Annotated in this window: 47 protein-coding genes (1 of these 47 running past the window's edge); 10 read left to right on the forward strand and 37 right to left on the reverse strand. The window is 72.8% G+C overall.

All coding sequences use genetic code 11. The features are described from left to right. The 5 genes from ACZ6H8_RS01655 to ACZ6H8_RS01675 all read right to left on the reverse strand — a co-directional run. A partial coding sequence (locus ACZ6H8_RS01655) for a hypothetical protein (protein WP_464143737.1) occupies positions 1–213 on the reverse strand: 213 nt, incomplete at its 3' end. A 297-nt stretch (positions 214–510) separates the two neighbouring features. Next, a complete protein-coding gene (locus ACZ6H8_RS01660; RefSeq protein ID WP_464143738.1) occupies positions 511–2751 on the reverse strand; it encodes a polyribonucleotide nucleotidyltransferase in 2241 nt (746 codons plus the stop codon). A 300-nt stretch (positions 2752–3051) separates the two neighbouring features. Further along, positions 3052–3321, reverse strand: a complete 270-nt coding sequence (gene rpsO / locus ACZ6H8_RS01665; RefSeq protein WP_092502096.1) for a 30S ribosomal protein S15 — start codon at positions 3319–3321, stop codon at positions 3052–3054. A gap of 143 nt (positions 3322–3464) precedes the next feature. Further along, a complete protein-coding gene (locus tag ACZ6H8_RS01670) occupies positions 3465–4991 on the reverse strand; it encodes a PrsW family intramembrane metalloprotease (protein WP_464143740.1) in 1527 nt (508 codons plus the stop codon). 65 nt (positions 4992–5056) lie between these two features. Beyond that, complete coding sequence (locus ACZ6H8_RS01675) at positions 5057–6568, reverse strand: aspartate ammonia-lyase (RefSeq protein WP_464143741.1); 1512 nt, start codon at positions 6566–6568, stop codon at positions 5057–5059. Positions 6569–6675: 107 nt separating this feature from the next. Between ACZ6H8_RS01675 and ACZ6H8_RS01680 the strand changes: the two genes are divergently transcribed. Further along, positions 6676–8043: a hypothetical protein gene (locus ACZ6H8_RS01680; RefSeq protein WP_464143743.1), complete on the forward strand. Its 1368-nt coding sequence runs from the start codon at positions 6676–6678 to the stop codon at positions 8041–8043. Positions 8044–8413: 370 nt separating this feature from the next. Here the strand turns inward: ACZ6H8_RS01680 and ACZ6H8_RS01685 are convergent, their stop codons facing one another. Both ACZ6H8_RS01685 and ACZ6H8_RS01690 read right to left on the reverse strand, forming a co-directional pair. Then, positions 8414–8989: a hypothetical protein gene (locus ACZ6H8_RS01685; protein WP_464143745.1), complete on the reverse strand. Its 576-nt coding sequence runs from the start codon at positions 8987–8989 to the stop codon at positions 8414–8416. Continuing rightward, positions 8986–9495 carry a hypothetical protein gene (locus ACZ6H8_RS01690; protein ID WP_464143747.1) on the reverse strand — a complete coding sequence of 170 codons (510 nt, stop codon included), beginning with the start codon at positions 9493–9495 and terminating at the stop codon, positions 8986–8988. Before ACZ6H8_RS01690 ends, ACZ6H8_RS01685 begins: the two co-directional genes overlap by 4 nt. A gap of 78 nt (positions 9496–9573) precedes the next feature. Between ACZ6H8_RS01690 and ACZ6H8_RS01695 the strand changes: the two genes are divergently transcribed. Further along, entirely contained in the window at positions 9574–10887 is a 1314-nt protein-coding gene (locus tag ACZ6H8_RS01695; RefSeq protein ID WP_464143749.1) for a M20/M25/M40 family metallo-hydrolase, read from the forward strand. A gap of 15 nt (positions 10888–10902) precedes the next feature. Here ACZ6H8_RS01695 and deoC read toward each other — a convergent pair whose 3' ends face one another. The 5 genes from deoC to truB all read right to left on the reverse strand — a co-directional run bounded on the left by deoC (position 10903) and on the right by truB (position 14298). After that, positions 10903–11562, reverse strand: coding sequence for a deoxyribose-phosphate aldolase (gene deoC / locus ACZ6H8_RS01700; protein WP_464143750.1), 660 nt, complete (start codon positions 11560–11562; stop codon positions 10903–10905). After that, positions 11559–12509 (reverse strand): bifunctional riboflavin kinase/FAD synthetase, encoded by a 951-nt coding sequence (locus ACZ6H8_RS01705; RefSeq protein ID WP_464143752.1) that lies wholly within the window; start codon positions 12507–12509, stop codon positions 11559–11561. Before ACZ6H8_RS01705 ends, deoC begins: the two co-directional genes overlap by 4 nt. Next, on the reverse strand, positions 12506–12910 hold the full coding sequence (locus ACZ6H8_RS01710) for a hypothetical protein (protein WP_464143754.1): 405 nt from the start codon (positions 12908–12910) through the stop codon (positions 12506–12508). The genes ACZ6H8_RS01705 and ACZ6H8_RS01710 overlap by 4 nt, the downstream gene beginning before the upstream one ends. 63 nt (positions 12911–12973) lie before the next feature. Beyond that, the gene (locus ACZ6H8_RS01715) at positions 12974–13342 is read right to left on the reverse strand and encodes a hypothetical protein (protein WP_464143755.1); all 369 of its coding nucleotides are present in this window, start codon (positions 13340–13342) and stop codon (positions 12974–12976) included. Beyond that, complete coding sequence (gene truB / locus ACZ6H8_RS01720; RefSeq protein ID WP_464143756.1) at positions 13339–14298, reverse strand: tRNA pseudouridine(55) synthase TruB; 960 nt, start codon at positions 14296–14298, stop codon at positions 13339–13341. Before truB ends, ACZ6H8_RS01715 begins: the two co-directional genes overlap by 4 nt. Positions 14299–14329: 31 nt before the next feature. On the opposite strand from truB, the gene ACZ6H8_RS01725 reads away from it, so the two are divergent. Then, positions 14330–15307: a ketopantoate reductase family protein gene (locus ACZ6H8_RS01725; protein ID WP_464143758.1), complete on the forward strand. Its 978-nt coding sequence runs from the start codon at positions 14330–14332 to the stop codon at positions 15305–15307. Positions 15308–15320: 13 nt separating this feature from the next. On the opposite strand, the gene ACZ6H8_RS01730 is transcribed toward ACZ6H8_RS01725, so the two are convergent. Continuing rightward, positions 15321–16022, reverse strand: coding sequence for an ATP-binding protein (locus ACZ6H8_RS01730; protein ID WP_464143760.1), 702 nt, complete (start codon positions 16020–16022; stop codon positions 15321–15323). Positions 16023–16031: 9 nt separating this feature from the next. Next, on the reverse strand, positions 16032–17342 hold the full coding sequence (locus tag ACZ6H8_RS01735; protein ID WP_464143761.1) for a DUF418 domain-containing protein: 1311 nt from the start codon (positions 17340–17342) through the stop codon (positions 16032–16034). A gap of 99 nt (positions 17343–17441) precedes the next feature. Between ACZ6H8_RS01735 and ACZ6H8_RS01740 the strand changes: the two genes are divergently transcribed. Continuing rightward, positions 17442–18320 carry an HhH-GPD family protein gene (locus ACZ6H8_RS01740; protein ID WP_464143762.1) on the forward strand — a complete coding sequence of 293 codons (879 nt, stop codon included), beginning with the start codon at positions 17442–17444 and terminating at the stop codon, positions 18318–18320. A gap of 23 nt (positions 18321–18343) precedes the next feature. Further along, positions 18344–19753 carry an RNB domain-containing ribonuclease gene (locus ACZ6H8_RS01745; RefSeq protein WP_464143763.1) on the forward strand — a complete coding sequence of 470 codons (1410 nt, stop codon included), beginning with the start codon at positions 18344–18346 and terminating at the stop codon, positions 19751–19753. A gap of 31 nt (positions 19754–19784) precedes the next feature. Here the strand turns inward: ACZ6H8_RS01745 and rbfA are convergent, their stop codons facing one another. The 4 genes from rbfA to nusA all read right to left on the reverse strand — a co-directional run bounded on the left by rbfA (position 19785) and on the right by nusA (position 24469). Continuing rightward, positions 19785–20222 carry a 30S ribosome-binding factor RbfA gene (gene rbfA / locus ACZ6H8_RS01750; RefSeq protein WP_464143765.1) on the reverse strand — a complete coding sequence of 146 codons (438 nt, stop codon included), beginning with the start codon at positions 20220–20222 and terminating at the stop codon, positions 19785–19787. Positions 20223–20376: 154 nt separating this feature from the next. Continuing rightward, a complete protein-coding gene (gene infB / locus ACZ6H8_RS01755; RefSeq protein WP_464143766.1) occupies positions 20377–23088 on the reverse strand; it encodes a translation initiation factor IF-2 in 2712 nt (903 codons plus the stop codon). 75 nt (positions 23089–23163) lie between these two features. Next, on the reverse strand, positions 23164–23445 hold the full coding sequence (locus ACZ6H8_RS01760; protein WP_464143767.1) for a YlxR family protein: 282 nt from the start codon (positions 23443–23445) through the stop codon (positions 23164–23166). Between the two features lie 37 nt (positions 23446–23482). Next, the gene (gene nusA / locus ACZ6H8_RS01765) at positions 23483–24469 is read right to left on the reverse strand and encodes a transcription termination factor NusA (protein WP_464143769.1); all 987 of its coding nucleotides are present in this window, start codon (positions 24467–24469) and stop codon (positions 23483–23485) included. Positions 24470–24598: 129 nt separating this feature from the next. On the opposite strand from nusA, the gene ACZ6H8_RS01770 reads away from it, so the two are divergent. Beyond that, on the forward strand, positions 24599–26086 hold the full coding sequence (locus ACZ6H8_RS01770; RefSeq protein ID WP_464143771.1) for an alanine/glycine:cation symporter family protein: 1488 nt from the start codon (positions 24599–24601) through the stop codon (positions 26084–26086). Between the two features lie 77 nt (positions 26087–26163). On the opposite strand, the gene ACZ6H8_RS01775 is transcribed toward ACZ6H8_RS01770, so the two are convergent. From ACZ6H8_RS01775 to ispG, 9 genes are all read right to left on the reverse strand, one after another. Beyond that, positions 26164–27921 (reverse strand): proline--tRNA ligase, encoded by a 1758-nt coding sequence (locus ACZ6H8_RS01775; protein WP_464143773.1) that lies wholly within the window; start codon positions 27919–27921, stop codon positions 26164–26166. 65 nt (positions 27922–27986) lie between these two features. After that, on the reverse strand, positions 27987–28739 hold the full coding sequence (locus ACZ6H8_RS01780) for a hypothetical protein (protein ID WP_464143774.1): 753 nt from the start codon (positions 28737–28739) through the stop codon (positions 27987–27989). A gap of 14 nt (positions 28740–28753) precedes the next feature. Then, positions 28754–29737 (reverse strand): VWA domain-containing protein, encoded by a 984-nt coding sequence (locus ACZ6H8_RS01785; protein WP_464143776.1) that lies wholly within the window; start codon positions 29735–29737, stop codon positions 28754–28756. Next, positions 29734–30723 (reverse strand): vWA domain-containing protein, encoded by a 990-nt coding sequence (locus ACZ6H8_RS01790; RefSeq protein ID WP_464143777.1) that lies wholly within the window; start codon positions 30721–30723, stop codon positions 29734–29736. Before ACZ6H8_RS01790 ends, ACZ6H8_RS01785 begins: the two co-directional genes overlap by 4 nt. Next, the gene (locus ACZ6H8_RS01795) at positions 30714–31187 is read right to left on the reverse strand and encodes a hypothetical protein (RefSeq protein ID WP_464143779.1); all 474 of its coding nucleotides are present in this window, start codon (positions 31185–31187) and stop codon (positions 30714–30716) included. The genes ACZ6H8_RS01790 and ACZ6H8_RS01795 overlap by 10 nt, the downstream gene beginning before the upstream one ends. Then, complete coding sequence (locus ACZ6H8_RS01800) at positions 31174–32061, reverse strand: DUF58 domain-containing protein (protein ID WP_464143781.1); 888 nt, start codon at positions 32059–32061, stop codon at positions 31174–31176. Before ACZ6H8_RS01800 ends, ACZ6H8_RS01795 begins: the two co-directional genes overlap by 14 nt. 8 nt (positions 32062–32069) lie before the next feature. Next, positions 32070–33071, reverse strand: coding sequence for an AAA family ATPase (locus ACZ6H8_RS01805; RefSeq protein ID WP_464143782.1), 1002 nt, complete (start codon positions 33069–33071; stop codon positions 32070–32072). Next, complete coding sequence (locus ACZ6H8_RS01810; protein WP_464143784.1) at positions 33068–34480, reverse strand: MFS transporter; 1413 nt, start codon at positions 34478–34480, stop codon at positions 33068–33070. The genes ACZ6H8_RS01805 and ACZ6H8_RS01810 overlap by 4 nt, the downstream gene beginning before the upstream one ends. Before the next feature lies 1 nt (position 34481). Then, positions 34482–35633 carry a flavodoxin-dependent (E)-4-hydroxy-3-methylbut-2-enyl-diphosphate synthase gene (gene ispG / locus ACZ6H8_RS01815; RefSeq protein WP_464143786.1) on the reverse strand — a complete coding sequence of 384 codons (1152 nt, stop codon included), beginning with the start codon at positions 35631–35633 and terminating at the stop codon, positions 34482–34484. 250 nt (positions 35634–35883) lie between these two features. Between ispG and ACZ6H8_RS01820 the strand changes: the two genes are divergently transcribed. Then, positions 35884–36789 (forward strand): endonuclease domain-containing protein, encoded by a 906-nt coding sequence (locus ACZ6H8_RS01820; protein ID WP_464143787.1) that lies wholly within the window; start codon positions 35884–35886, stop codon positions 36787–36789. An 81-nt stretch (positions 36790–36870) separates the two neighbouring features. On the opposite strand, the gene ACZ6H8_RS01825 is transcribed toward ACZ6H8_RS01820, so the two are convergent. Beyond that, entirely contained in the window at positions 36871–38199 is a 1329-nt protein-coding gene (locus ACZ6H8_RS01825; RefSeq protein ID WP_464143788.1) for a M50 family metallopeptidase, read from the reverse strand. An 87-nt stretch (positions 38200–38286) separates the two neighbouring features. On the opposite strand from ACZ6H8_RS01825, the gene ACZ6H8_RS01830 reads away from it, so the two are divergent. Then, positions 38287–38955, forward strand: a complete 669-nt coding sequence (locus ACZ6H8_RS01830; protein WP_464143789.1) for a transglycosylase SLT domain-containing protein — start codon at positions 38287–38289, stop codon at positions 38953–38955. 43 nt (positions 38956–38998) lie between these two features. Here ACZ6H8_RS01830 and dxr read toward each other — a convergent pair whose 3' ends face one another. Together dxr and ACZ6H8_RS01840 are read right to left on the reverse strand one after the other, a co-directional pair. Beyond that, entirely contained in the window at positions 38999–40093 is a 1095-nt protein-coding gene (dxr, locus tag ACZ6H8_RS01835) for a 1-deoxy-D-xylulose-5-phosphate reductoisomerase (RefSeq protein WP_464143790.1), read from the reverse strand. After that, complete coding sequence (locus ACZ6H8_RS01840) at positions 40090–40608, reverse strand: OsmC family protein (RefSeq protein WP_464143792.1); 519 nt, start codon at positions 40606–40608, stop codon at positions 40090–40092. Before ACZ6H8_RS01840 ends, dxr begins: the two co-directional genes overlap by 4 nt. 57 nt (positions 40609–40665) lie before the next feature. On the opposite strand from ACZ6H8_RS01840, the gene ACZ6H8_RS01845 reads away from it, so the two are divergent. Both ACZ6H8_RS01845 and solA read left to right on the forward strand, forming a co-directional pair. Next, positions 40666–41985, forward strand: coding sequence for an aminotransferase class III-fold pyridoxal phosphate-dependent enzyme (locus ACZ6H8_RS01845; protein WP_464143793.1), 1320 nt, complete (start codon positions 40666–40668; stop codon positions 41983–41985). A 10-nt stretch (positions 41986–41995) separates the two neighbouring features. Next, positions 41996–43126: an N-methyl-L-tryptophan oxidase gene (gene solA / locus ACZ6H8_RS01850; RefSeq protein ID WP_464143795.1), complete on the forward strand. Its 1131-nt coding sequence runs from the start codon at positions 41996–41998 to the stop codon at positions 43124–43126. Between the two features lie 9 nt (positions 43127–43135). Here the strand turns inward: solA and ACZ6H8_RS01855 are convergent, their stop codons facing one another. The 7 genes from ACZ6H8_RS01855 to ACZ6H8_RS01885 all read right to left on the reverse strand — a co-directional run. After that, entirely contained in the window at positions 43136–45787 is a 2652-nt protein-coding gene (locus ACZ6H8_RS01855; RefSeq protein ID WP_464143797.1) for an FtsK/SpoIIIE domain-containing protein, read from the reverse strand. Positions 45788–45864: 77 nt separating this feature from the next. Continuing rightward, positions 45865–48006 carry a transglutaminase domain-containing protein gene (locus tag ACZ6H8_RS01860; protein WP_464143799.1) on the reverse strand — a complete coding sequence of 714 codons (2142 nt, stop codon included), beginning with the start codon at positions 48004–48006 and terminating at the stop codon, positions 45865–45867. Beyond that, positions 48003–49184 carry a DUF58 domain-containing protein gene (locus ACZ6H8_RS01865; RefSeq protein WP_464143801.1) on the reverse strand — a complete coding sequence of 394 codons (1182 nt, stop codon included), beginning with the start codon at positions 49182–49184 and terminating at the stop codon, positions 48003–48005. The genes ACZ6H8_RS01860 and ACZ6H8_RS01865 overlap by 4 nt, the downstream gene beginning before the upstream one ends. Beyond that, a complete protein-coding gene (locus ACZ6H8_RS01870) occupies positions 49181–50146 on the reverse strand; it encodes an AAA family ATPase (RefSeq protein WP_464143803.1) in 966 nt (321 codons plus the stop codon). The genes ACZ6H8_RS01865 and ACZ6H8_RS01870 overlap by 4 nt, the downstream gene beginning before the upstream one ends. Positions 50147–50153: 7 nt before the next feature. Next, positions 50154–55907, reverse strand: a complete 5754-nt coding sequence (locus ACZ6H8_RS01875) for an Ig-like domain-containing protein (RefSeq protein WP_464143804.1) — start codon at positions 55905–55907, stop codon at positions 50154–50156. Next, positions 55904–57262 (reverse strand): serine/threonine-protein kinase, encoded by a 1359-nt coding sequence (locus ACZ6H8_RS01880; protein WP_464143805.1) that lies wholly within the window; start codon positions 57260–57262, stop codon positions 55904–55906. Before ACZ6H8_RS01880 ends, ACZ6H8_RS01875 begins: the two co-directional genes overlap by 4 nt. Before the next feature lie 3 nt (positions 57263–57265). Next, positions 57266–57671: the final stretch of a PP2C family protein-serine/threonine phosphatase gene (locus ACZ6H8_RS01885; RefSeq protein WP_464143806.1), read on the reverse strand. The gene runs 425 nt beyond the window's last position; the window shows 406 of its 831 coding nt (coding positions 426–831); the start codon falls outside the window, past its right edge; its stop codon occupies positions 57266–57268.

A 57671-nucleotide genomic window follows, 5' to 3' on the forward strand; every position in this document is an offset into this window, starting at 1 on the left:
GCGACGCACGAGCGACTCGTCGACAGGGCGACCGCTCGAACGCGCACCGACCTCCGCCGCCACCGCGACGATCGCCGCATCCAGCGCGCGGCGGCGCGCGGCGAGCTCGTCGACGACCACCAGCAGCTCCTCGTCGAGCAGCGACCCGAACGGCTCCGCGCGGGCGATCAGGGCGTCGACGACCGCCGTCTCGACCACCGCCTGATCCCGCATCGCCCACCGCCTTCGTCGGCCTCCAGGATACCAGGCATTCGAACGTACGTTCGAAGGCGGTCGAGGTTGTGGAGAGCTTCCTAGGGCAGGTTCGAGTGCGCCCTGCTCCCTTCGAGGCTCGCTCCACTCGCACCTCACGGAGCGGGTTCGGATGACGTCGCTCGCCGGCACGTGGGATCGTACGCGCGGACTCGGGGGCGGTGACTGGCTCGGGGGCGTCGAGCGGGTCGGCGGTGCGGGCCGCAGACACGACGAAGGGGGTGCGCATGACGCGCACCCCCTTCGTCGTGGACCGGACTACTCCGCTGCGGGAGCGTCCGCTGCCGGAGCAGCAGCCGAGTCGTCCTCGACGAGCTCGAGCGAGAGCTTGCCGCGGTCGTCGACCTTCGTGATCGTGACCTGCAGCTTCTGGCCGACCGACACGACGTCCTCCACGGCCTCGATGCGCTTGCCGTCGTTCAGCGGGCGCATCGCGGTGACGTGGAGCAGGCCGTCGCGGCCCGGCATGAGCGAGACGAACGCGCCGAACGACGCGATCTTCACGACGGTGCCGAGGAACCGCTCGCCGACCTCGGGGTTCGAGGGGTTCGCGATCGCGTTGATCGCGGCACGAGCGGCCTCCGCCGACGGGCCGTCGACGGCGCCGATGTAGACGGTGCCGTTGTCCTCGATCGAGATCTGGGCGCCCGTGTCGTCCTGGATCTGGTTGATGACCTTGCCCTTGGGCCCGATGACCTCGCCGATCTTGTCGACCGGGATGTTGACGCTGATGACGCGAGGCGCGGTGGGCGCCATCTCGTCGGGCGCGTCGATCGCCTGGTTGAGCACGTCGAGGATCTTCGTCCGCGCCTCCTTCGCCTGCGTCAGCGCGCCGGCGAGGACGGAGGCGGGGATGCCGTCGAGCTTCGTGTCGAGCTGGATCGCCGTGATGAACTCCGGCGTGCCCGCGACCTTGAAGTCCATGTCGCCGAGGGCGTCCTCGGCACCGAGGATGTCGGTGAGCGCCGCGTAGCGGGTCTCGCCGTCGACGGTGTCGGAGATGAGGCCCATCGCGATGCCCGCGACGGGAGCGCGCAGCGGCACGCCCGCGTTGAGCAGGGAGAGCGTCGAGGCGCACACCGAGCCCATCGAGGTCGAGCCGTTCGAGCCGAGCGCCTCGGAGACCTGGCGGATGGCGTAGGGGAACTCCTCGCGGCTGGGCAGCACGGGCACGAGCGCACGCTCGGCCAGGGCGCCGTGGCCGATCTCGCGGCGCTTCGGGCTGCCGACGCGGCCCGTCTCGCCCGTCGAGTACGGCGGGAAGTTGTAGTTGTGCATGTAGCGCTTCGAGGTGACAGGCGACAGCGAGTCGATCTGCTGCTCGAGCTTCAGCATGTTGAGCGTCGTGATGCCCATGATCTGGGTCTCGCCGCGCTGGAAGATCGCCGAGCCGTGCACGCGCGGGACGACCGCGACCTCGGCGTCGAGCGCACGGATGTCCGCGAGCCCGCGGCCGTCGATGCGCACGCCGTCCTTCAGCACGCGGGCACGCATGGCCCGCTTCGAGACGGCCTTGTACGCCGCGGAGACCTGCGAGGCGACGGAGGCATCGACGGTGCCGGCCTCGATCTGCTCGTTGACCTGCTGCTTGACGCGCTCCTTGAGCGCGTCGTCGGCGTCCTGACGCTCGATCTTGTCGGCGATCTGGTAGACCTCGGCGACCTCGGTCTCGGCGATCGCCGCGACGGCCGAGAGGGCCTCGGGCGTGTACGGCGGGAACAGCGGGTAGTCGCGCGTCGGCTTCGCGGCGGTCTTCGCGACCTCCTGCTGCGCCTCGACGAGCTGCTTGATGAACGGCTTCGACGCGTCGAGGCCCTGCGCGACGATCTCCTCGGTGGGGGCCTGCTGGCCACCCTCGATGAGGTGCCACGACTCGTCGGTGGCCTCGGCCTCGACCATCATGATCGCGACGTCGCCGTCGTCGGTCACGCGGCCCGCGACGACCATGTTGAACACGGCGCCCTCGAGCTGCGAGTGCTTCGGGAACGCGACCCACTGGCCATCGATGAGCGCGACGCGCACGCCGCCGACGGGGCCCGAGAAGGGCAGGCCGGAGATCTGCGTCGACAGCGATGCCGCGTTGATCGCGAGCACGTCGTACAGCTCGTCGGGCTCGATCGCGAGCACCGTGATGACGACCTGCACCTCGTTGCGGAGGCCCTCGACGAACGTCGGCCGCAGCGGACGGTCGATGAGGCGGCACGTGAGGATCGCGTCGGTCGAGGGGCGACCCTCGCGACGGAAGAACGAGCCCGGGATGCGACCCGCGGCGTACATCCGCTCCTCGACGTCGATCGTGAGCGGGAAGAAGTCGAAGTTGTCCTTCGGGTGCTTGCTGACGCTCGTCGCGCTCAGCAGCATGGTCTCGCCGTCGATGTACGCAGCGGCCGAACCCTGCGCCTGCTGCGCGAGGCGGCCGGTCTCGAAGCGGATGGTGCGGGTGCCGAACTTGCCATTGTCGATGACCGTCTCGGCGAACGTGATCTCAGGACCTTCCAAGGTCTCTCTCCTCCTGTGCCCGATCCGCGGGCACGACAGACAGATCGCGCGCAGCGACGTCCGTCGGAGTGGTCATCAGTGGTGGAGGTCGAGACTGCCCTCGGCATCCACCACCAACGACCAGCCTTCCGGTCGTGACGGCGCACGCGGCCGCAAGCCTGCGGCCACCACGAGCGTACCAGTCGACCCCCGCGAAGCACCGGAGCCGATGCGCTCGCATCCGCCCCGCACGCGACGAGGCCCCGCATCCGACGTGGGATGCGGGGCCTCGCGTGCAGATACGTGTCCTGCCGGGGGTCTCTAGCGGCGAAGGCCGAGACGCTCGATCAGCGAGCGGTAGCGCGCGATGTCGATGTCCTGGAGGTAGCCCAGGAGGCGACGGCGCTGACCGACGAGGAGCAGGAGGCCACGACGCGAGTGGTGGTCGTGCTTGTGCTCCTTGAGGTGCTCGGTCAGGTCCTTGATGCGGCGCGACATGAGCGCGACCTGCACCTCGGGGGAACCGGTGTCACCCTCGTGGGTGGCGTACTCGGCGATGATCGCCTGCTTGACCTCAGAGGCAAGGCTCATTCGGTCTCCTCTCTCCTGTCGCAGCGCGGCGCCCTGCGCAGGATGCGCGAGCTCTCTGGTTCCGCGGCCGATCGACGGCAACTTGTCGAGTGTAGCAGCGTCGCCCGCGTCGCTGCGCGCCCGCCGACGACGACCTCCGGAGCTCACCAGCCCTGGCGGTCGCCCGTCTGCGGCGGCTGCACCCTGCCGGGGTCCACGGGGCCGGCACCGCTCGGGTGCGCGGCGCCGCCCGCCTGCACGGGCGCCCGCCCTGCAGGTGCCATCGCGTACTGCCAGCCCTGCTGCCACGGCTGGGTGGGCGCACCGGGTGCGGGCGCGAAGCGCTGCGTGTGGGGCGTCGAGCCCTGCATGGGCTGCGGCAGCGAATGCCCCGCGCCGACGAGCACGGGCGAGCCGCCACCGACGGTCGCCATGTGCTGGCGCAGCGCGGAGACGTCGCCGAGCAGGCGCGCCTCGTCGGCCACGGGGCGCAGCTTCTCGCGACCGATGATCGCCCGCTGCCTGTTGGCCGCGAGGCGCGTCGCGATGCGGATGTACGCCTGCATCGGCTTGCCGAGCCCGCGCCGCTTCGCCCACTGCGCGAGGCCGAGACGGCCGTCGGACGACGACAGCATCTTCGACTCCTCGTGCGAGAACCAGCCGGCCTCCGCGTACTCGTCGAGCCGCAGGCGCGTGAGCCGAGCCTCGAAGCGGCGCAGCAGCACGACGAGCAGCAGCGCCCCGACCGCGATCGGCACCTGCACGACGCCGTAGTAGATGAAGAAGCCCAGCATGCCGTTCGGCACCCAGAACGACGCGCTGTTCCAGAGCGCGTGCAGGAACATCGAGACGCCGAGGCCGACCGGCAGGGCGACGAGGCCCCACAGGCGCGACGAGCGACGCGCGGCGAAGCCCATCGCGAGCCCGACGCCCACCGCCGTGAAGATGACGTGCGCGAGCGGGCTCATGACGCCGCGGAGGAAGAAGATGAACGACGCGTCGCCCGCCGCCATGAGCTCGCGGCCGAAGTAGAGGATGTTCTCGGTGTAGGCGAACCCCGCGGCCGAGAAGCCCGCGATGACGAAGCCGTCGATGGGCCCGTCGAAGTGCCTGCGCACGAACAGGAACATGACGACGACCGGCACGGCCTTCCACAGCTCCTCGGTGAAGGGCGCCTGGATGACGGGGCCGTAGAAGGCGTACACGGCGTCGGCCGTCGAGGCGCCGCCGAGCTCGACCATCTCGCGCACGCCCGTGAAGGCGGGCGCCAGGAGGCCGTAGATCATGTCGGCGACGCCGGGCGTCAGCAGCAGCGGCACGACGATGAGCTGCTCGATCACGAACGTGTTGAGCAGCAGGGTGAGCAGCACCGCCATGATGCCGCCCCACAGCACCGACAGCCACAGCGCGATGCGCGGCTCCGGCTCCCACCGGTCGAGGCCGAGCAGGCCCCACACGACGAACGCGAGCGGGAACAGCCCCAGGAACCCTGCGATCGGCACGACGGGCGACAGCCCGAACTGCAGCATGAAGAACAGGAAGATGAACACGCTCGCGAGCGCGAGGCCCGCGATGCCGACGATCCCCAGGATGAGTCCCGTCGACGGCGGCTTCGACAGCTGCGGCATCGCAGGCGCAGCCTGCTGCGGTCCGGGCTGCGGCGGGTGGTGCGGCGGCTGCGCGAGCGTCATGCCGCCATGCTAGGCGCAGGTTGCCGCTCGTTCGCCGGGAGTCTCACGCGCGTCGCGTCCGTGTCTCAGCCGCGCTCGTGCTCCGCGAGCATCTCGGGGGTGATGATCGGCATCGCCTGCGTCGCAGGATGCAGGCCCGACAGACGCGCGGGCTCGAGCAGCTTCGCGACGCGTTCGCGGTCCATGAGCCCCGCCTCCACGACGAGGTCGGCGATCGACTTGTGCGACGTGAGCGCCTCGTGCGCGAGCGTCGCCGACGCCGTGTAGCCGATGTACGGCGTGAGCGCCGTGACGACGCCGACCGACGAGCCGACCATGGAGGCCAGCCGCTCGCGGTTCGGCTCGATGCCGTCGATGCAGTTGATGCGCAGCGTGAGGCACGCCTGCGTCATCCAGTGCAGGCTCTGCAGGATCGAGTGCGCGATGACGGGCTCGAACGCGTTGAGCTGCAGCTGCCCGGCCTCCGAGGCCGCCGTGACCGTGGCGTCCGAGCCGATGACGGCGAACGCCACCTGGTTGACGACCTCCGGGATCACCGGGTTGACCTTGCCTGGCATGATCGACGACCCCGCCTGCTTCGGCGGCAGCAGGATCTCGCCGAAGCCGGCCTGCGGCCCCGACGACAGCAGCCGCAGGTCGTTGCAGATCTTCGACAGCTTCACCGCGCAGCGCTTGAGCGCGGCCGACACCGACATGAACACGCCCGTGTCGCTCGTCGCCTCGATGAGGTCGGGAGCCGTGACGATCGGCAGGCCCGTGAGCGCGGCGAGGTGCTTGCAGGCCGCCGCCGCGTAGCTCGGGTCGGCCGTGATGCCCGTGCCGATGGCCGTCGCACCCAGGTTGACCTCCGAGAGGAACTTGATGACCTCGTCGAGGCGGTCGTGGTCCTCCTGCAGCGTCACGGCGAAGCCGCGGAACTCCTGGCCGAGCGTCATGGGCACCGCGTCCTGCAGCTGCGTCCTGCCGATCTTCAGCACGTCCTGGAACTCGACGCCCTTCGCGTCGAACGCGTCGATGAGCAGGCGGAGCTCCGCGAGCATGCGGCGCAGCGTGAACGCCATCGCCACCTTGATCGACGTCGGGTACGTGTCGTTCGTCGACTGCGACCGGTTGACGTCGTCGATGGGGTGCAGGTGCTGGTAGTCGCCCTTGGCGTGGCCGAGCTCGACGAGGCCCGCGTTCGCGATGACCTCGTTCGTGTTCATGTTCGTCGAGGTGCCCGCGCCGCCCTGGATGACGCCGACCTTGAACTGGTCGTGCAGCTCGCCGTCGCGGATGCGATCGCACACGCGGTCGATGAGGTCGGCCTTCTCGGGGCTCAGCGCGCCGATCTCGCGGTTCGCTCGCGCCGCGGCCTGCTTCACGACCGCGAGCGCGTCGACGAGGTCGGAGTACACCGAGATCGACCTGCCCGTGATGGGGAAGTTCTCGAGCGCCCGCTCGGTGTGGATGCCCCAGTACGCGTCGACCGGCACGGGCATCTCGCCCAGCGAGTCGCGCTCGATGCGGACGGGCCCGTCGACGACGTGCTCCCCCTTCGGCGCCGGGTCGAGCTTGTAGGCGGGCGTGTCGGTCATCGGCGGCAGCATCTCCTCGAGTGAGCTCCCCGGTCGCTCCATCGCGTCCGGCGGACGAGCACGAGCCTACCGTCGCGCTCCCCGCCCGGCCTCGTATGCTCGCTTGCATGCCAGGCCGCCCGCTCGCCTCCCCTGCGAGCCCTGCGGCATCGGTGCTCGGTGGTCTTGGCCGCTTCGTCGCCGACCTCGGGGTCGGCATGCGCCGCATCGCGGCGCACGGCCTGCCGGAGGTGCTCGCGATCGAGCTCGCCGCGCGCATCGTCGGATCGTTCCTCGTCGCCCTCGCGGGCGCCGTGGGCTCGACGAGCGCCATCGGGGGCCTCGCGCTCACGGCCATCACGGCCCTGGTGCGGATGATCGCGATGATCCTGCAGATCCTCGTGCTGCTGCGCGCCATGCGCTCGACGCCGCCGCCGCCGGTCGGGACGGCGCGCGTGCACTCGGCGCTCTCCGGCCTCGCCGCCTCCGTGCTGCCCGCCTTCCTGCTGCTCACCGCCTGGGGGCTCTTCTCCGAGGACCTGCGCGAGTACGCGCTCACCGCGCTCGCGGGCATCGACTGGTTCGACGAGGGCGCCGGCGTCGGCGCCGTCGTCGACGTGCCCGTCGACGTGCTGTCGATCAGCCTGCTCGTGGCGTGCCTCGTGCTGCGCGGCGTGCTGCGCCGATTCGAGCGGAAGGGGCGCCGCAGGGGCGTGTCGGTGGCGACGCTCGTGCTGGAGGGCCTCTGGACGTTCCTCGCCGTCTCGATCCTCGGTCGCGTCATCGCCATCGCAGGCGACTGGTTCGCGACGACGCGGCTCGCGAGCGGCATCGACGACGTGCGCTCGGCGATCGACGGCGTCGTCGGCGGGTGGCTGCTGGGAGCCTGGGAGACGGCGGGGTCGCTGTGGCACACGATCACGCTGCCGCTCGTGTGGCTCACGCTCGTCGGCATCGTGCTGCTGGGCGCGCGTCCCGAGCTCGTGCCCGAGCCCGTCGAGCCTCCCCGGCCCGCCCGCTGGTGGACCCGCCTGCTCGCCGCGCTCCCCTCACCGCTCGACGACGTGCTCGAGGAGGTCACCGACGACCTCCACGACCGATGGGTGCCCGTCGTCTCGACGCTCCGACAGGTGTGGGGCGCCGGCATCGTGCCGCTCGCAGCCGCCGTGCTGGCCTGGCACGTCGTGACCGCGGCGACCGGCTGGCTCACGGTCGCGCTCGTGCACGCAGGCGGACCGCAGCCCTTCACGCTCGCGGAGGCGATCGCGAACGTCGGCAGCGCGATCGGCGACTCCGTCGGTGCCGTGCTGGGCCTCGTGGTCGTCGTCGCCGCGCTCGACGCGCTGCGACTGGGCGCGGCAGCGGGCGGCGCTCAGAGCGTCAGCGGCACCCCGAGCCAGATCGTCTCCCCGCCCACGAGGAACCGCGCGTCCTCGATCGCGCCTGCAGGCACGACGAAGCCCACGGAGCCCGAGAGCGCCTCCTCCTCCGAGTAGCAGCTCGTGACGTCGCTCGAGCCCGTGTCGTACGACCACGTGCCGTGGCTGCCCCCGACGGTCGCCTCGAGCTCGAGCACGCACGACGAGGAGCCGAGGTCCGACTGCGCGATCGTGACGTCGACGACCACGATCTGCGCACCCGCCGGAGCGTCGGCGTAGCCAGCCGCCTCGCTCCCGGGCGCGACGATCTGCGCACCGTGCACCGTCGTGGGTGCCCCGCCGACCGTGTGCGCCGTGCCGACCTCGCCCGTGACGACGACGACGGGCTCGCGCTCGAGCCAGCGCATGGCGGGCGCGTGCGCGACGAGCCCGGCGAGCACGAGCGCGAGCGGACCGATCGCGAGCGCCGCGACGATGCGAGAGCGTCTCATCGCGACAGCACCTCCACCTCGGCGACGTCGACGAGCGCACCGTCGACGTCGATGCGCACGACGACCTGCGGCCGCAGGTCACCTGCGGCGTCGAGGCCGGGAGCGACGTGCAGCTCGACGGTCGCGCCATCGTCGACGAGCGCCGAGTCGACCTCGAACACGAGGTCGCCGTGCACGGGCAGCCCGAGGCCCGGGTCGCTCTCCTGCCACGCCGATGGCCCCTTCGGAGTCGTGTCGAACACGCGGCCGTCGATCACGAGGTCGCGCGAGAGCAGGTCGAGCGGCTCGGACGCGGCGATCGTGACGTCGAGCACCACGAAGGTGCCTGGCGTCTCGACGATCTCCCCGTCGACGTCGATGGATGCGGCGAGCGTGGCCTCGTGCACCTCCACCGCGAGGGGCCCCGACGAGGCCGCGCTCGTGCCGAAGCCCGAGAACGGCGCCCACCGCATCGTCTGCCCAGGGGTCAGCGATGCGACGAGCACGGCGACGGCCGCGAGCGCGACGGCGACGACCGCCGACCATGCGCGCCGACGCGTGATCGCGGAGCGTGCCGCTGGCAGCCGGCTCACGGCATCCTCACCGTCGCGACGACGTGGACGTCGTACATGTTGGAGCCGAGCCCGAAGGCGGTCTCGTCGCGCGGCGTCCACGTGGCGTCGACGATCTCGACCCGCACCTCGCCGACGGCGTCGCGCTCCGGCTCGAAGACGATCGTGAAGGTGTCGGCGACGCCCGGCTGCGCCGCGGTGACGCCGACGTCGCCGGGCACCGTCGTGTACCCGTAGTCGGCGAGCGCTCCGCGGTCGTCGACGAGCGTCACCACGTCGGTGATCGTCAGCGACTCGCGCAGGTGGTTGTCGACGACGAGGGTCACGGCGATGCCGCCCTCGTCCGCGGGCTCGATGGCCTCCACGACGACGTCGGCGCGGCTCGTCGCGAGGAGCTCGCCGAGGGCGATCTCGGGTGCCTGCGCGTCGTCGCGCTCCGCGAGCGCACCCGTGACGACGAGCCCGCCGCCCACGAGCGCGAGCGCGACGACGACGACGACCCCGCCGCGCACCCGTGACCACACCACGGCGCCAGGGTAGCCGCACGGCGTCCACGTCGCCTCGACGCGTGGGCGACGCGCACCGCCGGGGCTACCATCGCCACCATGCCCTCGACGACCGGCGACGCCGCCGACCGACTCGCACGCGTGCTGCGCGTGCCGACGTTCGCGACCGACGGCGAGCCGGATGCCGCAGGCCTCACGGCGCTGCGGGCGCTGCTGGCCGAGCTGTACCCGCACGCGTTCGCGGCGCTCGAGGTGGAGCTCGTCGCCGACCACACGATCCTCGCGCGCTGGCCGGGCGCCTCGAGCGAGAGCCCCGCGCTGCTCATGGCGCATCAGGACGTCGTGCCGCCAGGGGACGGGTGGCAGCATCCGCCGTTCGCAGGCGAGGTCGTCGACGGCGTGCTGTGGGGCCGCGGCGCCATCGACGACAAGGGCTCGCTCGTGGCGATGCTCGAGGCCATCGACCGGCTGGCAGCCGACGCGCACGTGCCTGCCCGCGACGTCTGGCTCGTGCTCGGCCACGACGAGGAGACGTTCGGCGGAGGCGCGCTCGCCGCGATCCGCGTGCTCCACGAGCGTGGCATCCGACCCGCGTTCGCCCTCGACGAGGGCGGCGCGGTCGTCGACCCTCCCGTGCCGGGCGTCACCGTGCCCGCTGCGCTCGTCGGCGTGAGCGAGAAGGGGATGCTCGTGCTGCGGCTCGCGGTCGACGAGGTCGGCGGGCACTCCTCGACGCCGCCGCGCACGCCGGCGACCGCGGTGCTCGCCATGGCTGTGACCCGCGTGACGCGCGCCCGCTTCCCCGAGCGCATCACCCCCACGACCGTGCGCATGCTGCAGACGCTCGGTGCGCACGCGCGCGAGCCCTACCGCGCGCTGCTCACGCGGGCGCAGGCGCTCTCCCCCGTGCTGCGACGCCTGCTCGCCGCGAACGACGAGACCCGCGCGACCATCACGACGAGCGCGACCGTCACCGGGCTGCAGGCCGGCACGGCTGCGAACGCCATCGCCGAGCGTGCGGAGGCGACCGTGAGCGTCCGCCTCGCGCAGGGCACGACGATCGACGACGCGGTGGCGATCCTGCGCCGCGCGATCCGCGACGACCGCGTGACGATCGACGTCGTGCGCGGCCACGAGGCCTCGCCGACGTCGCCGACCGACGGCGTCGGGTGGGACGCGATCGTCGCGGCGACCACCGCCGAGTTCCCGGACGCCGTGCTCTCGCCGTACGACATGCTCGGCGGCACCGACTCGCGGCACGCGCACCTCGTCACCGATCGCGTGCTGCGCTTCACGCCGTTCCTGCTCACGAGCGACCTGCGCGCCTGCCTCCACGCGCGCGACGAGCGAATCCCGGTCGCAGAGGTCGAGCGGGGCGTGCGCTGGTACCTCGCGCTGCTCGAACGCTGCTGACCGGCCCGTGCCGGCCTAGTAGGCGCTCGAGGACTGCTCGCCCTCGACGATCGCGCGCGTCGACGACAGGCCCAGGCGCGACGCACCCGCGCGGATCATCGCCTCCGCCGCCTCGCGCGTGCGGATGCCGCCGGACGCCTTGACGCCCAGCCGGTCGCCGACGGTCTGCCGCATGAGCGCGACGGCGTGCTCGGTCGCCCCGCCAGCGGGGTGGAAGCCCGTCGACGTCTTCACGAAGTCGGCGCCCGCCGACTCCGACGCCCTGCACACGGCGACGATCTGCTCGTCGGTGAGCGCGGCCGACTCGATGATGACCTTGAGCACGACGTCCGGCGCCGCCTCGCGCACGGCGCGCACGTCGGCCTCGACCGCGTCGAAGCGGCCGTCGATCGCGGCACCCACGTCGATGACCATGTCGAGTTCGTCTGCGCCCTGCGCAGCCGCGAGACGCGCCTCGGCCGCCTTGACCTCCGAGTGGTGCCTGCCGCTGGGGAAGCCGACGACCACGGCCGTCGCGAGACCCTCGGGCACCTCGACGGGCAGCACCGACGGCGACAGGCACACGCTGTACGCGCCGAGGTCCGCGGCCTCCGCGATCGTGGCGGCGACGTCGGCGGCGGTCGCCTCCGGCTTCAGCAGCGTGTGGTCGACGATCGTCGCGATGGACTCGGTCATGGCGTCTCCTCCTCGGGCGCGGCGTCGCGCCCCTCGTGGATGCCGAGGATGTCGCGCACGCGCGCGACGTCGTCGTGCATCTGGGCGATGAGCGGCTCGATGCCCTCGTAGCGCACCATGGGGCGCACGTGGGCGACGAGCTCGAGCTCGATGGGTCGGTGGTACAGGTCGAGGTCGACGTCGAGCAGGTACGCCTCGACCGTGGTCTGCACGCCGTCGAACGTGGGGTTGTCGCCGATCGACACCGCTGCCGGGAACCGGCCGGCGTCGACGGTCGCCCACGCGGCGTAGACGCCGTGCGCCGGCACGAAGCCCTCGGCGTCGAGCCCGAGGTTCGCCGTCGGGAAGCCGAGCTCCCGCCCGCGCTGATGCCCGCGCACGACGGTGCCGCGCAGGCGCGGATGCCTGCCGAGCTGCTCGGTGGCGACGTCGATCCGGCCCTCCTCGAGCGCGTGACGGATCGCGGTCGACGACACGCGCGCGCCCGCGTCGTCGACGACGTCGTCGACGACGTGCACCTCGACGCCGCGCTCGGCGGCGAGGCGCTGCAGCAACGCGGGATCGCCTGCACCGCCGCGGCCGTAGCGGAAGTCGCTGCCCACGACGACGAAGCGCGCTCCGAGCCCGTCGAGCAGCACGCGCCGCACGAAGTCGCCGGGGTCCATCGCGGCGGTGTCCGCGTCGAATGGGATCGTGACGACCTCGCAGCCGAGCTCCTCGAGCGCCTCGCGCTGCTGCTCGGGCGACAGGATGAGCCTGGGGGCGCGCTCGGGGCGCAGCGTCGCGAGCGGATGGCGGTCGAACGTGACGACGATGGGCGTCAGACCGCGCTCGTGCGCCATCCGCAGCGCATCCTCGAGGATCTCGCGGTGCCCGAGGTGCACGCCGTCGAACTTGCCGATCGTCACGGCGGACGGGCGCGCGACGAGGTCGTCGATCCAGCTCACGCGGCGACCGTCCGCCGCTCGGTGCGGTGGATCCACCACAGCCCGGCGATGGGGAGCACCGCCGGGATGAACAGGTAGCCCATGCCGTAGCGGCTCCACACGCTGTCGTGCCCGAAGAGCTCGGGGTGCGTGATCGACAGCGTGCCGACGACGACGACGCCGACGAGCTCGAACGCGATCGTCGCGATCGCGACGCGCGTCCACGCAGCGCCGCGCATCGCGAGCGCGACCGTGGCGACGACGTACACGACCGCCGCGACGGCGCTCAGCGCGTACGCGAGCGGCGCCTCCTCGAAGCGGCTGAGGATCTGGTACACCGATCGTCCCGTCGCGGCGAGCGCGAGGATCGCGTACACCGCGATGAGCACACGGCCGAAGCCGGATCGGCGGGAGGAGGGCACCGGACGATCCTACGCCCGGCGTGCGCGCGTCGGCAGCCCACGGCGACGGGACGCGTGCCGCGCTCAGACGACCTGCACGAACCAGATCTGGTGCATGCGGTAGACCATGACGGCGACGGCCAGCAGCCCTACGCCGACGACGAGCACGCTCCACCTGCCCTTGTCGGCGAACGCCCACAGCGTCGCAGCCGGTGGGATGAGCAGCGCGGTCACGAGGTACACCCAGTACTCGAGGAGGTCGCCGGTGGGTCCCGCACCCGCGAGCGGCGCCACGATGGAGGCGACGACCTGCACGACGAGCGTCAGCATCGTGAGCGCTGCGGCGCCGAGCACGAGGTCGTTCATCCTGACCTTCGCGACGCCCGCGATCGCGACGACGGCGCCGAGGGCGCCGAGCACGGCGGCCTGCGTGAGCATGAGCCAGGAGATCACGGCGCTCCCCCGTCGTCGGTGCCAGCCGCGTCCGCGTGCGCTGCGGTCGTGCGCGCGGTCGCAGCGCTCGCGTCCTTCGCCGCCGCGTCGGCGGCGGCGACGCCGAGGTTCGCGACCGGGTGCAGCCTGCCGCCCTCGCCGCGCGCGATGCCGACGAGCTCGCCCGCGTGCACGGCTGCGACGGTCCCCTGCGCGTCGGTGCGCGGTCGCCTGCCGGTCGCGAGCAGGCGAGCGTCGTCGGCGCCGAGCTCGACGACGGGCAGCACGCGGGCGGCGACGTCGACGGGCCGCAGCAGCGCCTCCGCCACGATGGCGTCGGCGGCCACGGCGTCCTCGAGGCCGAACGGGCCCACCCGCGTGCGCCGCAGCGCCGTGAGGTGGCCGCCGACGCCGAGATCCGCGCCGAGGTCGCGCGCGAGGGCACGGATGTACGTGCCCGAGGTGCAGTCGACGACGGCGTCGATCGACGCGCGCGCACCGGGCTGCAGCCGGCCGAGCGCGAACCGCGACACCGTCACGGGGCGCGCGGCGAGGGCGACGTCCTCGCCTGCGCGCACGCGGGCGTAGGAGCGCTTGCCGTCGACCTTGATGGCCGAGACGGCGCTGGGCACCTGCTCGATGTCGCCGGTCAGGCGCGCCGCCGCCGTCGCGATGGCGTCCTGCGTGAGCGCGGAGGCATCGGCCGTCTCGACGACGTCGCCCTCGGCGTCGTCGGTGATGGTCGACGCGCCGAGCGCGATCGTCGTCTCGTACGTCTTGTCGAGGCCGACGAGGAACGTCAGCAGCCGCGTCGCGGGGCCGACGCCCAGCACGAGCAGGCCCGTCGCCATGGGGTCGAGGGTGCCGGCGTGGCCCACCTTGCGCGTGCCGAGCTGCCGCCTCGCCATGGCGACGACGGTGTGGCTCGTGACGCCTTCGGGCTTGTCGACGAGCAGCACGCCGTTCGGAGCAGTCATCGAGCATCGAGCGTAGTCGTAGCCTGGGGCGATGCGGATCGCGGTGCTCGGGGCTGGTGCCATCGGCGGGTGCCTCGCGGCGCTGCTCGATGCCGCAGGGCACGATCTCGTCGTCGTCGCCCGATCGAGCGCCGAGGTGCTGCGCGAGCGCGGCATCCGCCTCGAGGGCGCGTTCGGCGAGCACCACGCGCATCCGCAGGTCGTGGACGCGCTCCGGGAGCCGCCCGACGTCGCGGTCCTCGCCACCAAGACCATCGACTCCTCCGCGGCGCTCACGCCGTCCCTCGACGCGCTCTCGGACGTGCCGCTGCTCGCGGTGCAGAACGGGCTCGACGCCCACGGCCGCGCGGCGCGCATCCTCGGGCACCACCGCGTCGCGGCGGGCCTGGGCACCTGGGCGGCGAACGCGCTCGAGCCGGGCCTGGTGCGCATCACGGCGAGCGGGGAGACCGTCGTCGGCGGGCCGGAGGGTGCGTCGTTCGCCGAGCTGCTGGCTCCCGTGCTGCCGGACGTGCGCCGCACGGCGAGCATCGAGGGCGCGCAGTGGGCGAAGCTGTGCATCAACGCGGCCAACGCCGTGCCCGCCGCCGTGGGCTGGAGCATGCAGGCGTGCGCCGCGGACCCGGGCCTGCTGCGGGTCACGGCCGCGGCGATGCACGAGGCGGCGCGCGCCGCGCTCGGCTCCGGCGTCCCCATCGATCGCGTCGGGGCGGTGGGCCCGGACACGATCGCGACGCTCGCGGCGTCGATCGAGGCGGCGCGATCGGTGCCGCTGGCGATGGCCGCGTCGTTCGGCGACGTGCCGAACCTCGGCTCGACGCAGCAGAGCCTTCGCAAGGGCCAGCGCACCGAGATCGACGACCTCGCGGGCGCGATCGTCGCCGCGTCGGAGCGGCTCGGCCTCGTCGCACCCGTCAACGCCGGCCTCGTCGACCTCGTGCACGAGGTCGAGCGCACGGGCGCGTCCGTCGACCCCGCACGGGTCGCGGCGCTCGCCCCGCTCCCCTAGCCTCGCGCGCCGCTCAGCAGCGGTCCTGGAACAGCTGCCGCGGCGCGCGCCAGTCGGTCGTGTCGACGACCATGTCGGCCGCGCGCACCGGGTCGGCGAGCTGCTCGTAGTGCTCGTGCGCGAGCCGGGAGCGGTCGTGCGACGGGTCGGTGACGAGCGGATGCGCACCGTCGCGCCGCTGCAGGCGCGCGCCGCGCTCGGCATCCGACGCCTCGAGACGCACGACGAAGTTCCACCTGCCGCGGAACGCGGGGCGCAGCAGGAAGACGCCGTCGACGACGAGCACCGCATCGGGTCCGGCGGTCTTCCAGTCCATCTCGACGCTCTGGTCGGTCTCGACGTCGAACGCCCGCGTCATGAAGCCCGTCGAGCCGCCCATGCGGAACGGCTGCAGGAGCACGCGATCGACGAGCTCGAGGTCGTACGCATCCTCGTAGTAGCCCTTCCACGAGTCGCGGCCCTGCCGCTCACGGCGGTCGCGCGGCTGGTGGAAGTCGTCGAGGCTCGCACGGAACGACTGCACGCCCGCCCTCGCGAAGGCGACGTGCAGCGCATCCGCGAGGTGCGTCTTGCCTGCCCCGTCGCGCCCGTCGACCGCCACGATGCGGCGGCCGCGCGGGCTGCGCGCGACGAGCACGCGCGCGACCTCGGTGTACAGCGCCTTCTGCTCGGGCGTCCACGACGCCGCCTGCATGAGGAGCTGCTGATCGGCCATGCAGCCAGGCTAGCCGCGCACGTGGGCGGCGTCAGCCGTGCTCGCCGAGGGCGCACTCGCGGCCATGCCGGTGGGCTGCGCCTTGGCGTCGCGCGGGTAGGCGAGGCGCCGCAGCAGCGTCTCGGCAGGGCCGCGCCTGCCCGCCCGATCGAGGGCGACCGCGACCGCGACGGTCACGAGCCACACCCCCACGGCGTACAGGGCGCCCTGCCACTCCGTCAGCACGCCGCCGAGGCCGAGACCCCACGCCGACAGCACGGGGGCGAAGAGCACCGACTGCAGCAGGTAGCTCGTCATCGAGCGCTTCCCGACCGCCGTGAGGGCACGAGCTCCTGCGCCCAGCGGCCGCTCGGCGAGCCGGGCTGCGACGAGGCCGAAGAGCGCGGCGTAGCCGACGCCGCCAGGCAGGCCCGTGGCTGCGTGGACGAGCGAGAACGTCCAGGACGGAGCGGGATCGAACGCGCCGAGGAACTCGGCGTACGCGAGCGCACCGCCTACCCAGCCGATCGCGATGCCCCACGCCGCGACCCGCGTGAGCAGGGCACGGTGGTGCTGCGGCTCCTCGAGCAGGCCGTGCCGTGCCGCGAGGATCGCCAGCAGGATCGCGATGGGCACGACGAGGCCGAAGACGCCCTGTCCCGGCGTGATGACGGCCCACAGGCCGAGTCGCGTGAGGATCGACGCGAGATACGAGTCGACGCCTGCGATCGACGGGAGGGCCGCGGCGTCGCCACCGTCGACGTCGAAGGGCAGGTCGAGGGCCCCGAGCACGAGACCCATCGCCGCCGTCGACAGCGCGCCGAGCGCGAGCATGCCGCCGAGCACCCACGCCCAGATCGCGATGGTGCGGTCACGACGCTCGAGGAAGATCCACGCGATGAGCAGACCCACGAGGCCATAGGCGCCGATGATGTCGCCAGCCCACAGCAGCGCGGCGTGGACGGCGCCGAACGCGAGCATCCACCAGTGCCTGCGGCGCAGGAGACGCCGCGCCTCCTTCGACGTCGCACCCGCCGCGAGCTGCTTGCGGTAGAGCTGCCACATGCCGTACCCGAACAGCAGCGCGAACAGCGGGTAGCTGCGTCCGTCGACCGCGACGATCGCGATCGCCTGCCAGATGCGGTCGCCGAGCGAGCCGTCGACGTGGTGCATCGACGTGACGGCCGTCTCGCGGCCGAAGAGATGCCACGGCATGTTCGCGAGCGCGATGAGCAGCAGCATGAGGCCACGGGCGAGGTCGGGCGCGATCGCGCGGGCGCGAGATGCGACCTGCGACGTCGGCGGGGTGGGCGAAGGTCCGGCGGGGGCTGGGATCGTCACGTCCTCGACGGTACGGACGCCGCCTGGGTGCGCGCATCCGCCGAACGGTGGACCCGCAGACGGCGCGGCACCGGCCCTGGGTCGCCGTAGCCTGGAGCGATGGACGCGGACCTGCTGCACGCGCGGCTCGCACCCTGGTACGCGCAGCACCGCCGCGACCTGCCGTGGCGCGAGCCGGGCTTCTCGGCGTGGGGCACGCTCGTGAGCGAGATCATGCTGCAGCAGACGCAGGTCGCCCGCGTGCGCACCGCGATCGTCGAGTGGCTGCAGCGGTGGCCGACGCCCGCCGACCTCGCGGACGCGCCGACGCACGAGGTGCTGCGCGCATGGGGCACGCTCGGCTACCCGAGGCGTGCGCTGCGGCTGCAGGATGCCGCACGGGCGATCGTCGAGCGGCACGGCGGCGTCGTGCCGGACGACGTGCCCACGCTGCTCGCGCTGCCGGGCATCGGCGACTACACGGCGCGCGCCGTCGCCGTCTTCCACTTCCGGCAGCGGCATCCCGTCGTCGACACGAACGTGCGGCGCGTCGTCGCTCGCGCCGTGCTCGGGCAGGGGGATGCAGCCCCCGCCGCACGCGCGGACCTCGCTCGCGTGGAGGCGCTGCTGCCCGCCGACGACGCGGAGGCCGGCACGGTGTCGATCGCGCTCATGGAGCTCGGCGCGCTCGTGTGCACCGCGCGCACGCCGCGATGCGACACGTGCCCGCTCGTGGCCGACTGCGCGTGGGTCGCGGCGGGCACGCCCGCATACGAAGGTCGCCGCGCACCCCGCCAGGCATCCTTCGCGGGCAGCGACCGCCAGGCGCGCGGCACGGTGCTGCGCGCGCTGCGCGGCGTCGACGTGCCGTTGACCCGCGCCGAGCTCGCGCCGCTGTGGCCGGACGCCGAGCAGCTCGCGCGCTCGATCGCATCCCTCGCCGCCGACGGCCTCGTCGTCGTCGAGCCCGGCGACGACGCCGTGCGCCTGCCGCACTGAGCGGCTGCGCGTAGGGTCGGGGCGTGCCCCTGCGACAGCAGCGCCTCCGCGCAGACGCCCCCGAGCTCACCGCAGCGCTCGCCGCCATCCGAGCGCGACTCGACGCCGTCGAGACCTTCCCGCCGGACGTCGAGGCCGAGGCGGCGCGCGCCGCAGCGCAGCCGCTGCAGGGCGTCGACCGCACAGACGTGCCGTTCGTCACGATCGATCCCGAGGGCTCGACGGACCTCGACCAGGCGCTCGCGATCGCACGGCACGGCGACGGCCACCTCGTGCGCTACGCGATCGCCGACGTGCCTGCGTTCGTCGCACCAGGCGGCGCCGTCGACGCCGAGGCCACCCGTCGCGGCCAGACGCTCTACGCGCCCGACGCACGCGTGCCGCTGCATCCGACGGTGCTGAGCGAGGATGCCGCGAGCCTGCTGCCCGACCGGGAGCGCCAGGCGCTCGTGTGGACGTTCGAGCTCGACGCGACGGGCGCGGTCACGCGCACGACGCTGGAGCGCTCCCGCATCCGCAGCCGCGAGCAGCTCACGTATGCGCAGGCGCAGGACCGCATCGACGCCGACGACCCGCACCTGAGACTGCTGCGCACCGTCGGCGAGCAGCGCATCGCGCTCGAGAGCGCGCGCGACGGTGCGAGCCTCGACGCACCCGACGAGGAGGTCGTGCACGACGAGCACGGATGGCGCATCGAGCGCCGCGCTCCCCTGCCGGTCGAGCAGTGGAACGCGCAGCTGTCGCTCATGACCGGCATGGAGGCGGCACGGCTGCAGCTCGAGGCGGGCGCGGGCATCCTGCGCACGATGCCGCGGCCCTCGGCCGAGGCGATCGACGAGTTCCGCACCGCGACCGACGCGCTCGGCGTGCCGTGGGCGACCGACGAGCACTACGGCGCGTTCCTGCGCCGTCTCGACCGTGCGGAGCCGACGACCGCCGTCATCCTCACCGCGGCACGCAGGCTCTTCCGCGGCGCCGACTACCTCGTGCTCGACGGGCCCGTCGACCCGCGCGACGTCGAGCAGGCGGCCATCGGCGCGCCGTACGCGCATGCCACCGCGCCGCTGCGCAGGCTCGTCGACCGCATCGTGCTCGCGCACTGCGAGGCGATCGCGAACGGCCGCGACGTGCCAGCGTGGGCGCGCGATGCCGCACCGGGCGTGCCAGAGGCGATGCGCGCCTCCGGATCGCGAGCGTCGCAGCTCGAACGCGAGTCGCTGCGCGCCGTCGCAGCCTGGATCCTCACCGACCGCGTCGGCGACGAGCTCGATGCGCTCGTGGTGGAGCGCCGCGACGACGAGGCCGTCGTGCAGCTCGTCGACCCGCCCGTCGAGGCGCGCGTCGTCACCGCGGCGGAGCCTGCGACGCGCATCCGCGTGCGGGTGCGCGCCGCGAGCGTCGCCGACGGCACGATCGCGCTCGACGAGGTCTGACCGCAGCCGCCTCGTCGAGCGCGACGAGGACTCAGTCCTCCTCGTCGTCCTCGCGCGGCTTGCGGTACGGGTCCGCGTCGCCTGCGTACGACGCCGACGACTGCTCCTGCTGCGCCGCGGCATCGCGGGAGCGCGCCTCGTCGAGCAGTCCGTCGATCGACGCTGCGTTGTCGGGCAGCGCGTCGAGGAAGAACTCCACCGACGGCGTGAGCCGCAGCGAGAGGCCCTTGCCGATCTCGCGGCGCACGACGCCCTTCGCCGACTGCAGCGCCACTGCGGAGTCCGCACGCTCCTCGTCGGTGCCGTACACGGTGTAGAAGATCGACGCGTGCTGCAGGTCGCCCGTGACGCGGACGTCCGTGATCGTCACGAAGCCGAGCCGCGGATCGCGGATCTCGTGCTCGATCGTCTTGGCGGTGATCTCCTGGATGCGGTCCGCGATCTTGCGGGCCCTGGGGTTCTCGCCCACGACTGCTCCTTCTGCTGACGACGCCTCTCGGCGCCGGTCGTCCTGCTCGCTCGATGCCCTGCGGGCATCGAGCCTCTTGCCGTCCCGCCGAGAGGCGGGCTGCGCCGGATGCGCCGATGGGGTGGCCGCAGCCACCCCATCAGCGCGTCACGACTCAGACGCGAGGCTTCTCGACCATCTCGATGGTCTCGATCTCGTCGCCCTCCTGGAGGTCGTTGAACTTGCCGAGGCCGATGCCGCACTCGAAGTCGGTCTTGACCTCGGTGACGTCGTCCTTGAAGCGGCGCAGCGACTCGATCGACAGACCGTCCGCGAGCACGACGCCATCGCGGATGACGCGAGCCTTCGCGTTGCGGGTGATCGTGCCGGAGCGCACGATGACACCGGCGATGTTGCCCCACTTCGACGAGCGGAACACCTCCCGGATCTCCGCGACGCCCGACTGGACCTCCTCGTACTCCGGCTTCAGCATGCCCTTCAGCGAGCTCTCGATGTCGTCGATCGCTGCGTAGATGACGTTGTAGAAGCGGACGTCGACGCCCTCGCGGGCTGCACGCTCGCGCGCCTTCGGGTCGGGGCGCACGTTGAAGCCCACGATGACGGCGGAGTCGACCGTCGCGAGGTTCACGTCGGACTCGGTGACGGCACCGACGCCTCGGTGGATGATGCGCAGGTCGACCGAGTCGTCGATCTCGATCTTGAGCAGCGACTCCTCGAGCGCCTCGACCGCACCGGACACGTCGCCCTTGATGATGAGGTTGAGGGTCTCGACCTTGCCCTGGTCGAGCGCGGTCTTGAAGTCCTCGAGCGAGATGCGCTTGCGACCCTTCGCCAGCAGCGCGTTGCGCTCGACGGCCTCGCGCTTCTCGGCGATCTGACGCGCCGTGCGGTCCTCCTCGGTGACGAGGAAGGTGTCGCCTGCGCGCGGGACCGACGAGAGGCCCTGCACCTGGACGGGCATCGACGGCCACGCCTCGTCGACGGGGGTGCCGTCGTCGAGGGTCATGGCGCGCACGCGGCCGTAGGCCGTGCCCGCGACGATCGCGTCGCCCACGCGCAGCGTGCCCGACTGGATGAGCACGGTCGTGACCGCACCGCGGCCCTTGTCGAGGCGAGCCTCGATCGCGACGCCGCGCGCCTCCTTGTTGGGGTTGGCGCGCAGGTCGAGCCCGGCGTCCGCCGTGAGGAGGACGGCCTCGATGAGCTGCTCGATGCCGAGGCCCGAGAGCGCCGAGACGTCGACGAACATGACGTCGCCGCCGTACTCCTCGGCCACGAGGTTGTACTCGGTGAGCTGCTGGCGCACCTTGGCGGGGTTCGCACCCTCCTTGTCGACCTTGTTGACCGCGACCACGATCGGCACGCCTGCGGCCTGCGCGTGGTTCAGCGCCTCGACCGTCTGCGGCATGATGCCGTCGTCGGCCGCGACCACGAGGATCGCGAGGTCGGTGACGCGGGCACCGCGGGCACGCATGGCCGTGAAGGCCTCGTGACCGGGGGTGTCGATGAACGTCACCGCACGCTCGATGCCCTCGTGCTCGCGGTACACCTGGTACGCACCGATGTGCTGCGTGATGCCGCCGGCCTCGCCGGAGATGACGTTCGTCTTGCGGATCGCGTCGAGCAGACGCGTCTTGCCGTGGTCGACGTGACCCATGACGGTGACGACGGGCGCGCGGAACTCCAGCTCGTCGTCGTCCTCGTCCTCGAGCTCCTGCGCGAGGTCGAGGCCGAAGCCCTCGAGGAGCTCCTTGTCCTCGTCCTCGGGGCTCACGATCTGGATGCGGTAGCCGAGCTCCTCGCCGAGGATCTCGAACGTCGACTCGTCGAGCGACTCCGTGGCCGTGGCCATCTCGCCCAGGTGGAAGAGCACCTGCACGAGGTCGCCGGGGCTCACGTCGATCTTGTCGGCGAAGTCGGAGATCGATGCGCCTCGGCGCATGCGGACCACCGCACCGTCGCCACGACGGACGCGCACGCCGCCCAGCGACGGCGCCTCGCGCATCTCGAACTCGAGCCGCTTCGTGCGCTTCGACTTGCGCGACTTCGCCTTGCCGCCGCCCTTGCCGAACGCGCCAGCCGTGCCACCGGGGCCACGACCGCGACGGCCTGCGAAGGCGGGACCGCCGCGACCGGGAGCGCCACGACCGGGCTGGCCGGCGCCGGGACGCTGGAAGCCGAGGCCGCCGCCGCCACCGGGGCCGCCCTGGCCGCCGCGCGGAGCGCCGGGACGAGGCGAGCCGGGACGCGGAGCGCCCGGACGGGGTGCGCCGGGACGCGGAGCGCCCGGACGCGGGGAGTCACGGGTCGGACGAGCCGTGAACGGGTTGTTGCCGCCACGCGGACGACCCATGCCCTGCGACGACGCGAAGGGGTTGTTGCCGGGCCTGGGCGCGCCCGGCCGCGCCATCGGGCGCGGGATGGCGTTCGGGGTGGGCGCGCCGGGCGTCGCAGCGGCGGGGGCCGCCGGCGTCGTCGGCTCTGCCGCGGGTGCCGCGTCGGGCGTCGCCGCAGGTGCGGGCGCTGCCGTCTCGGGCGTCGCGGCGGGCGCGGGTGCCGCTGCCTGCTCGGCGGGTGCCGCGGGCTCGGGCGCCGCTGCTGCTGCGGGCTTCGCCGCCGCGGGCTTGGCGCCCGGCTTGGCTGCGGGCTTCGATGCAGGCTTCGCCTGCGCGGGCGCTGCTGCAGCCTCCGGCTGCTTCGCGACGCCGGCCTCCTCGAGGGCGGCCTTCAGCTTGCGCGCGACCGGCGGAGCGACGGCGGATGCGGGGCCCTTGACGAACTCCCCCATCTCCTTCAGCTTCGCGAGCGCGACCTTGCTCTCGACGCCGAGCTCGGCGGCGATCTCATGCACACGTGGGTTTGCCACTTGTTCTCCTGTTCGGGGTCCGACCCCGAGCAGGGACGGACGATCTAGCTGACGGGTCTCATCTCGAGCCGCTCATCAGTTGTCCATGGTGGTTTCTGTCTTCCTGTCGTGACCGTCGCCGGCCAACCGTGTCGCCCAGTCCGTGACGGGCGTCGCGTCGAGGTGCTTCGACCGCAGCGCGTGTGCGAGCGATCTCGTCGCCCGCTCGACGCATGCGGCATCCCGATGCACCCATGCGCCCCTGCCAGGCAGCCGCCGACTCTCGTCGACGACCACCGCGCCGTTCGCCGCAGCGAGACGCACCAAGGCGTCCTGCTCGCAGCGCACGCGGCAGCCGAGGCACATGCGGATGGGCATCAGTCTATCCCAACGCGAGGATTCGAGTTCCGATTCCCTACTCGTCCATGACCGAGTCGGGCTGGATGTCGATCTTGGAGCCCGTCAGCTTCGCCGCGAGACGGGCGTTCTGCCCCTCCTTGCCGATCGCGAGCGACAGCTGGAAGTCGGGCACGAGCGCCCGGACCGCCTTGAGCTTCGCGTCGAGCACGAACGCCTCCGTGACCCTCGCGGGGCTCAGGGCGTTCGCGACGAACGTCGCGAGGTCGTCGGAGTAGTCGACGATGTCGATCTTCTCGTCGCCGAGCTCCGACTGCACGGCGCGCACGCGCGAGCCGAGCTCGCCGATCGCGGCACCCTTCGCGTTGATGCCGGGCGCCTTCGCGATCACGGCGATCTTCGAGCGGTGGCCCGCCTCGCGGGCGATCGCGACGATCTCGACCTGGCCGCTGGCGATCTCGGGGACCTCGTGCGCGAAGAGCCTGCGCACGAGCGCCGGGTGCGTGCGCGACACGGTGACCTGCGGGCCGGTGCGGCCCCGCTCGACCTTCGTGATGAGCACGCGGATGCGCTGGCCGTGCCGGTACTCCGCGCCCGGGACGCGCTCCTCGGGCGGCATGATCGCCTCGACCTCGCCGATCTGCACGTAGACCATGCGCGGGTTCGGTCCCTGCTGGACGACGCCGGCGACGATCTCGCCCTCGCGATCCTTGAACGAGCCGAGGATCGACTCGTCGGAGTGCGCACGGAGACGCTCGAAGATGACCTGCTTCGCCGCCGCTGCGGCGATGCGACCGAAGTCCTCCTGCGCGACCGGCGCCTCGCCGATGGCGTTGCCGTCCTCGTCGGTCTCGGTCTCGAAGACCTGCACGAGCCCCGACCTGCGGTCGATCGTCACGCGCACCTTCGGCGCGTCGCTGCCGCGGTGCTCCTGCGAACGCAGGTACGCCTGCATGATCGCGTGCTCGGTGATGCGCACGAGCTCGTCGAACGGGACCTCGCGCTCGCGCTCGAGCGTCTTCAGCACGCTGAGATCGATCTCCATGGGGGCGCCTCCTGGTATGCAGTTGTGGGTCGGGCAGACCTTCGAGGTTACCCGATGCGGACCCGCTCGTGCGGCGCGGCATCGACGGTCGGATCGCCGACGGGGCTCGTGTCTGCCTATGCTCTGGGCATGGAAGCGCTGAACGAGCAGTACAACGAGTTCATCCTCTGGGCAGGCGACGGCCTCTGGACGTGGGTCGTCCTGCCCGTGCTCGCCGTGCTGGGCATCTACTTCACCGCACGCTCGGGCGTCGTGCAGCTGCGGCTGCTGCCCGACATGTTCCGCGTGCTGCGCGACAAGACGCCGACGGACCCCTCGACGGGACGCACGCAGTCCGTGTCGTCCTTCCAGGCGTTCACGATCTCCGCCGCGTCGCGCGTCGGCGTCGGCAACATCGCGGGCGTCGGCACCGCGATCTTCGTCGGCGGCCCCGGTGCGGTCTTCTGGATGTGGACGATGGCGCTGTTCGGCGCGGCATCGGCCTTCATCGAGTCGACCCTCGCGCAGGTCTACAAGCACCGCGACGAGGACGGCTTCCGCGGCGGCCCCGCGTACTACATGCAGCGCGGCCTCGGCGCACGCTGGATGGGCATCGCGTTCGCGATCGTGCTCATCGTGTGCTTCCCGTTCGCGTTCTCGATGCTGCAGGCCAACACGATCGCCGCGACGGCTGCGAGCACCGTCGGCGACCAGCCGTGGCTGCCCTGGGCGTGCGGCATCGCCGTGGCGCTCCTCACGGGCCTCATCGTCTTCGGCGGCGTGCGTCGCATCGCGTCGGTGACCGACAAGCTCGTGCCCGTCATGGCCCTGGCGTACCTGCTCATCGGCCTCGCGATCGTCGCCATCCGCGTCACCGAGGTGCCGCGCGTGCTCGGCGAGATCTACGCCGGCGCCTTCGGCTTCCAGGAGATCGCGGGCGGTGCGCTAGGCGTCATCATCATGCAGGGCGTCAAGCGCGGCATGTTCTCGAACGAGGCCGGCCTCGGCTCAGCGCCGAACGCCGGCGCCTCCGCCGCCACGACGCACCCCGCCAAGCAGGGGCTCGTGCAGTCGCTCGGCGTCTACTTCGACACGTTCCTCGTGTGCTCGATCACGGCGTTCATCATCCTCGTCGGCACCGACGACATCACGGCAGGCGAGCGCGGCATCGCGCTGACGTTCGACGCCGTGACCGGCACGCTCGGCGCGTGGTCCGGCCCCGTGCTGTCGGTGATCGTCTTCATGCTCGCCTTCTCGTCGATCATCGGGAACTACTACTACGGCGAGTCGAACATCGCCTTCATCACGAAGCGGCGCGGCGCGATCGTCGGCTACCGCATCCTCGTCGTCGCCGCCGTGCTCCTCGGCTCCGTCGCCGCGACCGACGCGATCTGGAACACGGCCGACACCATCATGGGCGTCATGGCGCTCATCAACCTCGTGGCGATCGCCGCGCTCTCCGGCGTCGCGTTCAAGGTGCTCAAGGACTACACCGACCAGCGCCGCGCCGGCCTCGACCCCGTGTTCACGCGCGACCGGCTGCCCGAGGTGCGAGGCATCGAGGTGTGGGAGAGCGTCGAGTCCGTCACCGGCCAGGTGCCGACCGTGCCGCCCGCCTCAGCAGACGCCGTGCGCTGACGGTCCACGCCACGACGAGGGGCGTCAGCGCACGTGCGCTGACGCCCCTCGTCGCAGCAGCCGCTGCGAGCGGCGGGTCAGTCGGCCAGGCGGGCGACGACCTCGTCGAGGCGCACCTCGGTGCGCTCCCCCGTCTCGCGATCCCACAGCTCGCCGAGGCCGTCGGCGGCGCCGCGCCCCACGACGACCACGCGCGGCACGCCGATCAGCTCGGCGTCGCCGAACTTCACGCCCGGGCTCACCTTCGGACGATCGTCGAAGAGCACCTCGAGGCCCGACGCCTCGATCTCGACCACGAGCCGCTCGGCGATCTCGAGCACCGCCGCGTCGCGACCCGTCGCGACGACGTGCACGTCGAACGGCGCGATCTCTCGCGGCCACACGATGCCCTTCTCGTCGTGGTGCGCCTCGACGATCGCAGCGAGGTTGCGCGTGACGCCGACGCCGTACGAGCCCATCGTCACCGTCTGCAGACGACCCGACTCGTCGAGCACCTGCAGCCCGAGCGCCTCCGCGTACTTGCGGCCCAGCTGGAAGACGTGGCCGATCTCCATGCCGCGCTCGATCGTCACGGGACCCGAGCCGTCGGGCGCGGGGTCGCCAGCGCGCACCGACGCGACCTCCACCCAGCCGTCGCCGGCGAAGTCGCGACCGGCGACGAGGCCGAACACGTGCCTGCCGTCCTCGTTCGCACCCGTGAGCCACGTCGTGCCGTCGACGACGCGCGGGTCGAGCAGGTAGCGGATGCCGGTGACCGACTCCTCGCCCAGCACGGCGCCCGCAGGCGACCACGGCCCGATGTAGCCCTTCACGAGACCGGGGTTCGCCGCGAAGTCCGCCTCGGTGGCGGGCTCGACCGTCGCAGGCTGGAACGCGACCTCCGCACGCTTCTCGTCGACGTCGCGGTCGCCGGGCATCCCGACGACGACGAGCTCGCGCGAGCCATCGAGGTGCGTGAGGCGCAGCACGACGTTCTTCAGCGTGTCGGCAGCCGTCCACGGCGTCTCGCGCGGCTGGTGCGCGTTCGCATGATCGACGAGCGTCTGGATGGTCGGCGTCGCCGGAGTGTCGTGCACGACCGCGGCGGGTGCGTCGTCGAACGCGATCGCAGCGGGCGCGAGCGTCGTGAACGCCTCGACGTTCGCGGCGTAGCCGCCTGCCGAGCGCACGAACGCGTCCTCGCCGATGGGCGTGGGCGTGAGGAACTCCTCGGAACGCGAGCCACCCATGGCACCAGCGTCGGCTGCGACGATGACGTACTCGAGACCCAGGCGCCGGAAGATGCGCTCGTACGCGTCGCGCTGCGCCTGGTAGCTGCGTGCGAGCCCCGCGTCGTCGACGTCGAACGAGTACGCATCCTTCATCGTGAACTCGCGCGCCCGCAGCAGGCCGGCGCGGGGTCGCGTCTCGTCGCGGTACTTGTCCTGGATCTGGTAGATCGTCAGCGGCAGCTGCTTGTACGACGACACGACGTCCTGCACGAGCAGCGTGAAGACCTCCTCGTGCGTCGGCGCGAGCAGATGGTCGGCGCCCTTGCGATCCTGCAGGCGGAAGATGCCGTCGCCGTACTCCGTCCACCGACCCGTGCGCTCGTACGGCTCACGCGGCAGCAAGCCGGGGAACAGCACCTCCTGCGCACCAGCGGCCGTCATCTCCTCGCGGACGATCGCCTCGATGCGACGACGCACCCGCAAGCCCAGCGGCAGCCACGCGAACAGGCCGGAGCCGGCCCTGCGGATGTAGCCGGCGCGCAGCAGCAGCCGGTGGCTCGCGGCATCCGCCTCGGCAGGGTCGTCGCGGAGGGTGGTGAGGAAGAGCTGGGAGAGCCGGATCACCCCATGATCCTACGAGCCGCAGCGACCTCGACGGTCACGCACGCGGGTCCGAGCGACCCGCACCGTCACCACGGCCGCTCGACGCCCCCGCCGCCGGACTCCTCGCCCTGCTGCTGGTTGTACTCGTCCTGCTGCTGCTGCTGCTCCTGCGCGTCCTGGTTCTGCTGGTCGAGCTGCTCCTGCTGCGTCTGCCCCTCGGACTCGCCCTCGGACTCCTCCTCGGACTCGCCGCCCTCGGACTCCTCCTCCGACTCGTCGTCCCCGCCGCCGTCCTGCTCCTCGATCTTCTCCTCGATGCGCGGCACCGACTGCTCGAGCTGCTCCCCCGTGTCCGCCTGGATGCTCGATGGCTCCGCGAAGCATCCCTCGGGGGCCGCGTCGATGATGCCGAGCGCCTCCTGGTACAGGCCGTTCGCCGTCGCGGGATCGTCAGCCTCGCGGGCGGCGTCGCCCTGCTTCTCCACGACGTACACGATCGAGGTGAGGATGATGCAGTACTCGTTCGACCCCTCCTCGCCGTTGAGCTCCAGCGCCTCCTCGAGCCGACCGCGCGCATCCTCGAGCTCGCCGCGCATGCCCAGCGCGACGCCCACGTTGTACGGCCCCTTCCACGGCTCGATGCCGTTGACGGGCCACATCGCGCCCTCCGCCTGCGTCTGCGCCTCCTGGTACGCACGTCGCTCGTAGGCGTTCTGCGCGGCGTCCGCGAACGCGTTGACGCTCACGAGCTTGCCAGCGAGCACCAATCCGACGAGCGCGACCGGCGCGAGTGCGATCATGAGGATGCGGCGCAGCCTGCGCCGCGCATCGTCGGTCATCCGTCGCCTGGCCATCAGCGCCTCCCCGGGCCCGACCGCAGCCGCACCGCGGAAGCGAACACGAACAGCTCCCACGTCAGCAGCAGGAACAGCGGCACGGCGAGCACCCAGTAGAGGTCGAGCCTCGCCTCCTCGTACTGCGACAGGTCGACCTCGCCCTGCTGCGACGTCATCGCATCCAACGACGGCGCGAGGTCGACGTCGGCCGTGCGGTGGAGGTAGCTGACGCCCATCTGCCCCGCGACCTCCTCCAGCGCACCCTCGTCGATGCGGCTGATGGCGTCGCCGCCGGCCGGATCCTGCACGTACGTGGGCTCCGCGGCCTGGTCGAACGTCGACTCCTGCATGCGGCCGCCCTCCTCGGTGCCGTAGCCGAGCACGAAGCCCGAGTCGATCAGCGGCGCGACCGTGTCGAACGACTCCGGCGGCGCCTCGGCGGTCTGCTCGCCGTCGCCCATGTAGAACACGAGCGTCGGGGCGCCAGGATGCGACACGTCGGCGCGCTCCACCTCCTGCTGCAGCAGGTCGCGCGCCGCCGAGATCGACGAGCCCTGCGAGAAGAAGCCGATCTCCGGACGCAGCGCGTTGACGAGCTCGATGACGGCGGAGCCGTCGTCGGTGAGCGGCACCCGCAGCTGCGGCTCCGAGTCGAACGTGATGACCGAGATGTTCGAGCCCGCGAACGCGAACGCCACGTCGCGCACGTCGTCGCGGATGCCCTGGATGCGCGCCTCCGCATCGCCCCAGTCCTCCGCTGCGATCGACTGCGACGTGTCGATGACGAGGAACACGTTCACGTTGATCGACCCCGTCGGCACCTCGCCGCCCGGCACGCCGGGACGCGCGACCATCGCGACGACGAGCAACGCCATCAGGGTGCGCCGCACCCAGTGGATGCGCCTGCCGCGCTCGGCGACGAGCCGCCACGCGCACAGGCCCACGAGCGCGACGCCGACGACGACGAGCAGGCCGATCGGGATGTCCGGCAGGAACGTCACAGTCGCACCCTCCACGCCACGATGCACACGCCGATGACGAGCACCATGAGCAGCGGCAGCAGCGGCCCGGGCCTGTCGACGATCTGCACCTCCGGCGGCGTCTCGATGTAGCCGGCCTCGATCGCGTTCACGCGCTCCACGATGTTCGAGACCGTGTCGGCGAAGTCGAGCGCGAAGTACGCCCCGCCCGTCGTCTCCGACACCGTCTGCAGCTGCGCGGACACGGGATCGCCGCCGAAGTCGAACGGGTTGATCGCGTAGACGCGCACCTCGTTGTCGATCGCGAGCTGTCCCGCCTGCTCGAGCGAGAAGATCTGCTGGCCGTTCACCATGTTGTCCGTCGCGAGGATGATCGAGCGCGGGCGGTCGGTGTCGTCGGTGTCGGCGAAGTCGAGCGCGCACGACGCGAGGCCGTCGCCCACGAGCGAGGCGCCGTTGCCGTTCGACGTCCCCGCCGCGTAGTTGAACTGCTCGTCGGGGCCGAGGCTGCCCGAGAACGCCCGCTCGTACCTGCCGAGCTGGTCGATGATGTAGTCGTAGTCGCTCGTGAGCGGGAACGCCATGACGCTCGACGCGTCGAAGATGCGCATGCCGATGCGCTCGCCGTCGAGTCCGGCTGCGATGTCCTGGAAGACGCCGAGGATCTCGGCGTCGACGTCGACCATCGAGCCGGAGACGTCGAGGCACAGCAGGATGTCGCGCTTGAAGTCGTCGTTCTGGTTCGCGTTCACGGCAGCCGGCCGCGCCGCGATGAACGCGGTGCCGACGCCCGTGAGGATGAGCAGCACGAGCCCGAACGCCGTCCACGCCCGGTAGCGGGCGAAGGCCCTCCGGTACCTGGGCAGCTCCGTCAGCCTGTCGAGGTGCGCCACGGGCCTGCCGCGCTCCGCGCGCCGACGGCGCACGAGCGCGAGAGCGCCGACGGCGCCGCCCACGATGAGCAGCAACGGCAGCATCCACCACCACAGCAGCAGGCCTACATCCACGTCGACACCACCTTCCTGGCGATGTCGATCGCAGCATCGGGGTCGTGGCGCGCCGATCGGCGGAACGACGACGGGTAGTACTCGGCGACCGCGCCGTGCACGGCCGGCAGGTCGGCCTCGGCGAGGTCCTCGAGCGTCATGACCTCGGCGACGACGCCCGTCGACTCGTGCGCGAAGAATCGCAGCACGAGGCTGAGCCGCTGCGCGAGCCTGCGCGCATCGAGCTCGCCAGCCGCATGCTCCTGGGCGACCTCGTCGATCATCCCGAGGTACTTCTGCTTCAGCGATCGCACGTCGACCTTGCGCGGCGGCGGGGGCGGCGGCACGAGGACGCCGCGCGGGCGCGTGCACAGCCACACGACGAAGTAGGCGACGCCGAGCACGACGACGAGCATCGCGCCCAGCACCCACCAGGGCTGGTACTGGAACGGCCCGTACAGGTCGGGGGCGTCAACGACGAACACGACGGTGCCTCTCGAGCAGCCGGAAGAGGGCCGGGATGATCTCCGACGACGACGGGATGCGCTCGGCGGCGACGCCGAGCGCCAGCAGCTCCTGCTGCAACGTGCGGCGCCGCGCGGCGATGCCCTCGTCGTACGCCTTCGTGAGGGCCTTGTCGCGGCGGATGTAGTCGGGCAGCGGCGCGTCGCCTGCGACGCCGAAGATGGCGGGCGCCTTCGCGTCGCGCGCCATGAGGTCGGCGTCGCCGATCGAGATCCACAGCACCTCGTGCCGCACGTGCAGGCGGCCGAGGATCTGGTCGAGCTCGCGCGTGTACGCGAGGTCGTCTGCCACGATCACGACCAGCGAGCGCCGCCGGACGCGACGGGCGACCTGCTCGAGCACGTGCTGCAGGTCGCTCACGGGCGCGTCGAGCGAGATCTGCTCGTCGAGCATGCGCAGCATCCGCTCGAGGTGCGCCTCCGAGCCGCCCTCCGGCGTGAACCCCGTGTGCTCGGCGTTGCCCGCGTACATCGCCACCCGGTCGCCGTGCTTGATCGCAAGGTACGACAGGATCCCGATCGTCTGGATCGCGACGTCCTCCTTCGACTCCCCGCTCTCGGCCGTCGCCGCCATGTTGCGACCCGTGTCGACCACGACGATCACGTTGTGCTGCCGCGATGCGATGTACCGCTTCACGAGCGGCGTCGTCGACCTCGCCGTCGCCTTCCAGTCGATGTCCTTCACCTCGTCGCCCGGGGCGTACTCGCGCAGGTCGTCGAAGTCGTGGCTGCGGCCGTGGTGGATCGACTGGTAGTTGCCGTCGAGCAGCTCGAAGGTCCGACGATGGGCGTGGATCGCCATCTTCGTCTTGACCTTCTGGAGCCTGCGCTGCATGGGATCCCCTACGGCGTGCGGACGGCGTCGAAGATCGCGTCGACGACCTGCTCGCTCGACACGCCATCGGCCTCCGCCTCGTAGCCGAGGATGATGCGGTGGCGCAGGATCGAGTGCCGCAGGGTCTTGATGTCCTCGGGGATCACGTAGTCGCGGCCGCGGACGAGCGCCAGCGCACGCGACGCCTGCGTGAAGGCGATCGAGCCGCGCGGGCTCGCGCCGTACTCGATGTAGCCCGCGAGCTGCGCGCCGATGTAGTCCTTCGCGTGCCGCGTCACGTACATGAGCTGCACGACGTAGTTCACGATCGCCTGGTCGACGTAGACGCGCTTCGTGAGCTCCTGCATCCACTGCACGTCCTCGACCGAGGCGACGGGCGCCGACTCCGACTCGAAGACGCCCGACTCGATGCGGCGCACGATCTCGGCCTCCTCGGTCGGCGTCGGATACGTGAGGATCTCCTTCAGCAGGAAGCGGTCGAGCTGCGCCTCGGGCAGCGTGTACGTGCCCTCCTGCTCGATCGGGTTCTGCGTGGCCAGCACGAGGAACGGCTTCGGCAGCGGGTGCGACTCGCCGCCGATCGACGTCTGCCGCTCCTGCATGGCCTCGAGCATCGCCGACTGCGTCTTCGCGCTCGACCGGTTGATCTCGTCGAGCAGCACGAAGTTCGCGTGCACCGGGCCGAGCTGCGTGCGGAACGAGCCGTCGTGCTGGTCGTAGATCTGCGTGCCGACGATGTCCGACGGCAGGAGGTCGGGCGTGCACTGGATGCGGTGGAACGACGCCGCGACGCTGCGCGCGAGCGTCGCAGCCGCCGTCGTCTTCGCGAGGCCCGGCACCGACTCCATCAGCACGTGCCCGTTCGCGAGCACCGCGACCAGCAGCGACTGCAGCAGGTCTGCCTGGCCGACGACCTTCGAGGCGAACGACTGCTGCACGGCCCGGATCACCTGCCCGCCCCTGGCGAGCTCGTCCTTCGTGATGGGCGCGCGGCCCGGCACTGCGTTCACGTGTGATCCTTCCGAGACGTCCGTGGTGCGTCACCGACGGTAGTGGCAACGTCGAGGGTCCCGCTGGGTGAGGCCTGCACGCCGGCTGACGTCGGCGCGTCGTGACCCTTCTGCGAGCCGCGACGAGGCGTGCGGGCCGCGGCGATCGCCGCGACGCAGCCCGCGACGACGAACGCGGCCATCGCCAGCGACAGCCCCGCGTAGCCCGCGAGGCCGAGGATGGGGCCCGCGACCGCGCCCGCCGACGCACCCGTGAGGCCCTGCACGAGATCCGACCGCCCCTGGATGCGCGGCCGCACCGCCTCGGGCGCGCTCTCGCTCACGAGCGTCGAGCCCGCGACGGTCGCCGCGCTCCAGCCGAGACCGAGCAGCGCGAGCGACAGCGGCGCGAGGTCGACCGGCAGCGCGACGTTCACGACGATCGAGGCGACGAGCAGCGCCTGCCCGACGAGGATCGTCTGCAGCCTGCCCACCCGGTCGGCGAGGATGCCGAACACCGGCGACAGGGCGTACATGCCCGCCGTGTGCGCGCTCATCGTGATCGCGACGGCGGCGAGCGACTGTCCTGCGTGCTCGAGGTGCACGGGCGTGAGCGCCATGATGCCCACCATCGTCGCGTGCCCGCACGCGACGACGACGATCGCCAGCAGCGCGCGCGGATGGTCGAGGAGACGGGCGGACACGCCGGAGGTCGGCGGCTGTCGCGGCACCGACCCCGGGCTCGCGACGGGCGCCTGCGACCCGGCTCCCGGCTGCGGCAGGCGCGCCCATCCCTCTGGCCGCAGCATCGCCTGCGCCGTGAGCAGCGGATCCGGACGCAGCCCGATCGCGAGCGCCACCGCCACGAGCGCCTGCATCGCGCCGACGATCACGTAGGCGCCGACGAGGTGCGGCAGCCCCAGCGCGACGCCGATCGCGTCGCCGGGAGGGATGAGCTGCGGGCCGATCACGACGCCGATCGTCGTCATCCACACCACGATCGACAGGTCGCGGCCGCGGTGCGCGCGCACCGACAGGTCGGTCGCAGCGAAGCGCGACTGCAGGTTGACCGCCGCCGATGCGCCGAGCCCGAGGAAGCCTGCGAGCACGACCGGCCACGCGCCCGCCGCGCCGCCGACGACGATCGTCGACGTGCCGGCGAGGCCGATGAGCGCACCCGACGTGAGCGCCGCCCTGCGGCCGCGCGCGACGGCGAGTCGTGCGAGCGGCACGGCGAGCACCGCGCCGCCGAGGGTCAGGAGCGTCGCGGCGAGCCCCGCGAACGCGGCGTCGCCCGTGACCTGCTCCACGAGCAGGCTGCCGACGCCGAGCGCGACGCCGTTGCCGACGCCGCCCAGCGCCTGCCCGATCGAGAGGACGACCAGCGTGCGGCGCTGCGCGGGATGCTGGAGGACGCGGATGCGCGCCACGTCAGGAGCCGGTCGTGACGACCGTCGGCTCGCCGGAGGGCAGGTCGGGGTTCTCGGCGGCGATGCGCCGTGCCTCCTCGATGAGCGTCGCGACGATCTCCGCCTCCGGCACGGTCTTGACCACCTCGCCCTTCACGAAGATCTGCCCCTTGCCGTTGCCGGAGGCGACGCCCAGGTCGGCCTCGCGGGCCTCCCCCGGGCCGTTGACGACGCATCCCATCACCGCGACGCGCAGTGGCACCGTCACGTCCTTCAACCCCTCGGTGACCTCGTCGGCGAGCGTGTAGACGTCGACCTGCGCGCGACCGCACGACGGGCACGAGACGATCTCGAGGCGACGCTCGCGCAGGCCGAGCGACTGCAGGATCTGCAGACCCACCTTCACCTCCTCGACGGGAGGTGCAGACAGCGAGACGCGGATGGTGTCGCCGATGCCCTCGCCCAGCAGGATGCCGAACGCCGTCGCCGACTTGATGGTGCCTTGGAACGCGGGGCCCGCCTCGGTGACGCCCAGGTGCAGCGGCCAGTCGCCGCGCTCGGCGAGGAGCCGATACGCCTGCACCATCGTGACGGGGTCGTTGTGCTTCACGGAGATCTTGAAGTCGTGGAAGTCGTGCTCCTCGAACAGGCTCGCCTCCCACACGGCCGACTCCACGAGCGCCTCCGGCGTCGCCTTGCCGTGCTTCTGCAGCAGGCTCGGCTCGAGGCTGCCGGCGTTGACGCCGATGCGCAGGCTCACGCCCGCGGCCTTCGCGCGCCTCGAGATCTCGGCGACCTGGTCGTCGAACCTGCGGATGTTGCCTGGGTTGACGCGCACGGCCGCGCATCCGGCGTCGATCGCCTGGAAGACGTACTTCGGCTGGAAGTGGATGTCGGCGATGACGGGGATCTGGCTCTTCTTGGCGATGATGTGCAGCACGTCGGCGTCGTCCTGCGTCGGCACGGCGACGCGCACGATGTCGCAGCCGGTCGCGGTGAGCTCGGCGATCTGCTGCAGCGTCGCGTTGATGTCGGTGGTCTTCGTCGTCGTCATCGACTGCACCGACACCTGCGCGTCGCCGCCGACCGCGACCGAGCCGACCTGGATCCGCCTGCTCCTGCGGCGCGGGGCCAACGTGCGCGGACCCGGCGTGCCGAGGTTGATGGCTGCCATGCCTCCCAGCCTACGGCTGCCGCTGGGCGCCCCGGCACCCCCAGCACCGGTCACGCTTGCACCCCGACTGGTCACCGTTGCACCCCGACTGGTCGCGGTTGCACGCTGCAGCCCCGTCTCAGGTGCAACCGCGACCAGTCCACCGGGCCAGCACCGTGGAACCCCGAGCGCTCGTCCCTCACAACCGCGCCTGTCCACATGGACGCGCACGCGTCGCGAGCGCGGGCGCTCGGCGAGCCATCCTCCGCGCATGAGCCACCTCCTGCCGCCCTCGCCCGACCACCGCGCCTTCACCGTCTCCGACGCGCTCGGCCGCGGACGATCACGCCGCCAGCTCGCCGGACCCGGCTACCTCGCTCCGGTCGTCGGCGCACGCGTCGTCCGCGGCGACGACGCGACGATCACCCGCGCGCAGTTCCTCGACGCCGTCCGATCCGTCGCACGTGACGACCAGTTCCTCTCGCACACCACGGCCGCGCTCGTGCACGGCATGCCCATCCCCCTCGAGCACCAGCGAGGCCCGGTGCACCTCGCATCCCCGACGCTCGGCACCAGGATGCGTCGACCCGGCGTCGTCGGGCATCGCCTCAAGGCGGAGGTCGTCGAGGTCGACGGCATCCGCGTCGAGCACCCACTCGACGCCTTCGTCCACCTCGCGACCCTGCTGCCGCTGCATGCCATGGTCGCGGTCGCCGACTGGCTGCTGCAGCCTCGCAATGGTGTCGGTGCGACGAAGGCGCAGCTGCTCGAGCGGCTCGACCACTTCCGCGGTGCGCGCGGCCTGACGCTGCTGCGCATGGCGATCGCGATGGCTCGGTCCGGGGTCGAGTCGCCACGCGAGACCGAGCTGCGGCTCGTGATCCTCGCGGCCGGCCACCCCGAGCCGACGTGCAACGTCGACGTGCGGGATGCAGCCGGACGCTTCCTCGCGCGCGTCGACATGGCGTGGCCGCGCCTGCGGATCGCGCTGGAGTACGACGGCGAGCACCACCGGCTCGACGCGCGGCAGTACGCCCGCGACATCGATCGCAGCGAGGCTCTGGAGCGCGCGGGCTGGATCGTGATCCGCGTGACGAAGTCCCACATGCACGATCCGCGAGCCCGAGTGCTGCCGAGGCTCGCGGACGCGTTCGCGAGACGTCGCTCCGAGGCCTGACTGGTCACGGTTGCACGTGAGAAGGGGGCCTACGGGGGCAACGGTGACCAGTCGAGGTGCAACGGTGACCAGTCGGGTCGGTCAGGGCAGGATCGAGATGGGGTTGATGATGTCGGCGTAGATCAGCAGGGCGCTCATCAGGCCGAGCACCACCGTCACCGCGAGCGTCACCGGCACCCACCTGGCCGTGTCGATCGGGCCCGGATCCGGACGGCCCCGCATGCGCGCGAACCCGCGGCGGATCGCCTCGAGCACCGCACCGAGCACGTGGCCGCCATCGAGCGGCATGAGCGGCACGAGGTTGAACACGAACAGCGCGACGTTGAGCGAGGCGAGGATGCCGAGCATCGACGAGGCGCGCTCGGCGATCGGCACCTGGTCGAGCGAGGCGATCTCGCCCGCGATGCGCCCGACGCCCACGACCGAGATCGGCCCCTCGGGGTCGCGCTCCCCGCCGCCGAACGCCGCCTGCGCCACCTCCACGAGTCGCACGGGCAGCGTCGCGATGACCTGCACGACCCGCACGACGTTGTCGGCGACCGCGACGGGCACCTCCGTCACGGGCTGCTGCACGATCTCGTACTGCGGTCCGATGCCGATGAAGCCGACCGTCTCGACCTGCGGCTCGCCGTCGACCTCGACGACCGCGCCGTCGGCGTCGGTCACGTAGCGCTCGGACGCGAGCGGCGTCACCTGCAGGTCGAGGCTCGCCCCGTCGCGCTCGACCGTGAACGTCAGCTCCTCGCCGGCGTCGTCGCGGATGTCCGCCTGCACGTCGGCCCACCCCTCGACCGGCTCGCCGTCGATCGCCACGATGACGTCGCCGGGCTCGATGCCGGCGGCGACCGCCGGCGCGGCCGGGTCGTCGGCGGCGCACTCGGTGCGGTCCTGGCTGGCAGGGATGACGCACTCCGAGAGCGTCGCGATCGTCGTGCCCGGCTGCGCGGTGCCGAACCCGACGAGCACGATGCCGTACAGCAGCACCGCGAGCAGCAGGTTCATCGCGGGCCCGCCGAGCATGATGACGATGCGCTTCCACACCGGCAGGCGGTAGAAGGTGCGCTCGTCGCCCGCCTCCTCGATCGACTCCTCCGACACGTCTCGCGCATCCTGCACGAGCGTGTCGAAGAAGCCCGTCGAGGCGGTACGGGCCGCCTCGCCGTCGCGCCTCGGCGGGAACATGCCGGCCATCGAGATGTACCCGCCGAGCGGGATCGCCTTGAGGCCGTACTCGGTCTCGCCCTTGCGGCGGGAGAAGAGCGTCGGGCCGAAGCCGATCATGTACTGCCCGACGCGCACGCCGAAGCGCTTCGCGGGCACCAGGTGCCCGATCTCGTGCAGCGCGATCGACACGGCGAGGCCGATCACGAGGATGACGACGCCGAGGACGTAGAGCAGGACCGAATCCATCGTCTCCGGATGCTACGCGTGGATGCTGTGCGTCGCGCACCGACGAGCGCATGGCGCACCCATGGGCGACGCGCCTAGGCTTGTCCGATGCCCTCAGCGACGCGATCGAGCAGCCGCGCCTCCGCGCGCGGCCGCTCGCCGAGGCGCCCACGTGCGAGCCGCCCGCGCTCGGCGGCGGCGCGCGCGAAGGCAGCGGCGCAGGATCGCGCTCGCGTCGGCATCGCCGCTGCCGTCGTCGCGGCTGCGACGCTCGCGATCGTCGTGCTCGCCTGGGCGCTGCAGCCGCGCATCGAGCCGTGGGAGCAGACGGCGACCGTCACGGGAGCGCTGCCCGCCGGCGTCGCAGGCTGGGATCGCGAGCAGCTCGCGAACGCGGCGATCATCCTGCAGGCCGGCGACGACCTCGGGCTCTCGGACCGCGACCGCACGATCGCGGTCATGACGGCGATGGGCGAGTCGAGCCTCGTCGTCGTCGACTTCGGCGACGAGGCCGGCCCGGACTCGCGCGGCCTGTTCCAGCAGCGCACGAACTGGGGCCCCTACGAGGTCCGGATGGATGCGTACGGCTCGGCGGTGCTCTTCTACCAGGCGCTCGACGACGTCGGCGGTCGCGACGGCATGGCGCCGACGATCGTCGCCCACACCGTGCAGGTCAACCAGGATCCGAACCACTACGCGTCGTACTGGGACGACGCGGTCGCCGTCGTCGCCGCGCTCGACGCCGCGCAGATCGACGTCGAGGTCGAGCCCGTCTGACGTGCTGCGTCGCGCACGCCGCCCGGCCCGCGCGAGCCGAAGGTCAGCGGCGGCGGACGCCGCACGCCTCGTCGGCGACTGCGCGCGCCCATCGCTCCGCAGCCAGCACGCCCTCGAGCGTCGCCTCGTGCGGCTCGTGCAGCGCGAGCACGCGCTCGACGGCGTCGAGGATGTCGAGGAACCCGATCTCGCCGTCGAGGAACGCATGCACCGCCTGCTCGTTCGCGGCGTTGAGCACCGCGGGGTAGGTCGCGCCGAGCGCCGCGGCCTCGCGCGCGAGTCGGATGCCCGCGAGCGGGCCGTCGTCGTCGACGGGCTCGAACGTCCACGTCGACGCCGTCGTCCAGTCGAGCGGCGCGACGGCGCCGGGCACGCGCGTCGGCCAGTCGAGCGCGAGGGAGATCGCGAGCGCCATGTCGGGCGGCGAGCACTGCGCGATCGTCGAGCCGTCGACGAACTCGACCATCGAGTGCACGATCGACTGCCTGTGCACGGTCACGGCGACGTCGTCGAGCGGCACGCCGAACAGCAGGTGCGCCTCGATGACCTCGAGGCCCTTGTTCACGAGCGTCGCGGAGTTCGTGGAGATGACGCGGCCCATCGACCACGTCGGATGCGCGAGCGCGTCGGCTGGCGAGACGTCGGCGAGCCGCTCCCTGCCCCATCCGTGGAACGGGCCGCCGCTCGCGGTGAGCACGAGCCGCCGCACCTCGTCTGCGCGACCGGCCGCGAGGCACTGCGCGAGCGCCGAGTGCTCGGAGTCGACCGGCACGATCTGCCCGGGCGCCGCTGCCGCGGTGACGAGTCGACCCCCGACGACGAGGCTCTCCTTGTTGGCGAGGGCGAGCGTCGACCCCGTCGCGAGCGCCGCGAGCGTCGGCGCGAGCCCCGCGGATCCCGTGATGCCGTTGACCACCACGTCGCACGCGACGTCCTCGACGAGCCGCACCGCGTCGTCGCCACCGAGCGCCGTCGCCGACGCGGGCACGCCGAGCGCCTCCGCCTGCGCCGCGAGCCCATCGGCATCCGACCCCGCCGCGAGCCCCACGATCTCGAACCGATCGGGATGCGCGCGCACGAGCTCGATCGTCTGCGAGCCGATGGATCCCGTCGACCCGAGCAGCAGGACGCGCCTCACGCGTCCACGTCCCGATCGCGCGTCGGGCTCGCGCCCTCCCCGGCGACGAGCACGCCGTCGTGCCAGATGGTCGGTGCGTGCTCGACGGGGAATGCGACGGACGACGCGATGAAGCAGTCCTTCGACGCCTGCAGGTGCGCCTCGAGCGCGACGGCCGCCATGTCGGCGTCGCGCACCGTGACGCGCGGCCGCAGCAGCACCCGGTCGAAGCGGCCGCCGGTGCCCTGCGTCGTCATGACGCCCTCGGCGGCATCCTCGTACGCCGTGACGACGACGCCGCGCGTCACCGCCTGGTGCAGGTACGACAGCATGTGGCACTGCGCGAGCGCGGCGACGAGCAGCTGCTCGGGATTGTGCCGCGTGCGGTCGCCGCGGAAGGTGGGATCGGCGGAGCCGAGGATGTCGGGCAGGCCGTCGACGCGGATGACGTGGTCGCGGACGTAGGTGCGGTAGCCCTCGGTGCCGACGTCGCCGGCACCGGTCCACTCCACTCCGACGCGGTACTCGTGGCGCATGCCACCCAGGCTAGCCAGGCCCGCGATGCCGGCGTGCGGCGCGCGTACGATGGAGCCATGACCGACGTGCTCGCACCCCAGTCCCGCTCCGTCACGACCGCCATCCCGGGTCCGCGAAGCCAGGAGCTGCTCGCGCGCAAGGCCAAGGTGGTGCCGCAGGGCGTGCCGAACCAGCTGCCCGTGTTCATCGCCGAGGCGCACGACGCGATCATCACCGACGTCGACGGCAACCGCTTCATCGACCTCGGCTGCGGCATCGGGGTCACGACCGTCGGCCACACGAACGACGCCGTGGTCGCGGCCGTGCAGGAGCAGGTCGCGCGCCTCACGCACTCGCTGTTCGGCACGACGCCGTACGAGTCGTACGTGCGCGTGGCCGAGCTGCTCGCCGAGCTGACGCCCGGGGACTTCGAGAAGCGCTCGTTCTTCGTCAACTCCGGCTCGGAGGCCGTCGAGAACGGCGTGAAGATCGCCCGACGGTTCACGCGTCGCCGCGCGGTCGCGGTGCTCGAGCACGGCTACCACGGCCGCACGAACCTCACGATGACGATGAACTTCAAGCCCGCGCCGTACGCGACGGGCATGGGGCCGCTCGCCTCCGACATCTTCCACGCGCCCGGCTCGTACCCGCTGCGCGACGGCCTCGACGGCGCTGCCGCCGCGAAGCGCACGATCTGGTACCTCGAGAAGCACGTCGGCGTCGAGGACCTCGCATGCCTCGTCGTCGAGCCGATCCAGGGCGAGGGCGGCTTCATCGTTCCCGCCGACGGCTACCTGCCCGCGCTGCAGGAGTGGTGCACGGCGAACGGCGTCGTCATGATCGCCGACGAGGTGCAGTCGGGCGTGTGCCGCACCGGCCGCACCTTCGCGAGCGAGCACTTCGGATGGGTGCCCGACATCGTGCTGTCGGCGAAGGGCATCGCGGGCGGTCTGCCGCTCGCAGGCGTCACCGGCCGAGCCGACATCATGGATGCCGTGCACACGGGCGGCATCGGCGGCACGTTCGGCGGCAACCCCGTCTCGTGCGCTGCGGCCGTCGCGGTGCTCGAGCAGGTGACGTCGTCGGACCTCAACGGCAAGGCGCAGCGCATCGAGTCGGTGCTGCGTCCGCTGCTCGAGGAGCTCGCCGCGAAGCACGACGTCATCGCCGAGGTCCGCGGCCACGGCGCGATGCTCGCCATCGAGCTCGTCGACCCGGCCACGGGCGACCCCGTGCCATCCGCGCCGATCTCGAAGGCGGCTGGCGAGCAGGGCGTGCTCGTGCTCACCGCGGGCACGGACTACAGCGTGCTGCGGTTCCTGCCGAGCCTCGCGATCACCGACGACCAGCTGCGCGACGCGATCGGCGTCATCGACGAGGCGTTCTCGGCCCTGTGACGGCGACGTCGTGACGCGTGTCGCGGTCGTCGGCCTCGGAGCGTGGGGATCGATGACGGCGTGGCGGCTCGCGGCAGCGGGCGCCGACGTCGTCGGATTCGAGGCGGGCGCCATCGGCCACGATCGGGGCTCGTCGCACGGCGGCACCCGGCTGTACCGACGGCTGTGCGTCGAGCACCCCGGGCTCGTCGCGCTCGCCGACCGCTCCGCCGAGCTGTGGCGGGAGCTCGAGCGGCGCTCGGGCGAGACGCTGCTGACGGTCACGGGCGGCGTGTCGATCGGGCATCCTGACGCCGCGCTCGTGCGCGACTCGCTCGCCGTCGCGGCCGTGACGGGCGTGCCGCACGAGGTGCTCGATGCCGCGGCGGTGCGCACGCGCCTGCCCATGCTCCGCGTCGACGACGACGTCGTGGGCGTCGTCGACCCCGCAGCCGGCGTCCTCGCCGCCGAGCCGTCGGTGCGCGCCGCCGCTGCCGCTGCACGCGCGCTCGGCGCGACGCTGCACGAGGGCGTGCGCGTCGACGTCGCGGAGGCCGAGGCCGGCGTCGTCCGCGTCGGCGGTCGCGCGGAGCGCTTCGACCACGTCGTGGTCACGGCCGGTGCGTGGACGGGCGCGCTGGTGGCCGACCTGGGCGTCACGCCCATCCGCACCCTCGTCACGTGGTTCGACCCGGTGCCGGGGGCGGAGGCGGAGCACGCGCTCGACGCGTTGGGCGTCGTGGTCGCCGCGGTCGGCGACGCGTGGATGTGGGGCCACGGCGCGCTGCCCGGCGGGCACGTGAAGCTCGGACCCGCCGACGACCCCGCGTTCGTCGAGGTCGATCCCGACGCGCTCGCAGGCAGCACACGGCCCGACGACGCCGCACTCGTGTCGCGCCTCGCCGCCCACGCGCTGCCCGGCATCGTGCCGACGCCCGTCTCGGTGCGTCCGTGCATGTACGGCCGCACGCCCGACCACCAGTTCGTCGTCGGGCGCATCGGCGAGCGGCTGAGCGTCGGCGGCGGATGCAACGGCCACGGGTTCAAGCACGCCGCCGCGATCGGCGAGCATCTCGCGCAGGTCGCGCTCGGCGTGGAGCCCACCGTGCCGATGGCGTTCGCGAACCCGACGCGCTTCGCCGAGTCGCCGCCCACCGCCTGAGCGTCGCGCCTAGGCGAGGCGTCGTGCGACGCCGCGATCGAGCATCCACCTGCGCTCGCCGCGCATCGCTGGCGACAGCGGGGCTCCGCGCAGCACCTGACGCACGGCCCGGTCGTCGACGCCGAGCAGCACGACGGGCCGTTCGTGGCGCAGCCGGTCGAGGACTCCCCACGCAGCCTCCCATTCCCCCACGGTGCCCACCGTCACCTCGCCGGGCTCGGACGGGCTCGAGGTGGCTCCGAGCCCGAGCGGCACGTCGTCGCGGGTCGCGGCGACGATCGCGACGGGCCCCGCTGGCAGCGCGGCGTGGTGCGCGCGCCGGGGCGCGACCGTCGCGTCGGCGATGGCGAGCTGCACGCGCTCCCCTGCCACCCAGCCGCCACCCGGCGGCAGCGCCGGGTCGTAGCGATCCATCGCACCGCCTGCGAGCACGTGCTCCTGCCGCGACGCGAGCCGCAGCAGCACGCGCGTGTCGGCGAGGGGCGCGAGCGACGCCATCGTCGACGTGGCGCGTCGCGCCGTGAGCGCGACGGCGTGGCCAGCGCCCGCGCCCTCCCGCATGCGGCGTGCGAGCAGCGCGACGACCTCGTGCGCGTGGTCGTCGTCGAGGCGAGCGAGCAGGGCGTCGACGTCGTCGACGACGAGCGTGCCGGGTGCGATGGGCTCGTGCACCGCATCCCACAGCGCCTCCTCGTCGCGCACGAGATCGCCCCCTGCAGCCGCGAGGAGGTCGGCGAGCGCGCTCTTGCCGCTCGCGGCCGCACCGAGCACGAGCAGCGGGCCCTCGTGCGCCGGCCGCCACCTGAGCGGGTCGATGCGCTGCGCCGCCGGGCGATCGACGAGCCCGAGCGCGATCGACCACGGCGCGTCGTCGGCGCCGATCGGCGGCAGCGCCGTCGCGGGGATGCGCTCCGGCAGCGGATCGCACCACGGGCGCCGCGGTGCGTCGTGCACGATCGAGTCGGCGACGACGCGCTCGAGCAGGGCAGGATCGGCGAGCGCGGACTGCGCGTGGACGGTCGCATGGCCCGCGATCCGCACGACGCAGCGCCCGCGCTCGTCGAGTCGCAGCCGCGCCGCGTCCGGCACGCCCGTGACCGCGACGCTGTCGGCGTCGTCGGGCACGCGCAGCGAGATGCGCACGCCGCAGTTCGCCAGCACGCCGTCGCGCACCGCCTCCGCCGGACGCTGCGTGCACAGGATGAGGTGCATGCCGAGGCTGCGTCCACGGGATGCGACGTCGGCGAACAGCCGCAGCAGGTCGGGCAGCTCGTGGAGCATCGCCGCGAACTCGTCGACGACGATCACGAGCCTGCCGAGTCCGTGCGTCTCCTCGATCGATCGTGCGCCGAGCGCCTGCAGGGTGCGTTCGCGGTGGCGGATCTCGGCGCGCAGGCTCTCGATGGCGCGTGCGGCACCGTGCTCGTCGAGGTCGGTGACGACGCCGACGCAGTGCCGCAGACCGCGCAACGCCTCGAACGACGCACCGCCCTTGAAGTCGACGAGCAGCACCGCGAGCTCCGCAGGATCGTGCCTGCGGGCGAGCGCGGCGATCCAGGCCAGCAGCAGCTCGCTCTTGCCCGACCCGGTCGTGCCGCCGACGACGGCGTGCGGCCCGTCGACCGCGAGGTCGATCGGCATCGGATGCGGCCCGACGAGGAACGTCGCGGGCAGCACCCCCTGCGCATCCTGCGCGAGGTCCGCGAGCCGCACGTGTCGCGGCAGCGCGGCACTGCCGCCGAGCCCTGCAGCCACGGCCGCGTCGGCGAGGCGCGCGGCCGCCGTCTGCGCCTCGCGCGCGGAGACGACCGCGGGCGTGCAGACGCGCTCGCCCACGTGCACGGCGTCGAGCCCGGCTGTCGCGACGACACGGCAGTCGCGCGGCAGGTCGGCTGCGGACGGCGCGGCCGCGAGCGTGACCTCGACGTCGTCGGCGAGCACGCGCACGAGGGTGCGCCCGTCGACGACCGAGCGGTCCACGCGGTGCGGCGCGGCATCGACCCACGACCACGATGCGTCGGCCTCGACGACGATGCGCGCCGCCACGGGAGCCAGGCGCGCGAGCACCTGCAGCAGGAGGCTGCGCACGAGCGCGTCGCCGACCCCCGCCGGCGCGACGAACCCCACGCCGAGGCACGCGTCGACCACGAGCGGCGCGTCGACGACGGCTGCGTGCGCCCGCAGCGCCTCCGCACGCCGGTGCACGTCGTCGGCCTGCTGCTGCGCGTAGCCCTCGATGACGATGCTCGAGGGCACGGCACCCACGCCGAGCACGACCGGCACGGGATCGCCGCTCTCGTGCCGCCACCGATGCGGATGGTTCACGGGGGCGTTCGCGCATGCGCGCGCATCGGGGTGGGCGTCGGCGAGCGCGCTCGCCTCGACCTCGTGCGCGACGCGGATGCGATCGTCGAGCGCATCGCACTCGCGTGCGAACCGCGCCGTCTCGCGACGCAGCGCCCTGCGTCGCTGCATGCGGCCGTCGCCGAGGCTCGCGACCGCGATGACCGGACCGAGGGCCGCGAACAGCAGCATCGTCGGCTGCTGCGTCACGAGCCACAGCGCACCGGCGCCGACCACGGGCGCGATGCTGGCGAGCACGGGGAACGCCTGCGGGATCGGGTCGACGGGCGGGGCGGGCAGCTGGAGGCGTTCGTGCACGCGGCCAGGCTCCCCCGCCGCAGCCTCGCGGCACGCTCCGACGATCGCGGCTGTGGACGGCGAGCGCCTGTGGAGCCTCAGCGGCGCAGCAACGACCGCGGCGTGAGTCGCGCGCGCATGCGGTCCAGCCACGAGCGGCCCGCATCGAGCCCGTCCACGAGCTCGTCGCCCTCCAGCCACGCGCGCGCGACGACGTCGTCGTCGGGATCCGCACGTCCGAACATCGCACCGTCGACGGCACGTGCGAACGCCGACTCCCGGACGCCCCGTGCGTACTCGAGCCGCGTCGCCCCTGCCTGCGCGTCGCGGCCGCGGTCGACCGCGGCGTCGACGAACTCGCGCCAGGCGCCGTCGACGCGCTCGGCAGTGGATGGCGCGAGCCTGCGACGCCTGCGACGCAGCAGCTTCGCGCCCAGCAGCACGAGCACGGGCGACGCGACGACGAGCATGCCGACGAGCGCGATGCCGACGACGCCGAGCACCGTGCGCCACAGCGAGTCACCGCTCGTCTGCCCAGGCGGCTGCACGGGCGCGGCCGGCTGCTCGTCGCTCTGCTGCCCGCCCTCCGGCAGCACGGGTCCCGCGGGCGGCTGCGGCTGCGTCGACGGTCGAGGCGCCGTCGACTCCTCCTCGGGCACCGGCCGCTCGTCGGGCGTCACCGCGACCCCGACCCAGCCGTGCTCCTGCGTCGACACCTCGATCCACGCGTCGAGGTCGCCGGCGACGACCGTCGTGGGCGCCCCGTCGACGACGGTCGGCGCGTAGCCGACGACGACCCTGGCGGGGAATCCCAGCTGCTCGGCGAGCAGCGCCGCCGTCATCGCGTACTGCTCGCCGTCGCCGACCATGATGCCGTCGAACAGCTCGGCGATGCGCGCCAGCGAGTGCCCGGCTCGGCTCGCGGCCTCGCCCTCGGATCCGTGGCTCACGTACCCGTCGGCCGAGAGCCCCTCGACGAGCGCGGCGAGACGCTCGCCGGGGGTCGTCGCGTCCTCCGTCCACCCCGACAGCCACGCGATGGCGTCGGAGGGCGGCACGACGCCGAGGCCGGGCGTGCCGGCTGGGCTCAGCGCGGCGAGGTCGTCGACGGGCTCGTCGCGGGTGAACGAGACCTCGTAGGCGTCCCCGGGCTCGAGGCCCGCCGTCGTCAGCAGGTCGCCCGTGTCCGCGTCGGCGTGCAGCGTCGTCTGCAGCGCCGACGCGCGCGGTCCCACGAATCCGACGGCATCCGGCGTCCCCACACGCGGGATCCACTCGCCGTCGAGGTCCTGGATGGTGACGCCCAGCACGTCCGACCCCGTGGGTGGCACGGCGGGCAGTCGCGTGAACGCACCATCGGCGACGCCTGCGACGACGCCGTCGTAGGCGTCGAGCGATGCGAGCACGAGCCGGTCGCCCGGCGCCATGCCCGTCGCGACGAGCACGGGCTCCTCGCGGCGCTCCGGCACGTGGGAGGCACGGAACGCCGACAGCGGGCTGTCGAGGTCGCTCGTGTCGAGCGCGACGGGGTCCGATCGCAGCACGACGCGGTCGCCCAACGTGGCCGCGCCGCCGACGATGCCGCATGCGAGCGCGGCCGCCGCCACCGTGAGCGCCGCGATCGAGCGCCGCCAGAGCGTCGACAGCGTGCGAGGCGCCGCACGTCTGCGACGCGCCTGCCGCACGATCGACACGAGCACGACGACGAGCGCCATGACGAGCACCGCGTGCAGCACGGGCGACCACGGCTTCTGAGGGCCGAAGAGGATCGTCCATGCCGCGATGCCGACGGGCACGAGTCCCGCGAGCTCGGCGCGGTGCATCCGCAGCACGATGGATCCCGAGAGCGCGCTGCCGACGAGCACGAGGCTCAGCGGCGCGACGAGCACGCCGCCGCCGGCGCCGACCGGCGTCGCGATCGTGAGGATGTCGCGCCACGACTGCCACACGGCAGGCACGACGATGCCGTACGAGTCCGGCGTCGGCAGGATGCCTGCGAGCGACTCCGGCGCCGCGAGCGGGGGCGCGATCACGAGGAACGCGCCGATCCCGACGAGGATGAGCCACAGCGCCGGCCACCGCCGCCACCATCCGAGCATCGCGATGCCCGTGCCCACGAGCAGCGCCGTCGCGACGACGGGCACGATGCGCGCCGAGCCGAACAGCTCGCCCATCGGCAGGCAGGCGGCGAGGATGGCGAGCACGCTCGTCGTGAGCGCCGCGAGGCGCCACTGGGTCATGCGAGCGCCTCCGAGCGCAGCCCTCGCGCGAGGTCCTCGAGCAGTCCGACGGTGAGCACGGGCACGCGCGCGAGCCTGCCGACCGACGGCGGCGCGAGGGCGTCGGCGCGCAGCACGATGGGCGCGACGTCGGGTGGCAGCAGTCCTGCGGCCTCACGCAGCCTCCGAGGCGGCGCGGCGCTGCCGACGACGATCCAGGCGACCGACGCCTGCGGCGACAGCGCCACCGACCGCACGACGTCGACGATGCCGAGCCTGCGATCGGGGGCGAGGTCGGTGAGGCCGTCGAGCACGCGGTCGCGCGTGCGGGCGTCGATCGGCGCGGGATCGAGACGGCCCGTCGCGGGACTCTCGACGATGCGCACGCGGCGGCGCTCCGCGATCGCACCCGTCGCGATCGTCGCGACGATCTCGAGCGCGAGCTCGAAGTCGTCGGCGCCGTAGTCGTCGGCGTTCGTCGAGACGCACACGAGCGTGTCGCTGCGCTTCGAGGGCTCGAACTGCCGCACGAGCAGCTGACCGGTGCGAGCCGTCGACCGCCAATGCACGTGGCGGGGCTCGTCGCCTGGCTGATACTCGCGGAGGCTGTGGAAGGCGACGTCGTCGGCCGTGAGCTCGGCGGACGACTCCCCCTCGAGGTCGCGCACGAGGCCGGCTGCGACCGCGGGCACGCGGGCCACGCGCGGGTGCACGACGAGCTCGTCGGCGAGCGTCAGCACGTGCGTGCGCTCGAGGATGCCGAACGGATCGGTGCGCAGCACCGTCGCAGGGCCGACGACGATCCGCCCGCGCCGTCGGGTGTCGAGCACGATCTGCTGGCTCGTCGCGTCGCCCGAGTCCAGGCGCGGCAGGTCGATGCGGTACGTGACGTCGCCGACGAGCACGTCGATCGCGCGCGGGGCGAAGATGCGGCCCGGCCTGCGCACCGCGAGGGTCGCGTGCGCGCTCTGGCCGACGGGCACCCGCTCGGCCGAGAGCGTGAGGCGGACGTCGACGTCGCGCTGCCCCACCACCCACGGCAGCGCCGCGAGCACGAGCAGCAGCGCCGCCGACGCGGCGACCACGAGCTCGACCCAGCCGAGCGCGGCGCCGACGGGGCCACCGACGATGGCGACGCCCACGAGCGTCCACCCCCATCCGGTGACGACGCGCGTCGTGCGCCGCAGCCGCTCGATCACGATCCGTCGCGTCCTCGCGGCGGCGGCGTGGAGAGCATGAGCTGCTGCAGGATCGTCTCCTGCGTGATGCCGTCGAGCTCGGCCTCGGGCTCGAGCACGATGCGGTGGCCGAGCACGGGGATGACGAGGGCCTTCACGTCGTCGGGCGTGACGTAGTCGCGGCCGTCGAGCGCGGCGTACGCGCGTGCGGTGCGCACGAGCGAGAGCGCCCCGCGCACGCTCACGCCGAGCCGCACCTCGCCCGACTGCCGCGTCGCATCGACGATGCGGGCGACGTAGTCGGCGACGGCGGCGTCGACGTGCACCCGGGCGGCGACGCCGATGAGCTCGCGCAGCCGCACGGTGTCGATGACGGGTGCGAGCGTGCCGGGATCGACGGGCTCCGCGGAGCCCTCGAGGATCCGCAGCGTCGAGGCGTGGTCGGGGTAGCCGATCGAGGTGCGCAGCGCGAAGCGGTCGAGCTGCGCCTCCGGCAGGCGATACGTGCCCGACTGCTCGATGGGGTTCTGCGTCGCGACGACCATGAAGGGCGTCGGCACGGCGTTGGGGCGGCCGTCGACCGTGACGCGGCCCTCCTGCATGACCTCGAGCATCGCCGACTGCGTCTTCGGGCTCGCACGGTTGATCTCGTCTGCGAGCACGATGTTCGCGAACACGGGGCCCTCGTGGAAGGCGAACGTGCCGGACGACTGGTTCCAAATGCTCACGCCCGTGATGTCGCCGGGGAGCAGGTCGGGCGTGAACTGGATGCGCGAGGCCGAGCCGTCGATGCACGCCGCCAGGGCGCGCGCGAGCGACGTCTTGCCCGTGCCCGGGTTGTCCTCGACGAGCAGGTGCCCGCCGGAGAGCATCGCGGCGAGCGCGAGGCGCACGACGTGCGCCTTGCCGACGAGCACGGGCTCGATCGCCTCGGCCATGCGGTCGCCGAGCTCGCGGATGGCGCTCACGCCGTCGTCGGTCATGTCGCTCCTAGATTCCACAGGGGGCTGTCGTCGGGGTCTGGTGCACGTACGGCGGATCCGAGGGCACTACTGAGGCTACCCGGCCCGTGACACGCACCTCGGTGGTGCCGAACGGCACGGTCGTCTCACCCGCGACGTACGGGACCGAAGGCTGCTGCGACCAGGGCTGGCTCGGGCTCTGGCGGAACTGCACCGTCGCCGATCCCTGCCACGCCCCGCCGTTCGCGGGCAGGTCGATGGCGAGCTGCCTGCCGGGCTCGGCGCCGTACCTGCACTGGGTCGCCGTCGCGGCGAGGGCGATGGGTGTCTGCTCGCCGACGCTCGTGACGCCGCTGCACGTGAGCTCGCCGCCGTTCGAGGCGCACTGGCGGATCTCGACCCGCACCTGCTGCCCGTACGCGACGGGGAGCGGCTGCGGCGTGACGAACGTGCGACCGCCTGCCGGCGGCACGGCGACGTCGACCCACGCGCTCGACGCGCCGCCGCTCACGATGCGCGTCTGCATCCGCAGGCCCGACGCGACGTCGACGCGCGTGAACGCGACGTCGAGCGCCGCGCGTCCCCCTGCCTGGCTCGTCTCGACCGCGACGCTCTGCGACGACGGCGCATCTGGCACGCCGTACACGACGCCGCTCGTCGACGACGAGCAGAACCAGCCGTTGTCGGCGATGACGACGACCTGCAGACGCTGCCCGGACTGCACGCGCGCCGTCCCGGACGTCTCTGGCCGTCCACCGCCTCCCGGCGAGCAGCTCGGCGGCGTCTGCCCTGCTGGCACGGTCGTGATGCGATAGCGCAGCTCGGCGCCGCCTGTCGACGGCGCCACCCACGTGACCGACGCGGTCCCCGCGCCCTCGTCGTAGTCCGTGAGCAGGACGGTCGTCGTGCCCGGCTCTCCCACGGCCGTGAAGTCGAGCGGCGTCGACCATCGCCACGCGGCGTCGCCGACGCCGGCGTCGTTCGTCGCCGCGACCTCGACGCGGTACGCCTGCCCGGGCTGCAGGCCCGCGACGCTCGACTCGCGCGCGCCCGCCTCGAGGCGCTGCACGACGTCGACGCCCGGACCCTGCACGCGCACGAGGTAGCCGGTGACGCCCGTCGCCCCCGCAGGCACCGTCGCGGGCTGCCAGCGCACGATCGTCGTGCCCGCCGTCGACGTCGCCGACGTCTCGACGCCCGTGACGGGTGCGGGCAGGCGGTCGGCGTGCATCGGCTCCGACGGCGGCGACGCCTCGCTGGCTCCGACCGCGTTGCGAGCGACGACCTGCAGGCGCACGTCGACGCCCACGGGAAGGTCGGTGAGCGTGCAGGTCGTCGACGGCCCGCACTCGTGCGCGTAGCCGCCGGGGCCGACGAGCCGGTAGCCGAGGATCGGGCTGTTGCCGTCTGCTGGCGGCGTGATGCGCACGACGAGACCTCCGTCGACGTGCACGTCGGTCGCCTGCACCGGTGGCGCGGGTCGATCGGGCACGTCGCGCACGACGATCGTGAGCGTGCTCCACACGGCGCGACGCGGGTCGCCCGTCGCGTCGAGCACCTGATACCGCACCGTCGTGGTGCCGACCTGCGCGAGGTCGCTCGCGGTGACGGTCACGGCGCTCGAGCCTGCCGCGCGCTCGAGCGTCACGCCGAGCGGCACCGTCGTCTGGTCGACGGCCGCCAGCTGCAGCGGATCGCTGGGGAAGGGGTTGGTCGCCTCGTCGTTCGCGAGCAGGTCGACGCTGCCCGACTGCCCGCGCACGACCTCGAGCCGATCCGGCTGCGGCTGCGCGAGCGGTCTCGTCGACGAGATCGCCACGAGGCGCAGCTCGCCCGGCACGCCGTCGCCGCTGGGGCCGGTGACGCCCACCTCGAGCGCGCCGACGCTCCCCGGGTCGACGCCGGGAGCGAGCTCGACGGTGAGCATCGAACCCGTGATGGAGGCGGCGAAGCCCGCCGGCACGTCGCCGAGCGACCATGCGAAGTCGACGACGTCGTCCGGGTCCGGCGCCGTCGTGATGCGCGCGAGGTCGAGGACGCGGGCGGCGCCGGGCTCGAGCTGCACCGTCGTGCCCAGCACACGGCCCGGCAGCCCCTCGACGGCCTCGACCGTGATCGGCAGCACGATCGATGCGACGCGGCCGTCGGGGTCGCCAGGCGCGTCGCCGTCGGTCACCTCGAAGGCGATGCTCGCGAAGCCGAAGTACCCGGGAGCCGAGGTGAAGCGCAGCGTGCCCGAGTCGACGACGGGCTGGCTGCCGTCGGAGTGCTCCGCGCGCACCTTCGATGCGTCGGTGAGGATGACGGGGTCGCCGTCGACGGCGACGACGTAGTCGGCGACGTCGATCTCGATCGTCTCGCCGGAGGCGACGACGATGGGTGGCGCATCGGGGCGCAGCTGCGGCAGGGCATCCTCGGTGCCTGGCACGACGACGAGCGCCGACGCCGACTCGCCCGTGTCGTCGCGCGTCACGGTGTAGGGCACGATGCGCGTCTCGGGATGCACGTCGATGCGGAGCCTGCCGTCGGCGGCGAGCGTCACGTCGTCGACGTCGAGCGGAAGCGTCACCTCGAGCTCGTCGACGGCGCCGTCCGCGACGGTCGCCGCCGACATGGGATCGACGACGACCTCTGCACGCTCGAGGATCGACGTCACGGGCACGCGCACGTCCTGCACGCGCGGCGGCGGCGGCTCGGCGTCCTCGTCGACCACGACGCGCAGCCAGCCGACGGCCTGCGCGCCCCTCGACGACTCGATCGTCACGACGACGCCGAACTCCCCCTCGTCGGGGCCGGCGGTCACGAGCACCTCGCCGTCCTGCACCTGCGCGCGGACGGAGCCCTGCGGCACGGCGTCGACGACGTCGAGCGCGAGGCCCGCGGGATCGAGGTCGTTCGCGAGCACGTCGACCGTCTGCGCCGTGTCCGGCCGCAGCTCGACGACGTCGGGCTCCGCGATGGGCGGAGCGACGGCGGCGTCGGGGGCGGCGACGCCGATCCGCACGATGCCGGTCGCCTGCGCGCCCAGATCGTCGGCGACGACGTACGTGAGCGTCTCGGTGCCCGCGGAGTAGCCGCCGGCCTCGTACCGAAGGCTGCCGCCGTCGACGATCGCGATGCTGCCGAGGCTCGCGGGCGTCGACAGGCCCACGAGCGAGACGCCGTCGCCGTTCGGGTCGGCGGTGGTGAGGTCGATGGGGATGTCGACGCTCTCGCCTGCGACGACGCGCGCATCGACGGTCGGCGGCATCGGCGCGACGTTCGTGGCGACGTCGGAGTCGGCGACGACGATGCTCACGGTCGCGAACGCGCTCTGCCCATCGGGGCCGCGCACCTCGTACGTCACCGAGACCTCGCCGGGCTCGCTGGGTGCGACGAAGCGCAGCCGGTCGCCATCGACGAACGCGAAGCCTGCGGCTGCCGGCTCGACGAGCTCCTCGACGAGCTCGATGCTCGCACCATCCGGATGCTCGTCGTTCGCGAGCACGGGCACGTCGATCGCGCCGCCCGGCTGCACCCGCACGGCGTCGTCGCGCGCGATGGGCGCCTGCATCGCCTCGTCGCGCTCCATCACGACGATCGTGCCCTCCGCCGACGAGACGCCGTTGGCGATGCCGTACCGCACCGTGGCCTGCTCGGGCAGGGGGCCCGCGAGCTCGATGCGCACCCGTTCCTGGTCGACGACGTCGACGCGCACGGCATCCGAGTCGCTGCGCGCGCCCGTGACGACGAGGACGCCGCCCGCCGGGTCGACGTCGAGGTCGGCGACGGCGACCTCGATCGCGCTGCCTGCGAGCACGCCGACCGCGTGCGGCGCGGGCTCCGGCGGCGTCGAGGCGTCGACGGCCGGCAGCGCGTGCACGCGCACCTGGCCCGTCGCCGTGGCGGCTCCGTCGCTGACGACGTACGTGAACGTCACGACGCCCTCGGCGTCCGGCGTGACCGAGATCGTGTCGTCGACGTAGCCTGCCACGACGGCGCCTGCGGGCCCGTTGACGTTGTGCAGCGCGAGCCCGTCGCCGCCGCGCGCCGACAGCAGCGGCTCGAGCACGACGGTCTGCCCGACATGCGTCGTCGCCGTGACGGTGCCGGCGACGAGCGGTGGCTGCTCGACGGGCACGAGCGAGATCGTGCCGCGCACGACCGAGCGACCGTCGGACACCGCGATCGCGAGGTCGCGCACCGTGCCGGCACCACCGTCGGCGATCTCGATGCGCCCGTCCGGGCGGAAGCGCACGACGTCGCCGACGTCGCTCGACGCGTCGACGAGCACGAGCGGGTCGCCGTCGGGGTCGATCCAGTGCTCGAACGCGTTCACCACGACGGTCTCGCCAGGGGCGATCTCGGTCGTCGCGGCGCGAGCGGCGGCGGGCGCGTCGTCCACCTCCGGCGCACGAACCTCGACGGTCGCCGTCGCGGAGTCCTCGCCGCCAGCGCCATCCGACACGCGGTACTGCACCGTGATGGTGCCCGTCGCGTCTGCTGGCAGCGCGAGGCGGATGCTGCGTCCGTCGGGCGCGATCGACGCCGCTGGATCGCCGTCGACCGCGACGACCGTCAGCACGTCCCCGTTGGGGTCGGTGTCGTTCTCGAGCACGGGAAGCAGCGTCGTCTGCCCGGGGCGCGCACCGAGCTCGTCGTCGTTGGCGACGGGTGGCAGCGCCTCGGGGTCGTCGGCACCGGCGCCGGGGTCCTCCGGCTCCTCCCCGCCTGGCGCGACCTCGGGAGGCGACGGCAGCGCCCAGTCGTCGACGAGGGCGCCGTCGCGTGCGATGGTCCACGCATCCCCGCTCGCGGCGTCGGCGAGCACGACGGCGTCGCCGGCCGCCGCGAGCTCGAGCGTCGCCTCCGCCGCGACGCCCGCGAGCTCCAGCGGCGACTCGTCGTCGCCGCAGTGCCGCCACGCGTCGCCGGACGACCACGCCCCGTAGACGCAGCCGTCCTGCACGAGCGGACGCGACGGCGCGCCATCGACGCCGGAGACCTCGACCTCGACCGTCTGCACGCCGAGCTCGTGCGCCTCGATGCCCTGCTCGGTCGCGACGAGCACGCGCCCCGTCGCCGGGCCCGGCAGCTGCAGCGCCGCCTGCTCGGCCGTGAGCCGCGACTGCCAGCCACCGCTCGAGAGCACGTTCGACGTCGTGTCGAGCAGCACCCACCGCGAGCCGACGGCGGTGATCTGCAGCGACGGCTCGTCCGGCGACATCGGCGCGTCGGTCGTCGTGAGCGTCTCGCCGGTGCCCACGTCGATCTCGAGCACGCGGCCGAGTCCCGGCGAGGCTGCGAACAGCGTCGACGCCGTGAGCGCCGCGACGGCCCCGCGCCCCAGCTGCACGATCGGCTCGCCGAGCTCCTCGCCCGCCTGCAGTGCGCGCACGTCGGTGACCCAGACGTCGCCGCTCGACGGGGAGACGATCGACACCGCGGAGCCCGCGAGCTGCACGTCGGAGCCCGCCGGCACGAGCACGGCGGGTCCGCGATCCAGCGTCGCTCGGTCGAGGGTGCGCACGACGCTCGCGGCACGATCGACCACGAGCACGCCCGCCTCGCCCTGCACGACCTCGCTCGCAGCGCCGCCTGGCGACACGATCGACTCGAGCTGGTCGGTCTGCGTGTTCACCGCCCCCACGAGGTCCGCCTCGCCGTTCGCGACCCACACGCTCGACGCGTCGAGCTGCGGATCGAGCGCCGCGTTGCCCTGCCACAGCGTCGCGGCGGCGACGACGGCGACGGCGAGCGCGCCGCCGAGCGCGATGCCACCGATCCTCGTCGCCCGGCTCACGGGACCTCCCCGCATGCCTCGGCCCCGTCTCCGGAGCGGCCGTCGCGGTTCACGGCGACCGTGATGCACAGCTCGTCGCCGCTGCCGCCCGACAGGCGGAACGACGACGCTCGCTGGATGACGGCATCGCCGGAGGCCGTCGTGACGAGGTACGAGTCGGCGTCGACGAGGCCGGGGTCGTCCCATGTGAAGGCCACGCCGCCGTCGACGGGCTCGGCGACGACCTCCTCGACGACGGGGATCGCGCCCTGGATCGTCGTGACGGCGACGGCGACGACGGCGACGGCGCCGAGCACGACCGCGGTCGCGACGCCCACGAGCAGCGACACGAGGCCGCGGCGTGCCGGCGCGGGCACGGAGCGCGTCGACGACGAGATGTCGATCTGCTGCGCCCCGCGCACCGGTGCGCGTCGTCGCGCCGCGCGCACCCGCAGCGGCAGCTCCTCCTCGCGCAGCGCGTCGTCGGCGCTCTCGACGTCGCGCGACCACGGCTCCTCCTGCAGGTCGATGGGCGTGACGGGCACGCCCATCTCCTCCTGCACGGCCTGCAGGTCCTCGACCATCGGCAGGATCGACAGGTAGCGATCGCCCGGGTCCTTCGCGAGCGCACGGCGCACGATGGTCGCGAGGTCGCGGGGCGCGTCGACGTCGAACGGCTGGATGTCGTGGGCGAGGATGCGCGCGGTGAGCTCGTCGGTGCCGTTGCGACCGCCACGGATCTCGGCCGGGCTGCGGCCGGCGACGAGCGAGTACAGCGTGGCCCCGAACGACCACACCTCGCTCGCGACCGTGCCTGCGGTCTCGTCGCGCAGCACCTCGGGCGCCGACCACGGCACCGACACCCCTGCGGTCTCGTGATCGCCAAGGTGCATGTTCGCTGCGATGCCGAAGTCCGACAGCACGGGATGCCCGAACGCGGTCGTCAGGATGTTCGCGGGCTTCACGTCGCGATGCAGCGTGCCTGCGCGGTGGGCCGTCTCGAGCGCTCCCCCGATGCGGATGACGATCTCGAGCGCCTCGTCGAGCTCGAGCGGGCGCTGGCGGAACCGGTCGCCGATCTCGGTCGAGCACAGCTCCATCACGAGGTACGGCCTGCCGTCGCCGGAGACGCTCGCCGAGTAGACGGTGAGGATCGAGGGATGCGCGCTCAGCCTGCCCATGAGGTTCACCTCGGAGCGGAACGCGCTGCGCACCCTGTCGTCGACGAGGTCGGCATGCATGACCTTCACCGCGACGGGACGGCGCGGCAGGTTCTGCTCGTACAGGAAGACGTCGGCGAACCCGCCCTTGCCGAGGATGTGGACGTGCGTGAACCCAGGCAGCACCGGAGGTGACGACGGCAGCCTGGCGGCCATGCGTCAGTCCTCGCGGAGCGTCGCCCGGGGCACGGTGCGGTCGACGTCGTCGACCTCGGGCGCACGCAGCACGTCGACGACGACGACCGTCACGTTGTCGCGGCCGCCTGCGTCGAGCGCGGCGTCCACGAGCGCCTCGCACGCGGCGTGCGGCTCCTCGTGCTCGCCGAGGATGCGCTCGATCTCGACGTCGTGGAGCTCCTTGGTGAGTCCGTCGGAGCACACGAGCAGCCGCAGCCTGGGCATGATCGGCAGCAGGAAGTAGTCGGGCACCGGGTCGGCGTTGAAGCCGACGGCACGGGTGACGACGTTCGCCTCGGGGTGCGACTCGGCCTCGTCCTCCGCGAGCAGGCCCGCATCGACGAGCTCCTGCACGACGGAGTGGTCGACGGTGATGCGCGTGAGCCGC

It is taken from the genome of Agrococcus sp. AC640b (assembly GCF_979255995.1).

Excerpts from the sequence above, each read along its gene's own strand:
- rpsO (WP_092502096.1), bottom strand. The coding sequence starts at position 3,321 with ATGAGCCTTGCCTCTGAGGTCAAGCAGGCGATCATCGCCGAGTACGCC.
- ACZ6H8_RS01670 (WP_464143740.1), bottom strand. The coding sequence starts at position 4,991 with ATGACGCTCGCGCAGCCGCCGCACCACCCGCCGCAGCCCGGACCGCAG.
- ACZ6H8_RS01675 (WP_464143741.1), bottom strand. The coding sequence starts at position 6,568 with ATGACCGACACGCCCGCCTACAAGCTCGACCCGGCGCCGAAGGGGGAG.
- ACZ6H8_RS01680 (WP_464143743.1), top strand. The coding sequence starts at position 6,676 with ATGCCAGGCCGCCCGCTCGCCTCCCCTGCGAGCCCTGCGGCATCGGTG.
- ACZ6H8_RS01695 (WP_464143749.1), top strand. The coding sequence starts at position 9,574 with ATGCCCTCGACGACCGGCGACGCCGCCGACCGACTCGCACGCGTGCTG.
- deoC (WP_464143750.1), bottom strand. The coding sequence starts at position 11,562 with ATGACCGAGTCCATCGCGACGATCGTCGACCACACGCTGCTGAAGCCG.
- truB (WP_464143756.1), bottom strand. The coding sequence starts at position 14,298 with ATGACTGCTCCGAACGGCGTGCTGCTCGTCGACAAGCCCGAAGGCGTC.
- ACZ6H8_RS01725 (WP_464143758.1), top strand. The coding sequence starts at position 14,330 with ATGCGGATCGCGGTGCTCGGGGCTGGTGCCATCGGCGGGTGCCTCGCG.
- ACZ6H8_RS01730 (WP_464143760.1), bottom strand. The coding sequence starts at position 16,022 with ATGGCCGATCAGCAGCTCCTCATGCAGGCGGCGTCGTGGACGCCCGAG.
- ACZ6H8_RS01740 (WP_464143762.1), top strand. The coding sequence starts at position 17,442 with ATGGACGCGGACCTGCTGCACGCGCGGCTCGCACCCTGGTACGCGCAG.
- ACZ6H8_RS01760 (WP_464143767.1), bottom strand. The coding sequence starts at position 23,445 with ATGCCCATCCGCATGTGCCTCGGCTGCCGCGTGCGCTGCGAGCAGGAC.
- nusA (WP_464143769.1), bottom strand. The coding sequence starts at position 24,469 with ATGGAGATCGATCTCAGCGTGCTGAAGACGCTCGAGCGCGAGCGCGAG.
- ACZ6H8_RS01770 (WP_464143771.1), top strand. The coding sequence starts at position 24,599 with ATGGAAGCGCTGAACGAGCAGTACAACGAGTTCATCCTCTGGGCAGGC.
- ACZ6H8_RS01780 (WP_464143774.1), bottom strand. The coding sequence starts at position 28,739 with ATGACCGACGATGCGCGGCGCAGGCTGCGCCGCATCCTCATGATCGCA.
- ACZ6H8_RS01800 (WP_464143781.1), bottom strand. The coding sequence starts at position 32,061 with ATGCAGCGCAGGCTCCAGAAGGTCAAGACGAAGATGGCGATCCACGCC.
- ispG (WP_464143786.1), bottom strand. The coding sequence starts at position 35,633 with ATGGCAGCCATCAACCTCGGCACGCCGGGTCCGCGCACGTTGGCCCCG.
- ACZ6H8_RS01820 (WP_464143787.1), top strand. The coding sequence starts at position 35,884 with ATGAGCCACCTCCTGCCGCCCTCGCCCGACCACCGCGCCTTCACCGTC.
- ACZ6H8_RS01825 (WP_464143788.1), bottom strand. The coding sequence starts at position 38,199 with ATGGATTCGGTCCTGCTCTACGTCCTCGGCGTCGTCATCCTCGTGATC.
- ACZ6H8_RS01830 (WP_464143789.1), top strand. The coding sequence starts at position 38,287 with ATGCCCTCAGCGACGCGATCGAGCAGCCGCGCCTCCGCGCGCGGCCGC.
- ACZ6H8_RS01840 (WP_464143792.1), bottom strand. The coding sequence starts at position 40,608 with ATGCGCCACGAGTACCGCGTCGGAGTGGAGTGGACCGGTGCCGGCGAC.
- ACZ6H8_RS01845 (WP_464143793.1), top strand. The coding sequence starts at position 40,666 with ATGACCGACGTGCTCGCACCCCAGTCCCGCTCCGTCACGACCGCCATC.
- ACZ6H8_RS01860 (WP_464143799.1), bottom strand. The coding sequence starts at position 48,006 with ATGACCCAGTGGCGCCTCGCGGCGCTCACGACGAGCGTGCTCGCCATC.
- ACZ6H8_RS01870 (WP_464143803.1), bottom strand. The coding sequence starts at position 50,146 with ATGACCGACGACGGCGTGAGCGCCATCCGCGAGCTCGGCGACCGCATG.
- ACZ6H8_RS01880 (WP_464143805.1), bottom strand. The coding sequence starts at position 57,262 with ATGGCCGCCAGGCTGCCGTCGTCACCTCCGGTGCTGCCTGGGTTCACG.